The organism is Pseudomonas sp. IPO3749 (assembly GCF_013386605.1).
Lineage (GTDB): Bacteria > Pseudomonadota > Gammaproteobacteria > Pseudomonadales > Pseudomonadaceae > Aquipseudomonas > Aquipseudomonas azotoformans_A.
The window spans coordinates 56,184-113,579 of sequence record NZ_JACARN010000037.1 but is presented as its reverse complement, the minus strand read 5'-3'; the positions used below and the strand labels follow the sequence as shown (position 1 = coordinate 113,579).

Sequence of the window (57,396 nt, the reverse complement as noted above, 5' to 3'; positions counted from 1 at the left end):
GTGCCGCACAGCGTGCGATCAATGGAGCCGCCCAGTTCCAGTTGACGCGCCACCAGATGCACCCGCACTTCCTGGCAGGCGAACAGATCCAGCTGCTCGTCCGGCTCGATCAGTTGGTAGTTAAACAGGGACCAGGCAGGACGCGACATCAGGGGCTCCAAATCGGGGGGGCGCCACCTTAGCCGAAAGCCTGCCGGTAGAAAAGCGTCATAGCAGCGGTTTTAGCGTCGGCCAGACATTTTCCAGCAACTTGCCCTGGGCGCCGACCGCCGGGTGCAGTTGATCAGCCTGCATCAGCTCCGGATGCCCGCCCACGCCATCAAGGAAAAACGGCACCAGCGGGACGTTTTTCTGTTTGGCCAGCACGCCATAGACCTCGGCAAACGCGGTGGTGTAGCGCGGGCCATAATTGGGCGGCAGTTGCATTCCCAACAGCAACACCTTGGCGCCGCCGGCCTTGGACTGGTCAATCATCGACGCAAGATTTTGTTGCAATTGAGCGGGTGGCTGGCCACGCAAGCCGTCGTTACCGCCCAACTCGATCACCACCACGTCCGGTTTATGCTCTGCAAGCGCCGCCGGCAGCCGCGCCAGGCCTCCGGCACTGGTGTCGCCACTGATGGAGGCATTCACCACTTTATCGTCGAAACCTTCCTGCTTGAGCCGTTGCTGCAACAGGGCAACCCACCCTTTGCTGGTATCCAGGCCGAAACCGGCACTGATACTATCGCCAACGATCAGGACTGTACCCGCCGCTGCGTTCTGGGCCATGCACATCAAGGCCAGGCCAGCACTCAAAAACCACATTCGCATCGGATTCTCCATGGGCGCAAGCATTCTCACCGCGCGGAACCTTAGCAAAGTGGTTCCCAGCGCGGAAGGTGAACTGACTATCCTGCACGAACTGAGCCTGGAACTGAACAAGGGCGATAGCCTGGCTATCGTCGGTAGCTCCGGCTCCGGTAAATCCACCCTCCTCGGCCTGCTCGCCGGTCTCGACCTGCCCAGCAGCGGCGAAGTCACCCTTGCCGGGCAAGCCCTGAGTACCCTCGACGAAGACCAGCGCGCGCGCATCCGTGCCGAGCACGTGGGCTTCGTGTTTCAGTCGTTCCAATTGCTCGACAGCCTCAACGCGCTGGAAAACGTCATGCTGCCGCTGGAACTGGATGGCCGCAAAGACGCCCGCGAGCGTGCCCGGCACCTGCTGGAACGCGTGGGCCTGGGCAAACGCCTGACCCACTCGCCACGCCAACTCTCCGGTGGCGAGCAACAACGGGTAGCGATTGCCCGCGCCTTTGCCGCAGAACCGGACGTGCTGTTTGCCGATGAGCCCACCGGTAACCTCGACAGCCACACCGGCGAACGCATCAGCGACCTGCTGTTCGAACTCAACCAAGAAAGCGGCACGACCCTGGTGCTGGTCACCCACGACGAGCGCCTGGCCCACCGTTGCCGACGCTTGATCCGCCTTGAAGCCGGCCTGATGGTCGCGCCCCTGGAGCCTTGATGGCACGTTTGCCGCTGTTGCGCCTGTTCAGCCTTGCCATGCGCCAATTGCTGCGCGACGCCCGCGCCGGTGAATTGCGCGTGTTGTTCTTCGCCCTGCTGGTGGCCGTCGCCGCCAGTACCGCCATTGGTTACTTCGGCGCGCGCCTCAACGGCGCGATGCTGTTGCGCGCCACCGAGTTCCTCGGCGCCGACCTGGTGCTCGAAGGCAGCTCCCCCGCCCGTCCCGAGCAAATCCAGTCCGGCACCGAGCTGGGCCTGGATCACGCCCGCGTGGTGGAGTTTTCCAGCGTCATTGCCACCGATAATGGCATCCAGCTTTCCAGCATCAAGGCCGTCAACGAGCAGTACCCACTGCGCGGTGAGCTGAAAAGCGCGGCTGCACCCTTTGGTGATGAAACCCCAGGCGGCGGACCAAAACCCGGTGAAGCCTGGGTGGAAGCACGGCTGCTGACGGCGCTGGACCTCAAGGTCGGCGACAGCATCGATGTGGGCATGAAGACACTGCGCCTGGCCCGCGTGCTCACCTACGAGCCGGACCGTGCCGGCAACTTCTACAGCCTCACGCCCAGGGTGATGATCAACCTGGCAGACCTGGACGCCACCGGTGTGGTGCAGCCCGGCAGCCGCGTGAGTTACCGCGAACTGTGGCGCGGGCCGCAGGGCAGCACCGTGCTGCAAACCTATCGTGACCTGGTCAAGCCGGGGCTCGCCGCCAACCAGCGCCTGCAAGACTCACGGGACGGCAACCAGCAGATCGGCGGCGCCCTGGGCAAGGCCGAGCGCTACCTGAACATGGCCAGCCTGGTGGCCGTGCTGTTGGCCGGTGTGGCCGTGGCACTGTCGGCCAATCGCTTCGCCACCCGACGCTTCGACGCCAGTGCCTTGCTGCGTTGCCTGGGACTGTCGCGACGCGAAGCCATGTTGCTGTTCAGCCTGCAACTGAGTGTGCTGGGGCTGTTGGCGAGCCTCACCGGCGCCCTGCTCGGCTGGCTGGCGCAGTTTGGCCTGTTCTATTTCCTTCATGACTTGCTGCCATCGGACGTGCCACCCGGCGGGCTGCTACCGGCAATCGCCGGGATCGGCACCGGGCTGGTCGCCCTCGCCGGTTTCGCCCTGCCGCCCCTGGCTGCACTGGGTCGCGTGCCACCGCTGCGAGTCTTGCGTCGCGACCTGCTGCCAATCCCTTCCAGCACCTGGATGGTCTATGGCGCGGCACTGTTTGCCTTGGGCCTGATCATGTGGCGCCTGAGCCTTGACCTGGTGCTGACCTTCGCCCTGCTCGGCGGTGGGGTAGTCGCTGCGCTGGTACTCGGCGGCCTGCTCCTGCTGCTGTTGCAAAGCCTGCGCCGTCTGCTGGCGCGCGCCTCGCTGCCCTGGCGACTGGGCCTGGGGCAATTGTTGCGTCATCCGCTGGCGGCGGCTGGTCAATCCCTGGCGTTCGGTTTGATCCTGCTCTCCATGGGTTTGATCGCCCTGCTGCGTGGCGAGTTGCTCGACACCTGGCAAAACCAGCTGCCCAAGGACGCCCCCAACTATTTCGCCTTGAATATCCTGCCGGCTGACAAGGACGCGTTTGGCGCCCGCCTGCTGGAGTTGCAAGCGCAGTCCGCGCCGCTGTATCCAGTGGTGCCAGGTCGCCTGATCAGTATCAATGGCGAGCCCGTACAGGAAATCGTCAGCAAGGACTCCAGCGGCGATCGCGCGGTGCAACGCGACCTGAGCCTGACCTGGGCTGCCGACCTGCCGCCCGGCAACGCCCTGACTGCCGGTTCATGGTGGTCACAGCAACCTACCGATGAAATCCCCGGCGTATCGGTCGAGGCCAAGGTGGCGGAAAGCCTCAAGCTCAAGCTCGATGATCACCTGGTGTTCACCGTGGGCGGGGAAAACCGTGAAGCGCGGGTGACCAGCCTGCGGACTATCAACTGGGATAACTTCCAGCCCAACTTCTTCATGATTTTCCAACCGGGCACGTTGAAGGATCTACCCGCTACCTACCTGACCAGCTTCTACCTGGCGCCAGGACATGACCAGCAGATCGTCGACCTGTCCCGCGCTTTCCCGGCGGTAACCATCCTGCAGGTCGAAGCGCTGCTGGAGCAGTTGCGCAGTATCCTTGCCCAAGTGACCCTGGCGGTGGAATACGTGCTGCTGTTTGTGCTGGCGGCAGGGATGGCAGTGCTGTTCTCCGGCCTGCAAGCCACCCTGGATGAGCGCATCCGCCAGGGGGCGCTGCTACGTGCACTGGGCGCCGAACGCAAGCTGCTGGTCAAGGCCAGGCGTATCGAGTTCGGGCTGCTGGGCGCAGTGAGTGGTCTGCTCGCAGCGCTGGGGACCGAGTTGGTGACCTTTGTGCTGTATCGCTATGCGTTTGACCTGGCCTGGCAGCCTCACCCGTGGCTGTTGCTGCTGCCGGTGATTGGCGCCGTATTGATCGGCGGTGCCGGTGTATTCGGCACTCGCCGCGCACTCAACGCCAGCCCGTTGACCGTGCTACGCGAAGGTTGAAACCTGATCGGCCCGCGTTCATCACTGGACGCGAGCCGACCTCACTTACTTCACATATTCGATGCCGGTGATCCACCAGCACACATCTCCACCCGGGGTCTGCACGACGGCCTCATCGTCCACTTCCTTGCGCAACAACGCACGGGCCATGGGTGAGTCGATGGAGATGTAGTCCATCCGATCATAAATCTCGTCATAGCCGACGATGCGAAAACGCTTGGTCTCACCCTGCTCATTCTCGATGTCTACCCAGGCGCCGAAGAACACCTTGCCCTCTTGCTCGGGCATGTATTCCACAACGCGCATGTCCTCCAGGCGCTTGCGCAGGTAACGCACGCGACGGTCGATTTCACGTAGCAGTTTCTTGTTGTACTGGTAATCGGCGTTTTCGCTGCGATCTCCCAGCGAAGCCGCCCAGGTCACTTTGCGCGTGGTGTCCGGGCGTTTTTCGCGCCACAGATAATCCAGCTCCTTCTTCAGCGCTTCATGGCCTTCTTTGGTAATCAGCTTGGTACTCAAACGCTTGCATCCCCAGACAGTGTCCACAGGTGCCGATACGCCTGGGCTTCAAACCCAGCCCACGGCTGGCAGGCGTTGATGATAAATGAACTCGCGAAAGTAGCCAGGCCAGTCTAGCCATCCAACGCCTGATCCAGCTCAAGCAGCACACCCCGCAGGCTCTGCCGCAAACCCGAAACCTGCGACGTCATCACCTTCAGGGCCTCGGTTCTCTGGCTGACCGCAAGCGAATGATCATGCAGTTGAGTGGTGCGCCGTTCCAGTTCTAGAGCTTTCTCATCCAATAGTTTCTGCTCTTGCTGCAAGCGCGCCTGCCATTGCTCCAGTGCCGATTCCCGTTCGATGGCTGCCAGCTTTTGCTGGGTCAGCTCTTGAGCAACACGGGCCAGGTTGGTCAACGTGCTGTCCACTTCGAACAACGTACTGTGGTCGGCTGGAGGCGGGCGTTTCAGAGGTGTCGGCACATCGGGCTCCGCTTGGATGACCGTTGCGGCCTGCGCCATCATCAACGGAGCCTCAACAGGGGGTTGTCGAATCTCCTCAACGGGATGTTCATGCACAGGCGCCGGGAATGGCTCGGAAGGATTCATCGCCTTGGGAGATGAGCTCATTTGCGACGAAAAACGAATGGACGGTACGATCACTGAAGCGCTTTCGATCGCCGGCAGCGTCGGCGCAGACATGCCCAGGGTGATCACCTTCATCACCAGTGCCTTCTTGATGATCACTGAGTGATGGTCCTCGGGCCTGGCGGGCGGCAGCTTGCAGCCTTTCAAATCGACAAAATGATAGGGCACCTGGGTTTCCGTCACCCCGCCCGCCTTCATTCCCGAAGCAGCCAACGTCAGAATTTGCTTGAACACATGTAATGCCAACTGCAAATCCTCCCTGGACTCAACCCCACCCAGGAAATACCGATCAACTTTCTTACGTAACGCGGCGATATAGACCCTGGAACTTTCCGGTTCTACTTCCTCATCCAGGCTATAGACAAGAAAGTTGGAGGCCGTCTGACCCACGGCAAATCCACAGAGCAATGCACCATTAACCGGAGCATCTTGGCCATTACGCTCAAGAACAAGGGTACGTAGCAGCATCATGGTATTCAGGCCTCATTATGCAGTGCAGAAAGTTTATATAAACAACTAATAAACATTCAAAAATTGGACATTCCGAAACCTAACACATTGCTTCAGCGACCTGCCCAACCCGCACGTAGGACTTCTCTTATTACGCATTATCGACGTTCCCAAAAGCGATCGTTACCCGTACCCTTTTTTCACGCCCCCTACGTCATACCAAACTTTTTCGGTAAAAAAATGATCGAAATAAGCAATCTGACAAAACACACGGGTAACACCGCTGTACTCAGCGACTTTTCGTTCATCGCCAATCAACAAGAATGCGTGGAATTATTCGGGCAAGATCATTCTACCAAAACAACCCTGTTCGATTTAATAGCCGGTTCAACAAAGCCCTCCAGCGGTCATATAAACGTCCAGGGTTTCGATATACAAACCCATGCACTTAAGGCAAGGCAACTCGTTGGTTATCAACTGTCCACGGACCTCGGCCATCCAACGATGTCCGTCAAAGCGTTCCTTGGCTTCATCGCTGCCGTTCGCGGCTTCTACGGCGCCGAAAAGCGCTCGCGGCTGGAACAGGTCATCGCACGATTGGATTTGTTTCCCGTGCTCGATGCGCCTCTGGATGCCCTCTCCATCGGTTGGAAACGTAAAGTCGCCCTTGCGCAGGCCATCGTGCATAGCCCAGTCCTGTTGCTGCTGGATGAACCCACCGAAGGACTTGCACCTGATCAAAAATATGCGTTCAGGTCGCTCATCCAATCTTTAACGCAAGAAATGACAGTCATCATCGCTTCTCGCCACTGCGATGAATTATCTGATTTGTGTACCCGAGCGTTAGTCATGGCAGGCAGTCGCCTGGTCGCCGATAACCCGCTGCCCGATCTACAACGCGACTCACGTCATTTCCAGGCCGTCACCCTGGCCGCGGACACACCATTGGACCTATTGGCCCTGGCCGTACTGCCCGGCGTGGCTGGCATCGAAGAACATCGACATGCCCCCGGCACGGTGACCGTTCTCGCCATGCCGGGACACACCATCTATCCCCATATCAATACGCTGATTGCCAGTCGTCGCTGGAAAATCAACTCGTTAAACCTGGAACCAGGTCGCCTGAATGATGTGGTCCACCACCTGAGCCAGGAGGCGCCCCGTTGAAATTATTACCTATTATTTTCAAGCGTCAGCTCGCCAGCTATGCCTGCACACCCAGTACTTACCTGCACATTGCCGTCTTTCTCATACTGTCCGTGGCATTGGGAAAGTACATAAGCCCGTGGCCGGAACAAAACATCAGTGACTTGCAGGTGTTCTTCCAGTTTCACCCCTGGCTGTATTTACTACTGATTCCCGCCTTGGCCACGCAACTATGGGCGGATGAGTCCAGTACAGGCTTTCTCGGGCTAATGAAAACCATGCCCATCACAACCTATGAATGGGTGATCGGAAAATTCCTGGCCGCCTGGTTCATAGCAGGGGCAGCCCTGTTTCTGATGTCTCCTCTCGTCATCATCGCCAACTACTTGGGCAGAGCCGATAACAGCGTTATTGCTTCGCAATTTTTCGTGAGCTGGTTGTTGGCAGGCAGTTACCTGTCCGTCGGTTGCTTTATTTGTGCCTTTGTACGCCAGCGCACTGTCATTTTCGTATTGACCCTTGGCCTGCTTCTGACAGCCAGTGGACTTTCTTCCATCCTGGATGCCCTTGAACACCAAGCCCCTATTGGCTTGATTGATAGCTTGGCCGCACTCAGCCCTACTTTGCGATTCAGTAATATCGACGATGGGAAACTCACACTTCGTGACACGCTCTACTTCATTAGCATGATCTTCGCCTTTCTCGCTGCGACGATAGTCACACTCAACTACAAACACAGCTGAGAAGGGAAATCCTCAATGCGGTCCTCGCTGCGCACCGGCATGACACTTACCGTCACCTTCCTGCTTTTCCTGGCGTTCAATCTGGTTTGGATAGGCAAATTTCCTGATATACGGTGGGACCTTTCTGAGCAAAAAGCTCACACCTTGACACCTGCGGTAAAACGGCTGCTCACCACACTGGAAGACCCGCTCGACTTGTATTACTTCAACTCCGCCAACGCCCCCAAAAGAAGCTACGCGGTGCAACGCTACAGCAAGCGTATTGAAGACCTGCTCAAGGAGTACGAGGAAACAGCCAATGGCATGATCAACCTGCACCTGATTGAACCAGCGCCTTTTTCGGAGGACGCCTACAAAGCCCGGCTCTCCGGGCTCGACGACAATGCCGGGTTTCTCGGTCTTATCGGCTCCCGAGCAGGTCACGGTGTGCGACGTATTGGTTCCTTCAGCCTCGACCAAGAGCCACTGCTTGAGTATGAAATCAGCCATCTGCTCTATAAATTGCAGAACCCCGAACGCCCGGTCATCGGGCTATTGGCGGGATTGGCGATGGACGGATCCGCAGGCCGGTTGTTGCAGGAGCTAAGGCAGGAATTCGACCTGGTCAATCTGGAGCCGACTGCCGCATCCGTTCCCCAGCCCATCAAAACCCTGATGGTCGTGCACCCTCAGGCATTGTCTGAGCGAACCTTGTATGCCATTGAACAATTTGTCTTGAGGGGCGGCAGATTAATGATGTTTATCGACCCTTTGACTGAGCAACGCCCAAACCTCCCCCCAGGCACCACTCAGCTGAGCGAGTTGCTGGCTGCCTGGGGTGTCCAAATGCCAGCGGACAAGTTGGTGGTTGACGACGTCTACACGCCAAGGGAGACACCTGGCACGCCCAATCAGGTCCGATTGAACCTGCCCCGACAGGCGATGAACACCCATGACATCAGTACGTGGAACCTCAATAGGGTGACGGTATCGAGTTGTGGCGCCCTCTCCCCACTGAGCAAGAGCCGCACAACCTTCACCCCGCTCCTGCAAAGCTCCGAACAGTCTGTCCTGTTGGACGCCAACGGCTTCACAAGCGCAGCCCGCATCGACTCATTGATTGAAGGGGCGTCAAAGCAGGAACGAACTCATGTGATCGCGGCGCGTATCGAGGGGCCGAGCTATTCGGTGTTTCCCGATGGCATCAAGGGGCAGCCGCCCGGTTTGCAGAAAGCGGCACAGATTCATGTCGTGGTGGTGGCTGACACAGACATGCTCATGGATAAGGTCAACGACTCGGCCCCCGACGGCAACGCGCTGTTTGTCTTGAATACGCTGGACAACCTGTCCGCCCCCGACACACTCGCCGCCATTCGCCCGCGTGTGCCGCAGGAAACGTCGCCGAACAGGTTGGAGAGCATGCGCACCGTCGCGAAACAGGCCTATCGCGTAAAAGCCAGCGAATTGGAACGGCGCCTACAGCGCACGGAGCAGGAATGGCAGCGGCTTAGCCCGTGGACAACCGCCCTTGGTACCCAGCCCGTGGACACCACCACTCGGCTGCAGGCACTCAACAAGGAACGCCTGCGCTTGCCCATGGAGTTGCATGCCCTGGAGGACGAGGCCTATGCCCAGGTGCGTCGACTGGAATGGGTGATAAAACTGACGGTGACTTTTGCGATACCCGTGACCTTATGCCTGATTGCCTGGCTGGTCTTTCTGGGCCAACGCCGTCGCCGGCTGAAAGCCGGCAGCGTCATTCACTGAACGCTCAACGACGGGCGATCAGCCCTTGCCGGGCAATACGGGTCAATTGACGAATAACCTCATCGGCGTCACCGGCAGTTGGCGCCTGGATAACCGCAAGGTCAAAGCTGTTGCTGGCAAACCGCGCAAGGGAATCGCCGTCTTCGACAAACTGGATCAGGAACGCCGAAGGTCGGCCCGTGCGACGCGGCCAGCCATCCAGGTAACGCAATAGCGTCGGCTGATGCTTGCCGCCCAGGAGAATTTTTGGATTGCGTTGAGTGAGGTCCGCGGTGATCGGGGCCAGGCGTATCAGGGGGCGTAGTGCATTCATCGTGTCGTGTCTCTGCCTCAAAAGTCTGCGGGCAGGTGAGAGGCAACACCGAACCAGCGCTTTAGCGGAATTTCGAAGCATGGAACATGCTTCTGTCGGGACCGATAACGATCACCCATGGCGCCCCGCAATTAGCTGTTTAAATCGGCGCATGAGCGGCATCCTAGAGAAGCCGGTGGGGCGGTGTCAAGAATCCCGATCAGCAAAAAGCCCGCACAGAGCGGGCCTTTTGAGGGTTCTACGCAAATCAGTTGGCGATGGCGCGATCCGCAGACAGCTTGCCAGCACCTTCCAGCAGCACCGCCAGGGAACCGCCGAGCAAGGCCAGTGCGAACTCATAACCGTTGTTGGCCATGAACAGACCGTTATGGATATGCACCGAGAAGATCGCCACCAGCGACAGGATGGTCAGGCCCAGTGCCGCAGGACGAACCAGCAGGCCGATGATCAAGGCCAAACCCGCGAAGAACTCGGTGCCGCCCGACAACAGCGCCATCAGGGTACCCGGCGCCAGGCCGATGCTTTCCATCCACTGGGCAGTGCCCGCCAGGCCGTAGCCGCCAAACCAGCCAAAGAGTTTCTGCGAACCGTGAGCGGCAAAGATGATGCCGACAACAATGCGCAAAATGGTCAGGCCGTAACCGGCGCGGGTGGACAGGATGCTTTTGATCAGTGGGCTCATGGTGATAATCCTTTTCTAAATAGGGGTTGGTTGGCCGCTATATTAATCAGTTTAAACAATGATAAAAGCCGAAAAAATGCCTGATTAATATCGATAAAATCGATTACTTCCGTGAGGCGATTTTCGGCGCCGGCGGCTCCAGGGACTCCCGCTCCCGGTCAAACGCCAAATAGTACTTGTTGACGCTATTAACATAGCTGACGCCGCCCATCCCTACCTGCTCCATGGCAATGCGTTCAACCTGGAAGAACCACTGATTGGGGTTAAGCCCCCGGCGCTTGGCTTCAGTGCGCATGCCCTGCACCCGCTCCGGCCCCATATTGTAGGCCGCCAATACAAAGGCCATGCGCTCGCGCTCGTTGAGCTTGGGGCTGGCGAAGAACTTGCGACGGATCATCGCCAGGTAGCGCGCGCCCGCTTGCACATTACTGTCGAGACTCTCAATGTTATTGACCCCTACCCGCTGCGCTGCCGAAGGGGTGATTTGCATCAAGCCGGTGGGACCGCCGCTGTTGCGCGCGCCAGGGTCCAGAGCGGACTCCTTGAAGGCCAGTGCCGCCAGGTTCAGCCAATCCATGCCCTGCTCGCGGGCATGCTTTTGTAACACCGGGCGCAGTTTTTCCAGGCGTTGACGGTCAACGCGAGCCAGTGGATTGCGCACTTGATAGAGACGACGGTAGATACGCTGGAACGCCACATCCTGGTCGGAAGGGGTCCGGTAAGTCTTGAGGAATCGATCAATGCTGGCCCGCAGCATCGAAGCATCCTGGCGCACGAACCAATATTCGTCGCCCGGCTCACTGATCGCCACCTGCTTATCGAAGCGCAACTTGGGCAAGATCTTTGACCAGCGTTCGGCAATCGGTTTTTCAACAATGGTCAGGTGAAAAATGCCGGCCTGAACCATCTCCAGCACATCCTCCACGGCCAGGGTCGGGTCCACCCACTCCACTTTCACCGGCGGTTGCTTGTACAGCGCCAGCTTCTGATTGACCTGACTGATGGCATCCGCCGCCGCACTGCCGGTGGTCAACGCCAGTGTGCGGCCAGACAGTTGCTCCAATTTGGTGAACCGCCGCTCGCCCTTCACCCCCACCAACCACATCGGTACATCGCTGACAATCGGGTCGCTGGTGCTGATCTTGTGTGCAGCCTTTACATCCAGCAACTCACCCGGAGCGACCAGGTCGCCTTCGCCACGGGCCAACGCGCCGAGCAACTGGTCCTTGGCCTTGGGAATGATCTTGAAGTTGATTTCCTGGCCATCGCGGGCATGACCATTAAGATATTGCTCGAAGGCGCGCAGGCGATGGTATTCGACACCGATGGCCTGGCCCTGGACCTCGCCGGAACTGTTTCGGCTCTGGTTGACCAATACACGCAGGGTGCGACTGGAGCGAATCTCCGCCAGGTCGCGTACCTTGCCGGGCTTGGTCACTTCCAGCGGCCCGTCCAGACGCGCGACCGCCGCCATGGGCAGCAGCAACGTCAGGCACAACATAAGCAACGCCGAGGGTCGGATCATCCGCTCTCCGGAAAAGAATACTGGCCAACGCCCTCGCGAAAAACGAGGCGCTGGGGGTCAGAAACAGAGCGCTTTATGCGCTGGCAAGGTACGCAACGGCGGCATGATGGCGGGCGACGGGCCAACCACGATGTCACTTGCGACGTTCAAAGACAGCTATAACTCGTTGTAGTTCTTCGTTTTTCTTATAAATCTACAGCTCTGATATGCTTTCCGGCCGCAGGCGGAGATAGCACCATGCAACTCATTGATATCGGCGTCAACCTGACCAACCCCAGTTTCGACGAGAAGCACCAGGCGGTGCTCGACCGCGCCTATGCCGCTGGCGTACAGCAATTAGTGCTCACCGGCACCAGCATCGAGGGCAGCGAACTAGCCCTGCAATTGTGCGAAAAACTAGATGAAAGCGGCCAGCGCCTGTTCAGCACCGCCGGCATCCACCCCCACTCCGCCAGCGACTGGAACAGCGACAGCGCCCATCGTCTGCACGCTTTGCTCAGCGAGAGCCGCGTACGTGCGGTGGGTGAATGCGGGCTGGATTTCAACCGGGATTTTTCCCCGCGCCCGCAGCAGGAAAAAGTCCTCGAAGAACACCTGGCCCTGGCCGTCGAACTGAAACTGCCGGTATTCCTCCACGAACGTGACGCCAACCAGCGCCTGCTGGAGATCCTAAAGGACTATCGCGACCACCTTACCGCCGCCGTGGTGCATTGCTTTACGGGCGAACAGCAAGCGTTGTTCAGCTACCTCGACCTCGACTTGCACATTGGCATCACCGGCTGGATCTGCGACGAGCGCCGTGGGACACACCTGCACCCGCTGGTCAGGGAAATTCCCAGTGAACGTCTGATGCTGGAAAGCGACGCCCCTTATCTGCTGCCGCGCACCCTACGGCCAAAGCCGAAAAATGGCCGGAATGAACCGGCGTATCTGCCGGAAGTCCTGCGCGAAGTCGCCCTGCACCGCAACGAAAGCCTGGAAGACCTGGCTCGACACAGCACTGCATGCGCCCGTCGCTTTTTTGGACTGCCCGAAGTGGATTGATGCGGCGCATTGACCCATGTCAAAACCGTTTCCCTGGATAGCGGCACAATAATGGCACCTTGCCAATGCTGTTTCCGCTATCAGAGAAAACCTTCCATGGGTGCCTGGCTTAGCAATATCTCGCTGAAGTACAAATTCTGGGCCGTCAACGCGGTCGCCTTCATCACCACCCTGCTGCTGGTGCTGTATGCCGTACAGCTTGAACAGCAGGCGCGCAGCACGGCGTCCCTCGCCTCGGCGCAGGCACAAGCGCGGCTGCTTGGCGCCTGGCCGGCTGGGGAATCACTGCCTAAAGGCGAGCACTGGCTGACGTTCAAGCGCGGCCAAGTCCCACACCTGGCCGACCAGGATCTGTCAGCCCTGGGCAGCGCCACGGGTTGGGTCGAGTTCAACCACATGCCTGTGTTCGGCGAGAACCCGCTGATGGGCGCCGAAGTCGTCGCCCGCCCTGACGGTCAATATGTTGCCGTCCTTGCCTACACGCCCAGCCTGAGCCAGGTGTTCGAAGAGCGCTTCGCCAACTATGCGGTGGCGGTCATGATCCTGATGCTGGCAATGCTCGGTGCCTCGCAATTGCTGATCCGCTTCCTGCTCAGTCAACTCAACACGCTCAAAGACGTGATGCTGCACGTAGAGAAAACCGGCGACCTGTCGGCCCGCGTGCCCTTGGCGTGCAAAGACGAAGTCGGCCAAATGGCCAGCGCGTTCAACGCGATGCAGGCCGGTTACCAGCGCGTGGTCAACACCGTGGCACGCACCGCACGGCAACTGGACGAGGGCGCCGCACGGCTGGCCAGCAGCATGAACGAGGTGCAGCATGGCATGCTCGGCCAGCAGAGCGAAACCGACCAGGCCGCCACCGCCATCAACGAGATGACCGCCACCGTCTATCACATCGCCCAGCACGCAGGCGCCACGAGGGATCTGTCCCAGACTGCCGATACCCTCGCCGGCAGCGGCAAGGAAGTGGTCAGCCGCGTACAGCGCTCGATTGCCGGCCTGTCCACCGGCGTGCAACAAACCGCCGAAATGATCCAAAAGCTCGCCGAGGACAGCCAGAAAATCAACGGTGTAGTCAGCGTGATCCACAGCATCGCCGAGCAGACCAACCTGCTCGCCCTCAACGCCGCCATCGAAGCCGCCCGCGCCGGGGAAATGGGCCGTGGCTTTGCCGTGGTCGCCGACGAAGTGCGCAACCTGGCCAAGCGCGTGCAAAGCTCCACTGACGAAATCACCCGCATGGTCTCGGCCCTGCAAGCCGGCACCCGCGACGCGGTGGACTTCATGCAGGAAAGCTCGTTCAAGGCCGACGACTGCGTGCAACAAGCCCAGGAAGCCGGCGCTGCCCTCGCCGAAATCACCGGCGCCGTGGCGCAGATGCGTGAAAGCAACACCCAGATCGCCGTCGCCGCCGAACAGCAAAGCCAGGTGGCCGAAGAAATGAACCGCGCCGTCGTCAGCATTCGCGACGTGACCGAGAACACCGTGCAGCAGACCGTGGACTCGGCGACCACCAGCAATGAACTGGCCACCCTGGCCGGGGAGTTGAGCAAAGCGATTGGGCAGTTGAAGCTGTAGGACTGTTCACCCTGTAATCAACCGCCTACAACAAAGCCTCGGTTTGCCCGAGGTTTTGGCGAAACGTCCTAGCCCTCCCAGCGAATAACGCCGACTTCTTTTCCCTACCAACCTCGCCAAAGTCTCTCGCCTGACCAATCAGCGCGAGGGACCGCCGATGCACCTTTCCTGTGCCCCACTCAATGGGGCCGTTTCATGATTCCGGTTATTGCGCAGTTCGTCCTCTCCCCCATGGATGCCGAAAAGCCGGACGTGGAAAGCGTCTTTCGGGACTTTCGCACGTGCCTGAACTCATTTGACGAATGGGCCGAAAGCTTCTGGAGCGGCTCGGCGCTGGAGGTCGAGCAGGTATTCAAGGTCGGCAAAGACGTGTCCCTCGTCGCTCCCACGTCTTCCAAAGAACCCCATCGCACGCTGGCCGTTTGCAAGGCCCAGGGCTCGTTGACCCTGGTGCATATGTTTGAAAGCACGCAGTTTGTGCCCATCGGCAATACGCCGGTGATGTTGCAAGCCATTGGATCGGACGGCACGCCATTCGGTGACCCTATCCGTCGAACCATCGATGCCAGCGGCATTCTTGAAGTCAACGATTGCATCCGCGACCAGCGTTACCAGATCACTTTTTATCCCAACGTTTCCAAGGCACACGTCAAGGCGCTGTATGCGTCTTATCAGTCGGTGATCGTCGGGCTGGAAGAACGCCTGAGTGACGAATGGACGAAGACCTTCAAGCCGCGATGGAAGGACTTCGCCAACGCCACGCCGTTCGAGCGCAGTGCGATGCAAGGCGTGGCGTTCGCGAGTGGGATTGGCAAGGCGCTCTACAACCTCTGGGACAATTTCACACAGCTGTACGACCTGTTGGCGGACCTTGAGGCCAATAGCGAGAAGTTACTGAAGTACATCACCCAGGTCGAGCTGGACGAGCTGCTGAAACTGGGCAAGGACGCCATCGCCCATGGCCTGCTGGTGCTGAGCGATGAGCCGCTGTTGTTCATCTATCTGTCGGCGATGGTCGCCTGGATACGCATGCTACCGCCGCCGGACATGTATGAACTGGTGGGCGAGATTACCGGCGAGGTGCTGATCAATCTGTTTTTGATCTGGGCGACCCGGGGCATGGGGGTACAGGTTCGGCTGGGTATGCAGGTGTTGGGGCATATCAAGTCGGGGCGGGTGCGTAAGTGGCTTGAGATGTTGGCCGATCAGTTGGCCGGGCCTCGGTTGGACGCGCATGTCGACGCGGCCAAGCCCATGTTGCTAGGTAGCTCGGCGACGCCGATTCGGACGATTCCGGATGTGCCGTTGAAGGCTGGGGATCAGGTGGTTGCCAACCCGGTGCCGGTGGTGCGGGACAAGGTTGGGCAGCGGACGGTGTTGGTGCGCCAGGAGGCTGTCGACGATGTGCCTGCTTCTGCTCGAAACCCGGCTGGGGATGCGGCTGCGCCTTCGGACAAGACCGCCACCAACGGTTGCCCTGTGTCGATGGTCACGGGCGAGGAGCTGCTGACGCTCACCGATGGCACGCTGGACGGGATCTTGCCGTTTGAGTGGACGCGGTTGTATCGCACCAGTGCGGTGGAAGTGGATTGCGGGCTGGGGTTTGGCTGGAGTCACTCGCTGGCGCATCGGCTGAGTGTTTCCGGGGATTCGCTGGTGTGGACCGATCATGAGAATCGGTCGACGACCCTGCCCTTGCCCACGGTTTCTCGGCCGGCGATTACCAACAGCCTGGCGGAAGCCGCGATCTACTTGGGGTCGTTGCCTGATGAGTTAGTCCTGTCTCAAGGGGCGCGCTTCTACCACTTCCGCGACGGTGTGCTGACGGCGATCAGCGATGCGTATGACAACCGGTTGCGCATTTCCCGTAATTACCTGGGACAGATTGAGCGGCTGGACAACGGCGTCGGGCGCTCGCTGTTCTTGCGCTATGCGTCGGGCCGCATTGTGGCGGTGGATTACCAGATTGAGCGGGCGGTGGATGACGGTCCGTTTGTTTGGGTGACAGAGCAGAACGTTGTTTCCTACGCCTATGACAATTTTGGACGACTGGTTTCTGCGACCAACGCCGTAGGCGAAAGCGAGGTTTATCGATACGACGAGCAGCACGTCATTCTTGAGCGTGGTTTGGCGGGTGGCGCGAGTTTTTTCTGGGAGTGGGAAAGGTCTGGTAAGGCGGCGCGATGTGTCCGGCATTGGGCCAGTTTCTCGCAGATGGACACGCGCTATGCCTGGGACGATAACGGCCAGGTCACGGTGTTTAACGCCGATGGCAGTCAGGAAGTCTATGTGCATGACCAGCGGGCGCGGCTGGTGCAGCGAGTGGATCCTGACGGCGCTGAGCACTTCAAATCCTACAATGAGAAAGGTCGGCTGACGGTTGAGCAAGATCCGTTAGGGGCGATCACGGCCTATCAGTACGACGAAGCTGGACGTTTGGTGGCGCTGTTTCCGGGGGACGATGAACCAACGTCCTACGAGCATGACAATGGGTTCGTACGGGTTGTAAGGCGGGGTCAGGCGGTTTGGAAGTATGAGCGTAATGATCAGGGTGACGTTACGCGTAGGACCGGTCCTGACGGTAATTCGACTGAGTACAGCTACAACAAATACGGGCAACTGACGCAGGTTTGGCTGCCGGATCACAGCTGTCATCGGCTGGTCTGGAATGAGCGCGGGCAGTTGCTTGAAGAGCAGCTGCCGAATGGCGGAATCAAGCGTTATCGCTATGACGATTGCGGACGAAAAATCAGCCAGGAAGATGAGCACGGCGCGCTCACGCAATTTGAGTGGAACCACGTAGGGCGATTAGTCCAAATCGTCTTGCCGAGCGGTGATACGCGTAAATATACCTACAACGCTTACGGAAAAATCACCTCCGAACGGGATGAACTCGGCCACGTCACCCGCTACGAATACGCCGACAGCCTGCACCTGATCAGTCGTCGCATCAATGCTGATGGCAGCCAGGTTAAATACCGTTACGACAACGTCAGGTTGTTGCTCACCGAGATCGAAAACGAGGTGGGTGAAACCTACCGGCTCCAGTATCACGCCAATGGATTGATTCAACAGGAAACCGAGTTTGATGGGCAGCGCACGGCTTACGTATATGACCTCAACGGCAACCTGAGTGAGAAAACCGAACACGGTGACGACGGCAGTCAAATGGTTACCCGCTACGAGCGCGACTATTCCGGGCGACTCGTAAGAAAAACTCTGCCCGACGGCAACCTGATCGATTACACCTACGACCGTCAGGGCAATCTCCTCAGCGTCGAGGACGGCTACTGGGCCCTGGCCTACGAGTACGACAGCCAAAACCGCCTCACTGCCGAACACCAAGGCTGGGGCACCCTGCGCTATGGCTACAACGCCTGCGGCCAACTGCAAAACCTACGCCTGCCGGACAACAACCGGGTTGCGTTCAACCACACCAAAGGCGGCCAACTCGAGAAGATCGAGGTAAATGGTCAACCGCTCACCGCTCATCTATTCGACGCAGGTCGAGAACACCAAAGAGGCCAAGGAAAGTTACTCAGCAGTTATCAGTACGACGCCCAGGGACGCCTGTTCAGCCACGGACTGTGCGATATCGAAGGGGCTATTTATCGGCGCCAGTACCACTACGACATATCCGGCAACCTCACCCGCCTGCTCGACACCCGCAAAGGTGAACACCACTACCACTACGACCCACTCGGCCGCCTGACCCGCGCCGACCACTCCCAAGACGTGCAGGAACGCTTCGGCCACGACCCGGCTGGCAACGTTCTCATGCAAGACCGCCCCGGTCCGGACATCGTGGCGGGCAATCGCCTGATGATCCAAGGCGACCACCACTACGACTACGACGCCTTCGGCAACCTCATCCGCGAACGACGCAGCAAAGGCCATCAACTCGTCACCGAATACCGCTACGACTGCCAGCACCGCCTGATCGGCATTAAAAAACCCAACGGCCAGACCGCCAGCTATCGCTACGACCCGTTCGGCCGTCGCATCAGCAAAACCGTGGATGGCATGACCACCGAGCTCTTCTGGCAAGGCGAGAAGCTCATCGGCGAACACCACGCGGAGCGCCACCGCAGCTACCTCTACGAACCCGATAGCTTCCGGCCGTTGGCGATGCTGGAAGGCTTCGGCCCAAAAGAAATCAAGCCCTACCATTACCAATTAGACCACCTCGGCACCCCACAGGAACTCACCGCCTCCGATGGCGAAATCGTCTGGTCCGCGCATTATCGTGCTTATGGCGAAACAACCCGTCTAGACACCGCGAAGATCGACAATCCGCTGCGTTTCCAGGGTCAGTACTTCGACCCAGAAAGCGGACTGCACTACAACCGTCATCGCTACTACAATCCGGATATTGGTCGCTACCTGACGCCGGACCCGGTGAAGCTGGCGGGTGGGATCAACGCGTACCAGTACGTGACCAACCCGACGGGTTGGATTGACCCTTTGGGTTTAAGTAATTGCCCAGAAGGAGGCACATGCAAATCGCAAGCTCGAATAGAAGAGCCATCAGACAACATCTCCGCAACGAGAGGTGAACCCAGTCCCCCTTCTGTATTAACGCGTCCGACAGAGTTTGCCAACGAGCAAAAACTCAACGAGCATTACGAAAAGCACGGGGCTGAATTTCGAGTAGGAAATAGCCACGAATATTTACTCGCTGCACGTCATGTCGTAAGCAATGGTACGCCTGTGCAATATTTGTACAGGGACACACCAACGACCGGCTATGTTTTACTTATGGGAACAAATAGGACAGGGCAGGCCAAATTTGCGTTTGCAGGATCGAATACAAATGGCCATATAACCACTCTGCATACCAAAAGCGGAAAAGACTTCTGGAGGACGATAAATGGCGACCCCTCTGACAAAACCATCAGGCCTTATAGCAAATAACCATAAGAAAGTGCGCGTTTTAGCACTCAATGATCAGATAGAAGAAGACGTTACTCTGCTCATAGAGGGGACGGTCATAAATTGCTTTATAAGTTACTGCCCCTATCAAATAGAAGTTGGGAAATTCTATGATGTGGAGCTGACCATGAGCATTGCTGACGACTACGTAATTGAGCGTGTAGAGCCGAGTGACGTGTCGGCCGAAAAGATAGATCCTGGCTATTCCTACATCCTGTACGGCGAACTCTGTGACGAGAGATTTCTCACCTTCATATCGCTGAGCGACGAAGGCATACATTATGACCATCCAGAACTGAACGGGAGTTTTGTTAAATTAACGGTCGAAAGAATCGACGCCAGCTTTCACTGAAAAGCTTAAAATCGAGCAGTTGTTTACATGGCAGGAGCTTGCTGGCTATGACCCCCATAGCCAGCCCCAATTCGCCCCACCATCCAACCCCACCTAAACTCTCTCCATGCTATTTCAACGGACAGAGGATTCACCATCATGGGCAAACGTCACCCCAATCTCCCCGCCTGGCAATGGCGTAACTACCCGCAGAACCATCAACACCCGACCAACTTGGCGTTGCACCTGATTGCCGTACCGCTGTTCATCATCGGGTTTCTGTTGATCGTGTCCGGGGTTTTCAGCTTGAGCCTGGCCAGTTTTGCCGTGGGTGTGGTCGGGATCCTGGCCAGCTTGGCGTTGCAGCGTCATGGCCATAGCCTGGAAGCCGAGGCCAGCGAGCCGTTCAGTGACCGTAAAGATGCGGTGCAGCGGCTGGTGGTCGAGCAGTTCGTGACCTTTCCGCGTTTTGTATTAAGCGGCGGCTGGTGGCGTGCCTGGCGGCAGCGCCACCGGCATTGAGGTCAGGCGAAGACCACTACGGTCTGGCGGCTGATGGCGATCAGCTCGCCGGTCGGGCTCCAGAGCGCGGCCGCGGCATGGCCGTAGCCGTCGCGGGCGTGTTCGATATTGACGTAGTACTGGCACCAGTCGAGGGTCGTCAGATCCTGCAAAGGCTGGATGAATTCGATGGTCCAGGTCAGGGTGCTTCCAGGTGCTGGTTTGTTCAGGTGCGGCAGCAAGGCCGGAGGCCAGGCGTCGACCAAGGCAAGGATATGCGCTTCAGTCAGCGGCTCTTCTTTGACATCTCCGCGTAAGCGAACCCAACCGCCCATGTCACGGGATTTGTTGCCGGTAAAGGGTAAGCCGCCGACACTCCAGCGCATCGCCAAGTGGCGCATGAATTCGGGGGTCACGCCCTTGATATAGGGCAGTTCCTGGCATTCATCCCAATGTTTGAAAACCGGCGGCGCTTCGCTTTCAACCGCGATTTCCGACTCACGGGATGCACCGAAACTGGCCTGTACCAGGGTCGCCACTTCACCGTTCTGCATCACACGCCCAAGCAATTGGCTGACGGCCTTGCCTTCGCGCAACACTTCGACTTGATAACTGGCAGGAACGTCCGGCGCTACAGGGCCGACGAAGGTGATGGCCAGCGACCGTAGCGGTCGATCGGCCGGCACTTGAGCGCGCAGGGCTTCGTATTGCAAGGCAGCCACCAGGCCACCAAAGGTTGCGCGGCCCTGGGCCCATTCGGCGGGGATGGTGACATCCAGCGGGTTGCTGCGGGCGGCGTCGAGCAAATCACTAAAGCGCATGGCGGTCTCACATCAAAAGAAACAGATGAAGGATCTTAACCATCGGACCCGCCAGGTACAGCGCCTATTCCGGCCAAAAGCCGGACCGGTTCAGAAACAATCAGCGCTGAGTTTGTCCAGCACGCGGTCCGCCTGCCCTTCAGCCTTGGCCATGGTGCGATGCCATATCGCAACACAAGGTTGCAGATCCGCCTGATGCTCGGCCTGGGCCAGCCATTGCCAGCAATCGTGCCAATCGCCTAACGCGCCTTGGGCTTTTTTCAAGCGCGACATCGCGTTGGCAGGCAGCTTGTCCAACTCGGGATAGGCTTCGGCGGCATAGCGCACTCGCTTGATCAACAACCGCAGGCGGTGTCGGTCATGATCAGGGTCTTTCAAGGCTTCATCGAGTTTCTGCCATTGTTTGGCTAGACGTTTTTCAATGCGTGGGCGCAGGCCTTTGAGCAATTTCTGATGCTCCGACGCGCGGATGAAACGGGGAAACGCATCGAGGATCAGCAGCAAATGCGCAAGCTCCGGGCTTTGCGCCACCTGGCGATAGGCCTCAGGTTGCAGACGCAGACGCCGGCTGGCGGCTTCGTGATAACCATGCTGATGCAAATACGCCGCCAGCACCTCACCGTCGCGTAGCGGCGTCGTCAGTTGGCCGACAGTACTGGCGGCCAATTCAAGCTGTTCCACCCCCGGCAATCCGCGCAAGGGGCGCAACAAGCTGCGCAGACGGCGCACGGTGGTGCGCAGGTCATGCAGGGCTTCATCGTCGGTGACGGCGGCGAGGCGAGCCTGGCAGCTCAGTAACCCTACTTCCAGGCCAATGACCTGAGCGACTAACTGATCGACCAAAGCTGACATCCTGCTCTCACTGTTTGATGAGAAATCCTACTCGCTGCTGCAGGTCAACGCCCGGCGCGAGACTCACGAATATAGAACCGCGCTTTCTCGGCCTTGTTGGAGCAGCCTTCAAACGCTTCAAATTGTTGCTGGGTCTTGGCGCCCGTCAGCAGGGACAACGCTTTAGAGTAGCTCACGGTGCCAGCAAAGCCTTCAGCCTTGGCCAGATCCAGCTCTTTCCAGGCAGCGTCCAATTGGCTGCCGCAGCTGTCGCGGTACGCGGTCTTCCCGGCACAACCGGCCAAGGCCAGCATGATCACAGGTACACACATCCAGGCTTTCATTGATGACACCTCAAAAAGAAAAAACAGTCGTACGTTGTAGACGTTGCCTACATGGAAAAGTGCCTGTCCTTAGCCTGAAATCGATAGTACCTACAGACCAGAGCATACCCGAGCACCGGGGCTATTCTGGAAAAATATCGCAGGCCGCCCGCGAAGATTGAAGCCGCCCCCTCAATGGGTGCATTGTGGGACCCTGCCTTGGGGAGGACATGGACCATGAAAAAACGGGTTGCCTTGGTGCTGGGCTCCGGCGGGGCCCGGGGTTATGCGCACATCGGAGTGATCGAAGAGATTGAACGGCGCGGTTATGACATCGCCTGTATCGCCGGGTGCTCCATGGGGGCCGTGGTGGGCGGGATCTACGCCGCCGGCAAGCTGGATGACTACCGCAACTGGATCGAAAGCCTCGATTACCTCGACGTATTGCGCCTGGTAGACGTGAGTTTTCGCCTGGGGGCGATTCGCGGTGAGAAAGTCTTCGGCCAGATCCGCAAGATCGTCGGCGAGATCAATATCGAAGAGCTGCGCATCCCCTACACCGCCGTCGCCACCGACCTGACCAACCAGCAGGAAATCTGGTTCCAGGAAGGCTGCCTGCACCAGGCCATGCGCGCCTCGGCGGCGATTCCCAGCCTGTTCACCCCGGTGATGCAAGGCAACCGCATGCTGGTCGACGGCGGCCTGCTCAACCCGCTGCCCATCGTGCCGGTGGTGTCGAGCCATTGCGACTTGATCATCGCGGTCAACCTCAACGCCACCAACCAGAAGCACTACCAGTTGCCGGTGATCCAGCGCCCGCCCGCGTTCAAGAGCCGCTTCAACAACCTGGCCAAGTCACTCGGCTCGCACCTGCCGTTTCGCCGCAAACAAGCTGAACAATTAATGAAGTTGGAGCAGGAAGCCCTGGAGGCCCAGGCAGCGGAGATCAACCCGTGGCTGGAGTCGGCCGAGCCGGAATCCCAGCAGCCTGCTGCCGCACCAGAAAAGCCGGGGGCACCGAAATCCGCGACCGGCTCGTTCATCATCGATAACGTCGGCCCGGCGTCACTGCTGGATCTGATCAACCAGAGCTTCGAGGTGATGCAGACCTCGCTGGCGCAGTACAAGATTGCCGGCTACCCGCCCGACGTGCTGATCAACGTGCCGAAGCGGGTCTGTCGGTTTTTCGAGTTCTACAAGGCGCCGGAGCTGATCGCGCTTGGGCGGGAAATCGCCAGTGATACGTTGGACCGGTATGAAAGTGAGCAGAGCTGACAGCGGTCAAGTACTCAGTAACCGATACCCCACCCCCGCCTCAGTCACGATAAACCGTGGCTGGGTCGGATCATCCGCCAGTTTCTGCCGCAAATGACCCACGACGATCCGCAGATAGTGGCTGTCCTCGGTATGAGTCGGCCCCCAGATATCCTTGAGCAATTGCTGCTGGGTAATCACCCGCCCCGGATGCCGCGCCAGTTGCGCCAGCACCGCGTATTCCTTGCGGGTCAGCGCCACTTCAGCACCGTCCAAGAGCACCCGGCGATAGGCCAGATCCACGGTCAACGGGCCAAAACGCAACGCCGCTTCCTGGGCTTCGCCCGCCGGCGCCTGGCGCAACAACGCGCGCACCCGAGCGAGAAATTCCTGGATGCCGAAGGGTTTGGTCACATAATCATTGGCGCCCCCATCAAGGGCTTCAACTTTCTGCCCTTCGCTGGCCCGCACCGACAACACCAGAACCGGCACCGTCGACCACTCACGAAACTCACGCAGCACCTGCTGGCCGTCCATGTCCGGTAGGCCAAGGTCGAGTACCAGCAAATCCGGCTTACTCAACGCCGCCTGGGCCAGGCCTTCGTTGCCAGTGCCGGCCTCGATCACTTTGTAACCCTGGGAGGCCAGGCTGATGCGCAGGAATTTGCGGATCTGCGGTTCGTCATCAATGACCAAAATGGTCGCGGTCTGGCTCATGGTGTTCCATCAAAATCCGTGAAGAAAACAGGGTAGCTCATGCCTCGCGCTCCAGGCCAGGCTGTGTCGGCAACGGCAGGAACAAGGTGATGCAGGTGCCCCGCCCGTCGATACCGTCGGCCACGCTGATATGCCCCCCATGGGCGCCGACCATCCCCTGGCATATCGCCAGACCCAGGCCCGTGCCCTGTCCGCCGCGATCGCCTCGGGCGGCGGTGTAGAACATGTCGAAAATCTTGGCGCGCTCGTCTTCCGGAATACCCGGCCCCTCATCGGCCACGGCGAAGAACAGCTGGTTGTCCGCAACGCCGGCGCTCAGCTGCAAACGACCTTGCGGCGGTGAAAAACGCGCGGCGTTTTCCAGCACATTGACCAACGCTTGCTCGATCAACGCGGCATGCACATACAACAAGGGCAACTCGGGCGGCACATCGGTGCTCACCTGCAACGGCGCGAGCACCGCACGCAGACGGCCAAGAGCGCTGCCGACGATATCGCCCGGTGACACCCAATCCCGCGCCAGTTTCAACGCGCCATGGCCGAGGCGTGTCATGTCGAGCAGGTTCTGGATATAGCGGTCCAGGCGCTCAGCTTCATCGCGGGTGCCTTCCAGCAACTCGCGACGATCCTCCAGCGGGATGGCTTCACCGAGCGCCAACAGGCTGTCGATACTGCCGCGCATGGACGTCAGCGGCGTGCGCAAATCGTGGGACACCGAGGCCAGCAAGGCACTGCGCAACTGCTCGGTTTCGCCGTGCAATCGAGCGGACTCCAGCTCCTGGGCCAGTTGCGCCCGTGCCAACGCCTGGGCCAAGGGTTGGCTAAGGGCTGTGAGCAAACGCCGGCGTTGGCCGCTCAACTCCAGGCCGGGCTTGGGACTGACGCCGAGCAGACCCAGCGGGCCCTCCTCCCCTGACAACGGCCACCACCACCAACGCCCGAACGGCAAGGTGCCGGTGCCCATGCCCGCCGGCTGGTCATGCTGCCAGGCCCAGTCGGCCGCAGCGCGCTCGGCTTCGGTGAGGGTCAGCGGGCCGCCCGTCTCGATGGTCCAACCGCCCTGCCCATCGCGATTGACCAGGCACAGGTCCAGGTCGCTCCAGCCCTGCAAATGATGTGCAGCGGCGCTGACCACCGCTTGGCGATCGGTGGCAGCGGTGAGTTTGCGCGACAGGTCGAGCAGTTCGCTGGTTTCTTCCTGGGTATCGCGCAACGCTTGCAGCTGCCGGCGTTGACGTGCGGCCAGGTTGCCGGTCAACGCCGCCATCAACAGGAAGAACAACAGGGTCAGCACATCTTCTTCGCGCTGGATGGCGAAGGAAAAATTCGGCGGGATAAACAAAAAGTCATAGGTCAGGAACGACAACGCCGCGCACACCAAGGATGGCCCCAGGCTGCTGCGCACCGCCACCAGCAGCACGGCGGCGAGAAACACCAGCGAGATATTCGGCAGCGGCAAGACGCTGGACACCGCCCACGCCACCGCAGCCGCCACCACCGTCGCCACCACCGCCAACGCATAGTCGAACCACACCAGCCCGCGCACATCCGGCAAACGCGGCGGTACAGGGATGTCGTCGCTGTCGAGGACGTTGATTTCCAGGCCTCGCGCATTACGCAACAACCGCGCAGCCAAGCCACCGCCAAACAAGCGACGCCGCCATCGCATCCGCGACTGCCCCACCAGCAACAGGCTGGCGCGACGTTCAGCAGCATGCTGGATCAGTGTCTTGGCCACCTCCCCCGCCCGCAGCAACACCACCTCACCGCCCAGTCGCTCGGCCAATTGCTGGGCATTCTGCAAGCGCAGTCGCGACTGCTCATCCCGCGCACGGCCGTTATCGATATGCACCAGGCTCCACGGCAAATGCCGGCGTTGGGCAACGCGACTGGCATGGCGCACCAGACGTTCGGCCTGTGCATCGCCATCCACGCCCACCAACAAGCGACCACGCACCGCCGGCGCAGCCTGGCCGAGCTGGCGGTAGCCCTGGGCCAAGTCGTCATCGACGTGAGCCGCGGCGGTTTGCATCGCCAGCTCGCGCAAGGCCATGAGGTTGGTCTGGGTGAAAAACGCATCGATAGCCGCCCGCGCCTGTTCGGGCACATAGACCTTGCCGTCACGCAGGCGCTCCAGCAACTCGCGGGACGGCAAGTCGATCAGCAGCAGTTCGTCGGCCTCTTGCAGCACCCAGTCCGGCAGGGTTTCACGTACCTGCACGCCAGTGATTCCGCGCACTTGGTCGTTGAGGCTTTCCAGATGCTGGACGTTGACCGTGGTAAACACGTTGATACCAGCGGCGAGCAATTCCTGGATGTCTTGCCAGCGCTTTTCATGGCGACTGCCGGGGGCGTTGCTATGGGCGAGCTCGTCCACCAACACCAGCTTGGGCTTGGCGGCGAGCAGGCCGTCGAGGTCCATTTCTTCGAGCATCACGCCACGGTATTCGCTGCGCAACAAAGGCTGTTGCGGCAGGCCGCTGAGCAAGGCTTCGGTCTCGGAGCGGCCGTGGGTCTCGACCACGCCGGCAATCAGCCGCACACCCTGGCGCAACTGGGTGTGCGCGGCCTGGAGCATGGCGTAGGTCTTGCCCACACCCGGTGCGGCGCCGAGGAAGACTTTGAGCCGGCCACGGCCGTCCCGGGGCAGATCGGCTAACAGGGCATCGGCGCGGCCGGAGTCGCTCATGCGGGCAGTGTCCTTCAGGTATTGATCGGGTTACAGCTTTTCCAGCGCCATGTTCAGCGCCAGCACATTCACCACCGGCGGCCCTACCAGCGGGCTTTCGATGTGCTCATCGAGCAAGCGCTGCAAGGTCGACACCGGTACATTCCGCGCCGCCGCCACTCGCGCCAGTTGATAGGCAATCGCCTGCGGTGGCAAGTGTGGATCAAGACCGCTACCAGAGGTAGTCAGCGATGCCAAAGGTACGGGCCCCTGGCTGGGTACCAGTTGCTTGTTTGCGTCATCGAAGATGCGCGTCGCCAGCGCCGGGTTACTAGGGCCAAGGTTGCTGGCACTGCTGGAAACCGTCGCGAAAGCGCCCGCCGATGGGCGTGGGTGGAACCAGCTGTCACCGGTAAAGTCCTGGGCGATCAGGCTGGAGCCACGCACCTTGCCGCTGTCGTCACGCACCAGGCTGCCATTGGCCTGGTCCGGGAAGGCGACTTGGGCGACGCCGGTTACCACCAGTGGGTAAGCGACGCCGGTGATCAGGGTCATGAGCACCAGCAGGCTAAGGGCCGGGCGAATCATGTTGGACATTTCAGATTCCTCAATTCGGTCATTGCAACCTGTGGGCGCCCATCTGGCACCCACAGGATTCGGGTCAAACCAGGTGCAACGCAGTCAGCAGCATGTCGATCGCCTTGATGCCCACAAACGGCACCAGGATCCCGCCCAGCCCGTAGATCAGCAGGTTGCGCCGCAGCAACGCCGCAGCACTCGCCGCTTGCACGCGCACACCGCGCAGCGCCAGCGGAATCAGCACCACGATGATCAACGCGTTGAACACGATGGCCGAGAGAATCGCGCTCTGCGGACTCTGCAAGTGCATCACGTTGAGCACGCCCAGTTGCGGGTAGATCGAGGCGAACAGTGCCGGCAGGATCGCGAAGTACTTGGCCACGTCGTTGGCAATGGAGAAGGTGGTCAGTGCGCCACGGGTGACCAGCAATTCCTTGCCGATCTGCACCACGTCCAGCAGCTTGGTCGGGTCGCTGTCGAGGTCGACCATGTTGGCGGCTTCGCGGGCGGCCTGGGTGCCATCATTCATGGCCATGCCGACGTCAGCCTGGGCCAGCGCCGGGGCGTCGTTGGCGCCGTCGCCACACATTGCCACCAAGCGGCCGTCGTTCTGTTCATGACGGATGCGCGCAAGTTTTTTCTCTGGCGTGGCTTCGGCCAGCACGTCGTCCACGCCCGCTTCGGCCGCAATCGCTGCAGCGGTCAGCGGGTTGTCGCCAGTGACCATCACGGTGCGGATACCCAGTTTGCGCAGCTCGGCGAAACGCTCACGGATGCCGGGCTTGACCACGTCCTTCAGGTGGATCGCACCAAGCAACTTGCCATCGGCACACACCAGCAACGGCGTACCGCCGCTTTGGGCGATCTTGTCGATTTCCCGCGACAATGCCGGTTGCAAGTCACGACGTTGCTGGCCGATAAAAGCGAGCAGCGAATCCACCGCGCCTTTGCGGAACACACGGTCCTGGTAGTCAACACCGGACAACCGCGTTTCCGCACTGAACGGCACGGCGGTCAGCTCATCCGCAGAGGGCTCGGCCTGCGGGTGCAAGGCGCGCAGGTATTCAACGATGGATTTACCTTCCGCCGTGTCATCCGCCAGGGACGCAAACAACGCACCTTCGGCGACTTCCTTGCCGCTGACGCCAGGCGCCGCGACCACCGCCGCACACCGACGGTTACCAAAGGTGATGGTGCCGGTCTTGTCCAGCAGCAACACATGCACGTCACCCGCCGCTTCCACGGCACGGCCGGACTTGGCGATCACATTGAGGCGCACCAGGCGGTCCATGCCGGCGATGCCGATGGCCGACAGCAAGCCACCAATGGTTGTAGGAATCAGCGTCACCAGCAGTGCGACCAGGAACACCAGGGGCAAGCTGCCATTGGCAAAGTGGGCGAACGGTTGCAAGGTCACCACCACCAACAGGAAGATCAGGGTCAGGCCGATCAGCAGGATATCCAGCGCAACTTCGTTGGGGGTTTTCTGGCGTTTAGCGCCTTCGACCAGCGCGATCATGCGGTCGAGGGTGGACTCACCGGGGTTGGCGGTGATGCGGATCAGCAGCCAGTCCGACACCAGGCGAGTGTTGCCGGTGACGGCCGAACGGTCGCCACCGGACTCGCGGATCACCGGTGCGGATTCGCCGGTGATCGCCGCTTCGTTGACCGCCGCGATCCCTTCGATGACTTCGCCGTCACCGGGGATCATTTCCCCGGCGGCCACGCGCACCACATCACCTTTGCGCAGGCTGGTGGCCGGCACGACCTTGAAGCTGCCATCGGCCTCCTTGCGACGAGCGCTCAAGCCTTCGCTGCCGGCCTTGAGGCTGTCGGCACGCGCCTTGCCACGCCCTTCGGCCAAGGCTTCGGCGAAGTTGGCGAACAGCACGGTGAACCACAGCCACACCGCGATTTGCACCGCGACATAGGTGGGCACGGCGGTGTCAGGCACAAAGCACAACACGGTAGTGAGGATGGCCGTCAATTCGACCACCAGCATCACCGGCGAGCGTTGCAGTTGACGCGGATCCAGCTTGACGAACGCCTGGACCAGCGCCGGGCGCCACAGGGCGGAGATGGCGGTTTTGGCAGGCTCCTGGGATTGCACCGGAGCCGCATTTTTTGCAGGCATATTCATTTTCATATCCCTTTACTAGAAGCCCATGCTCAAGTGTTCAGCAATGGGGCCTAACGCCAGCGTTGGCAGGAAAGTCAGGCCGCCCACCAGCAAAATGGTCACGGTCAACAGGGTCACGAACAGCGGGCCGTGGGTCGGGAAGCTGTTCTGGCCAATCGGTGCGGTCTTCTTCATCGCCAGGCTGCCGGCCAGGGCCAGTACCGGGAGGATGTAGCCGAAGCGACCGATCAACATGCCAAGGCCCAGCATCAGGTTGTGGAACGGCGTGTTGGCGCTGAAGCCACCGAACGCCGAGCCGTTGTTGGCACTGGCCGAGGTGTAGGCATAGAGCAATTGGCTGAAACCGTGGGGGCCGGGGTTGCTGATGGCACCGGCCGGGCCAGGCAGGCTCGCGGCGATGGCACCGAGTACCAACACGCCAACCGGCATCACCAGCAAGGTCACCACCAGCAATTGCACTTCCTTGGCCTGCAACTTCTTGCCCAGGTATTCCGGGGTGCGGCCGATCATCAGGCCGGCGAGGAACACCGCGATCAACACGTTGAGCAACATGCCGTACATACCGGCGCCGACGCCGCCAAAGATCACTTCGCCGACCATCATGTTGACCAGCGCAACCATGCCGCTAAGGGGGTTGAGGCTGTCCTGCATGCCGTTGACCGAACCGTTGGACGCCGCCGTCGTGGTCACCGACCACAACACCGTACCGGTGGTGCCAAAGCGCGCTTCCTTGCCTTCCAGCGGCGCGGTTTGTTCCACGGCCGGGTTATTCAGGGTCGGGTTGGGCTGGTATTCGGCCCACAGCGAGGTCGCGCCGCCGATCAGGAACAGTGCCAGCATGCAGCCAAGGATCGCGCGGCTTTGGCGCAGGTCCTTCACGTAGTGGCCGAAGGTGAACACCAGCGCCACCGGGATCAGGATGATTGCCGCCAGCTCGAACAGATTGGCCCAGGCAGTCGGGTCTTCAAACGGATGCGCCGAGTTGACGCCGAAGAAGCCACCGCCGTTGGTGCCCAATTGCTTGATCGCAATCTGGCTGGCCGCCGGGCCCAGGGGGATCACTTGATCCGCACCTTGCATCGTCACGGCATCTACATAGTGAGCGAAGGTTTGCGGTACGCCCTGCCACACCAGGAACAACGCCAGCACCAGGCACAACGGCAGCAGGCCATAGAGGGTGGCGCGTGTCATATCAACCCAGAAGTTACCCAAGGTCTTGGTAGATTTGCGACCGATCCCACGACACAAAGCGACCAGCACTGCCAGACCGGTGGCCGCACTGACGAAGTTCTGCACGGTCAGGCCCGCCATCTGGCTGAGATAACTCAGGGACGCCTCACCGCTGTAGGACTGCCAGTTGGTGTTGGTCATGAAACTGACCGCCGTGTTGAAGGCCAAGGTCCATTCCTGACCTGGCAATTTCTGCGGGTTCAGTGGGAGATAGTCCTGGAACAACAGGATCGCGAACAACAGCACAAAGCCTGCGACGTTGAACGCAAGCAAGGCCAGCATGTACTTCTGCCAGCTTTGTTCTTGATGCTCGTCCACGCCCGACAAGCGATAACACGCGCGTTCTACCGGGCCAAATACCGGCGTGAGCCAGGTGCGCTGCCCTTCCATCACTTTGTAATAGAACCGCCCCAGAAATGGGGCCGGCACCAACACCACCGCAAAGAAGGCAATGATCAGCCAATAGTCATAACTGTGCATGGCCCGCTCCTAGTTCCGATCCGCGCGTAACAGCGCAACCAGCAGATAAATGAACAGCGCCACGGCCAATAGCAGTGACACCCCGTCCAGAACGCTCATGGAAGTCTCTCCGTTTAGCGGCGAGTGCCGCGTGTGGGGCAATTGTCGGCAGGAGTGGCGTAAAGGAACGAGAGCGAGGGAGCAGGCAGGGCGTAAAGACGGCGTAAAGAGTGGGTTTATGCGGGGTTTACAGGGGGATTTATGCGCACTTGCGGTAGGACTCGCCCTGATCTGGTGCAGAACGATGCGAATTCAAACGCAGAACCGTTCCCTTGGCGACAGTTGCGCAGCTTTACGACAATGATTTCCCTCCTGGCATGGCCGCTGCAACACCTTGAATCATTCCACACGGTTCAGGGAGAGCAACACAATGAACACACAACTCAAACCCACTTTGGGCACCCTGCATTTATGGGGCATCGCCGTCGGGCTGGTGATTTCCGGCGAATACTTCGGCTGGAGCTATGGCTGGGGCGTAGCCGGGACCCTGGGTTTCCTGGTGACTTCCTTGATGGTCGCCGCGATGTACACCTGCTTTATCTTCAGTTTCACCGAACTGACCACCGCGATTCCTCACGCAGGAGGGCCTTTTGCCTACAGCCGTCGCGCTTTTGGTGAAAAAGGCGGACTGATCGCGGGGCTCGCAACCTTGATCGAATTTGTCTTCGCACCACCGGCAATCGCCCTGGCCATCGGTGCCTATCTGAATGTGCAGTTTCCGGCACTGGACCCGAAACACGCAGCCGTCGGGGCCTACATCGTGTTCATGGGCCTGAACATCCTCGGCGTGAAACTCGCCGCCACCTTTGAATTGGTGGTGTGCGTGCTCGCCGTCGCCGAGCTGCTGGTGTTCATGGGCGTCGTCGCACCTGCGTTCAGCTTCAGCAACTTCGCCCTGAACGGCTGGGCCGGCTCAGACACCTTTGGCGCGCCCGCGATTGCCGGCATGTTTGCCGCGATTCCTTTCGCTATCTGGTTCTTCCTCGCCATCGAAGGCGCGGCCATGGCCGCCGAAGAAGCGAAAGACCCGAAGCGCACCATTCCAAAGGCCTACATCAGCGGCATCCTGACCCTGGTGATCCTGGCCATGGGCGTGATGTTCTTCGCGGGCGGCGTGGGCGACTGGCGCACCCTATCCAACATCAACGATCCCTTGCCACAAGCCATGAAGACCGTGGTGGGTGACAGTTCTGGCTGGCTGCACATGCTGGTGTGGATCGGCCTGTTTGGCCTGGTAGCCAGTTTCCACGGCATTATCCTTGGCTACTCGCGCCAGTTCTTTGCCCTGGCCCGCGCCGGCTACCTGCCCTCCTTCCTCGCCAAACTGTCGCGTTTTCAGACGCCGCACCGGGCAATCATCGCCGGGGGCGTGGTCGGCATCGCGGCGATCTACAGCGATGGTTTGATCAACCTGGGCGGCATGACATTGACCGCCGCAATGATCACCATGGCGGTGTTTGGCGCCATTGTGATGTACATCATGAGCATGCTCAGCCTGTTCAAACTGCGTAAAAGCGAACCGTTGCTGGAACGCACCTTCCGCGCACCGGGTTACCCCATCGTGCCGGGCATTGCATTGGTACTGGCGGTGGTGTGCCTGGTGGCCATGGCCTGGTTCAACGCACTGATTGGATTGATCTTCCTGGGCTTCATGGCGGTGGGGTTTGCTTACTTCCAGATGACTGCGCAAGACCGTGCCGATGCACCGGCGGATGCGATGTTGACCGGGCTCTGATCTACTGAGAGGCAGAACGGGCCTACACTGAACTAGTAAGAAAGCCCGTCACTCAAAGCAGTTATTCCCGTGGGAAAGTTCTCCCGCGGCAATCTGCCTCAAGGAGAGCCTTATGCCGTGGTATGCGTGGTTGATTATGGTGGTCGCGATCGGTTCGATCGTCGGTGGTTTGATGATGCTGCGTGACAGCGCCAACAAAGTCGAACTCACCGACGAACAACGCAAGCGTGTGGCCGAACGCAACGCCCAGGCGGATGCCAAGGACGCGCAGGATCGCTGACGTGGCTGACCTGATTCACACCTGTTGCGAGGGAGCTTGCTCCCGTTGGGCTGCGAAGCAGCCCCTCTGAGGAGCTACTCCCAAGCCGCCTTGGCAATATGCAACCCGTGCTGCCCCTTATAGGCAGCACGTTCAGGCTGGCTCCAGCCGTTCAGCAACTCATCCTCCAGCTTGTAGATCTCGACTCCCAGCGGACGGCACACCGTCAGCGGATCCTGCGCCTCCGGTCCCCACATCGGCAAAGACAAATCCCCACCGGGGCACGTCGACAACGCGCACAGCAAATCAATCTCGGCAAAGAACTCCAGGTAATCGCCCTTCTGCGCCGGGCAAGCCTTCATGAAATACATGTCGTCATGATTGAGACCGGTGCACTGGAAAATATTCAGCACGTCATGCACATCGAACTCGGTCAGCCCGTGGGGCAAAACCGCGCGGGTGAGGTTCGAATGGCAATGGTGATGGAAGTCCTCACCGGTCAGCATCCGGTTCACATACGGATCGCAACGCGTGCCGAGCAAGTCATGCAGACGCCCGCCGTGCTCGTCTATGCCGTAACCCGCCAGGCTGTCATCGGTGATCGTCACCAAAGGCCTCAGAAATGGCAGGTTCGACCATAACCGGTCATGAGTACTGACATGCGCACCTTGCAACTGCCGTGTACGTGCCGCCCACAAGCGCTCGCGAGGGTCGTTGGCGTTCCACACGTTGAAGTCTCCCACCTGCGGGCCGACCGGCGTGGTCACACGGAACACATGCCCCGCCGGCACCTTCCACGCACGGCCCGTGCGAATCGGCACCTCAAACTGCTCAATCAGCCTGCGCTGATCTTTTCGGTCACGAATGCGCTCGTAAAACACCGTGTCGACCTGCAATGCCGAACCTTTGCTGACCTGATAAGCGGCCGGATAGTCTTTGTACATGGTGCAGATCCTCGTTCAGGGACGGTTAAACAAGGCCAGGGACAGGCGTTCCGAATCATCCAGATACAGGCTCATCGCCGCTTCTGCAGCCGCTTTATCCTGCCGGGCCAATAAGGTGAAAATTTCAAGGTCGCGCTCCAACCATGGCGATTGAAAACGCTGCTCATCAGGCGCGGCGCAAAACACCAAGCGCAGCTGAGCAATGACCTGGGCAAAAAACTCATCGAACAAAGGGCTGCGCATCAACCCCACGATCTGCTGGTGAAACACCAGGCTATGGGTGGCAACTGCACGCCAGTCTTCGCGCTCACGGGCCAGGGTGGTGGCGTCAATCGCGTTTTGCATGCTTTCGGATTGGGCTTCTGTCAGAGGAGTGCTGTGGGCGATAGCCTGCAGTTCCAACGTGCGACGGACGGCAAACAAATCACGCACTTCTTCTCGTTCCAGACGCCGGACCACTACCCCTTTGTTGCGCACATAACGTGTCAGCCCTTCCTGTCCCAGGCGATGCAACGCTTCGCGGATGGTATTGCGTGAGGCGTTGTAAGCCTTAACCAGTTCTACTTCGACCAACGGCATCCCAGGCAACAATCGTCCGCCGATGATGTCGGCGCGAAGCTCCAGGGCGATCTGGTCGGCTAACGACAAGCTGAGAGTCATGACTGCCTCGTGATTGTTCAACAATCCTTTGTGTAGAGGTAATCACGTTTCATGCCAATGTGCATGCGTGTAAAAAGGCTCAAGTTGGTTAAAATGCCAGCCTGTAACCGAGGCCGCCCTATGCGTTATTCATCCGACCACAAAGCCCAAACCCACCAACGCATCATCAAGGAAGCTTCCGTACGCTTTCGCCGTGACGGCATCGGCGCTACCGGCTTACAGCCATTGATGAAAGCACTGAACCTGACGCATGGGGGGTTCTACGCACACTTCAAGTCCAAGGACGAACTGGTGGAAAAGGCGCTGCAGGCTGCTGCGGCAGAGTTGGACGCCCATTGCGAGATGCTTTTCAGCCAGGAGTGCCCGATGGAAGCGTTTATTGATAGCTACCTCTCGGAGTGGCACCTGACGTCTCCGGATCAAGGCTGCCCGTTGCCAACCATTTCCTCTGAACTGGGGCTACGCGGCCAGCACAGTGCAACGACGGATGCAGTGCTCGGCGCACGGCTCAAGCAGATTGAAACGGCGTTAGCGGATGGACGGGGTGATGCACAAGGCTTGGTGATAATGTCGACGTTGGTGGGAGCCCTGGTTCTCGCTCGGAGTGTTGAGGACAAGGCGCTGGCGATGCGAATCATGGACGTGGTGCGAGATAGTTTGAAAACCCACATTTCAGAAGATGAAAAAGCCGGTCAATGACCGGCCTCCCCTATTGGCTTAGTTGATTACAAGCCGATCGCGGTTCTTCTCCAGCAGCGCCTTGCCGATCCCTTTCACTTCCAACAATTCATCTACCGCCGTGAACGGGCCATTGCTTTCGCGGTAGGCGATAATTGCCTTGGCTTTGGCCGCACCAATGCCGAAGAGGTCACGGCGCAGGGTTTCGGCGTCGGCGGCGTTGAGGTTGACCTTGGCGGAGTGTTCGGTTTTGGCCATCTGGGCGGCGATGGGGGTTGGCGCTTCGGGTTTGATGGACGGGGCTGCGGTGGTGGTGACCGAAAGGGTGGTGAGGAAAGCGAAGATCAGGGAAGTAAGGTAAGTGTTTTGCATTTGACGCTCCATGACATTGATAAGAGAAAAGCAGCTTTTCCGAAGCTGCTTTTCTAACTTAGGTGATGTTGGGGATTCGTCAAAAACGCTTGAGTTACAAGGTGTTAAATCAGGGTTCCAGGCGGCGCTGCTGGTAGATCCAGTCGACGATTTCGCCATCGGGGGAGTAGCCGCTGACGGTGTCGCGCAGGAGTTGACGAACGCGGGTGTAGTCGTCCTGGTCTACGGCAGCAAGGAGTTCAGTGAGCTTGCCTTTGAGGACGTCCCAAGGCAGGTAGTCCTCGTTGGCGCTCATGATCATTGGGTGCTGGGTCGCGACGACGTTATCGCCGATGAGCAACTCTTCATACAACTTTTCACCTGGGCGCAGACCGGTGAATTCAATGGCAATATCGCCGTGGAAGTTCCTCTCTGAACGGACACTGAGGCCTGACAAGTGAATCATCTTTTCGGCCAGCTCTGCGATCTTGACCGGTTCTCCCATATCAAGAACAAAAACATCCCCTCCGCGCCCCATCGAGCCCGCTTGAACAACCAGCTGCGCTGCCTCAGGAATAGTCATGAAGTAACGTGTGATTTTCGGATGGGTAACTGTCAGCGGACCACCGGACTTGATTTGCTTGTGGAACAAAGGGATCACCGAACCGGATGAACCCAGCACATTACCAAAACGCACCATGGTGAAACGGGTCTTATTAACCCTGGAAATATTAGCGTTATCACCGAAAAACACAGGTGCCAGTTCCCGGCTCAACGCTTGCAGTGTCATCTCGGCGAGGCGTTTGGTACTGCCCATGACATTAGTCGGGCGTACGGCCTTATCGGTTGAAATCAACACAAAGTTGGCCACACCTGCTTGCAGTGCTGCCTGAGCGGTATTCAACGTGCCAATTACGTTATTAAGGACGCCCTCGGCAATGTTATGTTCCACCATAGGCACATGTTTGTAGGCGGCCGCATGATAAACAGTTTCAATGCGCCAGGTCTTCAGCACATCAAATATCTTTTGTTGATTACGGACAGACCCCAAAATCGGCAACAGCCGTACGGAAAAAGCACCTCTTACAACACGCTGCTCAAGCTCGGAAAGAATACTGTAGAGATTGAACTCACTGTGTTCGAACAATACGAGGCAGGTGGGGCGCAATTCAAGGATTTGCCGGCAGAGTTCAGATCCGATAGATCCGCCCGCGCCAGTGACAAGCACGGCCTTGCCCGTAATGCAGTGTTCCAAGAGTTCAGCTTGGGCAGGCACCGCGTCACGGCCAAGCAAATCCGCAATATCCACTTCCTGAATGTCATCAACCTTGACCCGGCCACTGGCCAAATCCATGAACCCAGGCACACTGCGGATATGCAAAGGATAGCCTTCAAGAAAGCCAAGAATCTCTCTGCGTCGTGCACGTGGGGAGGAAGGAACCGCAAGTAGGATTTCCTGAGCTCCGGTGACATCTATCATCTTCCGAATATGTGTAGGCTTGTAGACTTGGAGCCCGGAAATTATCCTATTGGAAATGCTTTCATCATCGTCGATGAAGGCGACCGGTCGCATGACCCTACCAATTCTAAGTGCTGCAACCAATTGATTGCCCGCCGCACCAGCGCCGTAAATGGCCACTCGGGGTAACCCATCGTCTCGACTGGTAAAGGGTACATGTTGGGCAGCCGCGAACCAATCGCCAAGGAAAAACTGGCGCATCGCTAAACGCAACCCACCCACCATAATTACGCTGAGCCACCAGTAGTTGAAAATAATGGAGCGAGGGACAACGTTTTGGTGGTTGCTATACCAGTAGACAATAACCCCAAGAATCAAAGAAGACAAACTGACCGCTTTAATAATTGCAATAAGCGCGTCATTGCCAAAATACCTCATTACCGCACGATAAAGTCCAAATCTAGCGAAAAGAGGAATGGCTACAAACGTGGCACTTACAAATAACCAAAGATGTTGTACCAACGGGTTAGACATTTCATCAATGCCCAAGCGTACAACGAAAGCCATCCACAAGGCACACCAAATAAGTACCACATCGACGGCTATCTGAATCAGCCTTTTTTGCCTGCGCGGGAGGCCTTGCAAAAACACCCTGACCTTATCCATAGCTCCCTCAAAAAACCCAAATTTTTCCAAGATTAAGATGGTACATCGCTCATCAAAACGGTGTGTGAAAAAAAGCCAGCTCAGGATTTTTCAGGAGCGCGGCCCTTCTGTTTCGCCTGCACGAAAGCGAACAGCCAAAATAATCAAGGGAATATAAGCTACAACCAGTGCCGCCGCTCCGCTCAACAGCGAGTATGCGACACAAACCGCGAGTGGTAGCAGCCAAAACACGTTGATTAGACACACGGTCAAGGTCACTGGAGCATGTCGCCCCACTAGGCGCGATGCATATTGATAGGCATGACTGCGGTGAGCTTCATAGACACGTGCACCGCGTAGCAGTCGACGTAACAAGGTAACTGTGGCATCGACAATGAACACGCCGAGAAGGATGAGCCAGCACCATAGGAGATCTGCGGACAACCATGCAGCGTGAACAGAAAGCCCGGCGAGCACTATACCTATGAAGCCACTGCCAGCATCGCCCATGAAAATTTTTGCGGAGGGGAAATTCCAGTACAAAAAACCCGCCACGGCAAATGCAAACAGCATATTCACCTGAATCAGGCTGGTGTGCCCGGCAATGAGGTAAACAACACACATGCCTAAACACGCACAAATTGCCTCGATACTCGCCAGCCCGTCAATTCCGTCCATGAAATTGTATAGATTGAGCATCCACACCAGGTAGAGTGAGCCGAACACGTAGCCCGCGTAATGCAGGTTCAGAGGCGTCCCGAAAAAATCAATAATCGGCAATCCGCCAGTCCAGAAGAGCACAATTGCTGCAGCGCAAAAGTGCCCCATTAGACGCCAGCGCGCAGCGATATGGCCATGGTCATCCATAAAACCAATAATGGCGACAAGACCACCTGCAAAAAATAAAGAGGCAAACACCGCAAACTCGATTGCGCCGGTAAGGTAGAGACCGACCAGTGAGAGCATCACGGTGATGACGATCGCCAAACCGCCGCCCCGAGGCGTCGGGATCGAATGAGAGCTGCGTGCATTGGGGACATCTATCATACTTCGCGACAAAGCATATTTACGTAACATCGCAGTCAGCAAAAATGATGTGAGAAACACTAAAATTATAGCCAATATCATTTTTCTGTATGCCCCTGGAAATGCTCCGCGGTCAATGCAAAACCTTGTTCAACGGACATCGGAGGTGTCCATCCCAATAATTCGCGGTTCTTCTCAATATCAACCTGCAAGTTCCCGCACAGGCGTTGAGACAACGACTTTTTGTTCAGCAACCTGGCGGCAGCAACAAGCAAGCTGCTAGGGACGGGTAACAACCGTGCACGGCACCGAAGTGCTTCCGCCATCTTCCTGAGCAACTGCGTAGTCGACACATCCTGACCATCACTGACCAAAAACGTCTGATTAGCAGCGGCGGGATGCGTGAGACAAACGCTTATCAAATCCACGAGATTATAAAGAGACACCAAGCTGCGTTTGTTATTGATTGCACCGAACGGGAGTACAACGCCCCTGTCCAACAACTTTATCATATTGAAAAAGTTAGCCTTCACTCCGGGTCCATATACAAGCACGGGCCGAATGATAACGACATCCATGCCTGTTTCAGCGGCAATATTTCTCAGTCCTTCCTCCGCCTCCATCTTAGAGACGCCATAAGCGTCAGCAGGCATAGGCACATCATCTGCTCGGTAAGGCTGACCCGATTGAGTCGACTCACCATTGACCTTGATGGAGCTGATGAAGACAAAACGTCTTACACCACATTTCGCCGCCTGCCTGGCAAGGTTGTGAGTTGCCGCCACATTTGCCAGCCTGAATTCAGCCATCGGGTCGGCAGCACGCTCGTTCATGACGTGCACGCGAGCAGCGCAATGAACAACGCTATCAGCCCCTTTCAATGCAGCGGTGAAATCCGTGTCTGAAGCCAATTCTCCGCACACAAACGTCTCACACCCCAGGGGAGGTCGTTCCGGTGTAGTTCTGTAAATAGCCACCGGATCAAAGTTGCTGTGCGTCGAAAGGAGCTTGATCAAAGCACCGCCTACAAAGCCGCTTGCGCCCGTCACCGCTACGCGAGAGACCCTCTCCAATCCATCAGCGCTCATTCAAAAGCCTTTTATAATCGTCTAACAATAACGTCGCGCACTTGGCCGAACTGAACTCGGAACAAGCCCTCGCATTGGCGTTTTCCCCCATACGCAGACGAGCATCATCGTCAACCAATAAGCGTGTTAATGCCTCACCAAGAGATCGCGTATCCCTCGGCGGGACTAGAACACCTGTGACGCCGTTTACAACCGCGTCGGAGAGACCGTAAATATCGGTTCCAACGGTCGGCAACGCCATAGCGCCCGCCTCGATAACAACCGTACCAAAGCCTTCACGGTAACTGGGTAAGCAGAGCAAGTCGGCTATTGCCATGTATTTTTCGGGTTCGTCCGAAAAGCCAACACTGTGGATGCGCGTTGCGACATCACTGCTGCTCACAGAATCCACAATCGCCTTGCCGTTATCTTCAAAAGGACCCACCAGAAGCAAATGAAGGGATACGTCATGCAAAGCAATGCTGTGAAAAGCATCGACTAACTCTTGAATGCCTTTGTCTTGGGTGATTCGGCCGACGAATAGTATTACCTTGCCGTCCGCCGGAATACCCAGTTGGCTTTTCAAGGAAAGGCTGTCCTGTTCGGTATACTTGTCTCGGTTGAAACGTTTCAGATCAACACCCGCCAATGACCCACTACCAAGAACACTTATCCTTGCGGGAAAGACAATGTTGTTATCGACAAGAAATTGCCGCTGACTTTCACTGTCCGTATAAGAGTGTGTATTCAAGGCACCAATTAACCGGTCACAGTACTTCAGGACCTGGCGCTTCATGCCAGACATTGTCACCCAAGGCTGTCCGGTGAACGTATGGATTCGAACTGGGATACGTGCAAAAAGCGCTGCTATCGCGCATAGCAAACCCGCTTTGGGCGTGGTCGAATGGACGATATCGAATTGACTTGACTTGAACACGCGAAACAACTTCACCAAACTGACCAGATCGTTGAGCGGGCTGATATTTCTTGAAATGTTTATTGGCGTAAAGGCCACATCAGCAAGAGCAGCCATTTTATCTGCGAATTCGTCATCGCTGGCGATTACCGTAATTTCCGTTCCCAGCGCCTGAAGCGTTTGAATCTGAGAGCTCAACTGGGTAAGCACGAAAAAAGGTACTGTCGAGACACGCGCTACCCGCAATTTTCTGTCAGCCAACTCTCACCTCGCAGACTGCGTTAAAAACGGTACATTTTGCCACACCCACAATTGCTCTGGGGCGCATTAATGAGCCGTTAGCGAGTAAATGGCTAGCCAAAGAGCTCACCGATACTTTCCGGGACAGGCTTGCCGGGCGCAAAATCCAACAGGTCTGCAGCTTTCTTGGCGGAATAAGTCGTATGGCTCACCAGGGCATCAACACGCTTCTGGGTAATCCGACCACGGGTCAGTGGCGAAACAAGCGCTACCGCCACGCGTACCATAAATTCCGGTACTACCAGGCGAGGCGTTGCCACGCCCTGCGCACGCGCCATGCCGGCAATGAGTTCGGGCATCATGCAATCATTTGAAAGGTTGAATATTTGCCCTTTCGCTCGTGGGTCCGTAGCGCATCTATAAAGCGCCCAAACCACATCATCAACATGAATGTAGGTAGCCGTGGCAGGGGAGAAGCCGATGAAGAAAAAACGTCTCTTTTTGACCATCTGACCGAGTTGTCTTAACGAATTGTTAGACATTGTCGGTCCAAACACATTGGAAGGACGCAGTATGGAAAATGAAAAAGACTCTGGCATTTCACGGGTTGTGATCAAAGCATCCGCCAACGTCTTGGTGATTTCATAAGTCCCTACAGGGTTCGTAGGCATGTCCTCAGTCACTACACGATTCTTGGCGCGTGAAGGGCCGTAGGCTCCGACACTGCTCAATTGAACCCACCGTATCGATTGTCCTTGAGCTGAAGCGACCGCCACGGCATCCAAAAACTTAGCCGTCGCGTCCACGTGGAGCCGATGCATCAACTGCTCGTTATGAATCTCGCCTGCGCAATTGAATATGACATCGCAGCAAGAAAGTAGCGCCGGGTAGTCGATATCATCTCCAACCAAATCGCCAATAACGGTTTCAACCGATGAGTTAGCCTGTGTGAGCCCCTTACGCGTCAAGACCCTCACCTGGACACCTTGCTCAGTAAGGTATTGAACAAGATTGGAACCGATGAAGCCATTTGCGCCCAATACCAACGCTCTCATCTCACCTCCTTTTCGCCAGAACGCTCGTTAGACAATTCGCCAGACCTTACGATGGGGCCGGAACGTTGTTTTCTATGAGACTCAACAGCATATACATAGAGGGCAATGGCGAAAATTGGCATTCCCTGCAACCCCTTGAAGTTGATGATCAGGAAGATAACGGTGAGCGCAAAGGCAAAATGCCGAATTTTGAAAAAGCCAGGGCCGCCACGGGCAAAAATCAGTCCCAGCAAAAAATAGGAATTCAGCAGGATATAAGCAAACACTGAGCCTATACCCGAAAAATAAAGAATTCTGAGGTACCCCACATCGGTGCCTTTATAGAACTCAAGGGAGTTTTCACTTCCGGAAAAGTACTGCCCGCCGCCGAACAACCACTCACTCAAAGTATTCGGAAGGGTGTACATCTCTGATAACACGTTGACACTGTGACTTCTCAGCTCACCATGCTGGAATAAGTTTCGAAAAATTTCAGTCGCTTCAAATAGCGGTCCACTGTTCACATAGAAACTCAGCGAGATCATCACTAAGAGCGCCAAGACCAAAATCAACTTAAACAAAAAGCCCTTTCTGAAAACGCTCATAATCGCATACGCCACCACTGCGCTTCTCGCCACTGCCATCGACAGGGGTAACAAGAGGACCAGCAACAGGCCATTCATAAATTTTGAATCAGATACCAAAATACTGAAAAACAGTGCCAGTACAATCGTCAGCGCGCCATCAACATGAAACAAACCGAAACCCAACGCCCTGAGCCCATAGATATGCTGAAACACCTCTGCAGAACGTGGTGAAATAAAACCAAGCATGAACGAATAAAACCCATGACTTAGCATCGAGAACACGATAACGAGGATTTGGAATATCAGCCAGGCAATAAGGGCTGAAGGCTTGGCAAGAATGACGCGACAAATGACATAGCCGAAAAAAAGTTTAGTAGTACTTTGACTGAAACAACTATATGAAAGAAAAGATCACGACTTTCGCCGTCCCCATTCATGTAGGCTAGAACGCCACCTATCACCCAAATTGCGAATAAAATACAAAAAACAACAGCAAACCAACCTCGCGCGAAAAAAAAACGACAGAAGCCCGTAAGATAGAACGGCACAAGAATCAGCGCCATCGGTATTTCCGTGCCGTAAATTCGCGGAAACCCCAGTACTAACACCAGCACCAGGAACGCACGCCACATCGGCATGCTTCTATTGACGAGCCCATCCTGAACATTTTCCACATTTTTCACTCTTAGTGACTCAACACAACCTTACAAATACCCAACAGCGGATACTACTCAACCCGCTCACCACTTAAGCAATAAGTACAGTACCCCTTGATATAGCCGTGGCTCACGATAGCTGTCAGGATTCATCAGCAATTTGGCGAGTAAACCTAAGGCTTCTTTTTTCCGGCCTGTCGCCAAATTCCTGAATCGAACACAGTTTAAAATACACAAGACACGATTATACAGAGGGTGAGTCTTATGCTGCTTGACAATCAATAGCAAGCCATCATGCACTAGATCATGCTGTTTCATGGTATTGGCAGGGTGCATGCGATACTTCGCGAGTACGTCGGGAAGAACCTCTACAAACTTATCATTCCCAATTGTCAGACGCATCCACATATCCCAGTCTTCTATCTTGACCTCTGGATTGTAGCTGCCCGCTTCGATGATCGCCTGCAGAACCACCATACTGGCGGGCGCCGGCAACTCAGTCTTCAACAAGAAAATCTCATCAAAGTTATGCTTTCCTGCGCTCTTCCTGAAACCTCTTTCAATTCCCTTGTCGTCGATCAGCGACACGGAACCAAATGAAGCAACACACTTCGGATTTTCCATCATGTGTTTAACCAGTACTGCGGTTTTTGTCGGATACAAAATATCATCAGACGCCAGCGCAGAAAAATAAGTGCCGGTCGCCCATTGCAATGCGTCATTCAGTGTTCCTGACAAACCTTTGTTAGGGCGTGAGACGAACCGAAAACGGGTAAATCGCGCCTCACATTCGTCAATCAGACTTGCGACTTTTTCTGCCGAGCGATCCGTAGACCCGTCATCAATGATAATTAATTCAATATTCTGATAAGTCTGCTCAATAATACTTCTAACACTGTCCACCACAAAATGTTCGTGATTATAGACAGGCACGCACATGGTCACTAACGGGCTAGACGCATGATCATTATTCATCAACGATGTCTCCTTCACGTCGGGAAATGTGTCTGACAAACTTGGCAGGTACTCCAGCGTATATACATCCTGCGGGCACATCGCCGGTAACGACGGCCCCGCTGCCAATGACAGCTCCATTGTGGATAGTCACACCTTTAAGCACTTTGACATCATTTCCGAAAAATACGTCATCACCGATGAAGACATCTGCGCACTGATATTGACCGTTCGTTCTATTTTCTACTTCCAACCCATGAAAGTCGGAATCAGCAACAAAAAAATTATTGCCCATCATGCAGCGACGACCGATCTCAACTTTACCGCGATCAGCTATAACCACCGCCGAATTATTGAAACATGTTCCCTCACCCACAGAGATTTTTGCGGTAGCCGTTCGTGCCTCAAAATAAGCATAGCCACCCATCAAGTAGGGCGATGGCCAGACGCCCACCGTCACTTGAGAGTCAAACACAATTGATCCTAGCCCAACAAATTGCGCTGGCTGGTTGAATTTCACGCCCTTGGTATGCGCCCGATTATCGGAAAACAGAAGGCGATAGACTTTTATACGAAAAGACTGAAATGCTTTGATAAACACATAGACCGGAAGCCGACCAATGCCGTAGGCACTGATTTTTTTAAATAGGCCGCTCAAGCAAATATCCCCTTCTTTTTCATCACTGCAAACATAAAGCAAAAGTGCAACGCATAAGTAACCGCGTGCGCTATAACGGCACTTTCCAACTCGAAACTCGAAAAAACAACCACTAGCACATAGAACAGCAACGCAAAGAACAGTTCTGAAAATACAAAAATCTTCCAGTACGCCCGTGCCGCCAATACATAACCCAAGATCCAGCTCGCGATTTTCAGCACATCACCTAGCATCTGCCATCCAAACAAATCGCGCATTGGCAAAAAGTCAGAGGTAAACAGAACGGAAATAATGAAATCGCGTAGGAAATACATAATTAAACCGCATGCAATAGCAACCGGAAAAATCACCTTATAGCCTTGCAGGATCTCATTTTTTATATCTTTGGATTCTTTCAGCTCAGACAACTTTGGTAAATAATAAACACTCAGCGTTGTGGTGACCAACATCAGGTAAGCCGAACTGAGCCTCCACATTGCCTCCCAATAACCGGCAGACTGCCAGCCAAACGTCTCACCAAGGTGATTCCGGACCAATATGTGACTGATTGGCACGCACAAGGCTGATGAAAGTGCCATTACTGTAAATTTCGACAAATTGATTGCGGTCTTTTTGTCTAACGTGCCAATCATGTAAGACAACTTGAACCATGGTGACTTTAAACACAAAAAGAACGTGATGAAACAGCTGAGAGATTGGTATACGGCCAGCGCGACCAACGCGCCGTACAGGCCGTATGACATCGACATCAATGCCGTCACCAGCAGTGAAAACAAGCTACCTGCAATATTGGCAATGACGTATTTACCGATCTCCTTTTTGCCGTTCAATATCGCCAGCATCAGCGTATTCAGCGTGAACAGTACAAGCGTTGTACCAAACCAAACGAACACACCACCAAAACCGACATCTTTCAGAAACCAGATTGCCAGGGTCTCGTTGAATATGACAATCAAAACCGAAAAGAACAGCGACCCTGACAGTGCAATGGTTCCCGCTGTTCGCCAGACTCGGTGTTGTGCAGCTACATCATCTTTATATTCCGCCGTGTATTTGGTAACCCCTGTGTTAACGGCACCACTGGCAAAGGTAGTGATCATCTGTACCGCGTTCTGAAACTGCCCAAGTGCCGCGTAGCCACTCGGGCCGACGTAGATCGCCAAAACTTTATTGATGCCCAACAAGGTCAACATTTTGATGAACACGGCAATTGCATTCAGCAGGCTTGTTCGGATTAAAGTCATTCCCGATCAACCATTTCCCGAAAAGCTATTGCACGCTTCAATCACCAGCCTCGCATCATCCAAGCTCAACGATGGCCCCATTGGAAGACTCAGTACTTGATTATGGATACTCTCGGAGACGGGGTAAGAGTGGTCGCTCCACTCAGAGTAAGCAGGTTGCTGATGCGGAGGAATCGGGTAATGGATGAGTGTCTCGACCCCTTTCGCTGCCAAATGCTCTTTAAGTGCGTCACGCTGCGCGCTACGGATGACAAAAAGATGCCAAACATGATTCTCGAAGTCAGTAGCTGAACGTCCTCCCGTCGAAGGTAGCTGGATAGCCGAATTATCAATCCCTTCAGAGTAAAGGGTAGCGATCTCTCGCCGGTGTCGTGTTTGCTCATCCAAATACTTTAATTTAACGCACAGCATCGCTGCTTGGATTTCATCGAGCCGGCTGTTAACCCCGCGATACAAATTTTTGTATTTTTCGTGGGAACCGTAATTGCGCAGCGCTCGCAGCGTATCGGCGAGTTCCGAGTCGTCAGTGGTGATTGCCCCCGCATCCCCCAAAGCGCCGAGGTTCTTACCGGGATAAAAGCTGAATCCAGCGGCATGCCCCCAACTACCAGCTTTCTTGCCATTGAAACTGGCACCGTGCGACTGCGCAGCATCTTCCAACACGAGAAGCTTGTGTTCTTCGGCGATCGCGAGTATTTGAGGCATGTCGGCGAGCTGGCCATATAAATGGACAGGTAATATCGCTCGTGTCTTGGGTGTTATCGCCTTCCTGACGTTCGCAGGGCAAAGGTTGAAGGTTGTCACGTCCGGTTCAACCAGTACTGGCGTCAGGCGATTTTCCGAAATGGCTAATATACTTGCGATATAGGTATTGGAGGGCACGATAACTTCATCGCCCTCCGCGAGCCGGCCCAAAGCCATCCAGGCGCGCATCGTCAGGACCAAAGCATCTAGCCCGTTGGCAACGCCGATACAATGTTTAGAACCACAATATTCAGCAAACTCAGTCTCAAAGTTTGCGAGCTCACGGCCACCGATATACCAGCCCGATCGAATAACTCGGTCGCAGGCCGCTGCCAGCTCATCGTGGTGCGCCGCGTTCACGGATTTCAAATCTAGAAAATTGATCATTTTTCCATATACCTAATGACTTTGGCTGGGTTGCCTACCACGACTGCGTACTCAGGAACATCTTTTGTTACGACAGCCCCAGCACCGACCATTGCATAACGACCGATAACGATACCTGGCAAGATAGTCGCATTGGCGCCTATGCTCGCCCCCTGCTCGACCGTAATTCCTTCAAAACGCTCAGGGTACTGTTTTGAGCGCGGCGAAACATCATTGGTGAACGTTGCATTCGGACCAATAAAAACATCATCCGCAACGCGCGTTCCAGCCCATAAAAATACGCCGGACTTCACGGTCACGTTATTCCCAATAACAACATCACCTTCAATTAAAGTATGCGCGCAGAGGTTGCAGCCCTCTCCAATAATGGCGCCCTTCAATACAACGCTAAATTGCCATACTCGTGTAGTAGGCCCAACATGTTCACTTTGAACGTCCGCGAGAGGGTGAATATTAGTCATTGTTTATCATCCCGACAAATTTTGCATACGAGCGAATGTAATCATTTTCATCATACAAATCACTGGCGACCACTAGCAAAACGCAATCTGGGCTGAAACGATGCATTTCGTGCCAGATCATCTTGCCAATAAAGATAGCTTTGCTGGGCGAGTCCAACCACACCTCTTCTTTTTTCACCCCGTCGTCCATGATCATCAAGCATTCTCCGGACACGCAGACCGCCACCTGCTCCAGTTCTTTATGCGCATGAAAGCCGCGCGGTACTTCAGGCTTGGTGCCCGTCAGGTAGTACACGCGCTTGATGTCGAAAGGGACGTTTTTCATAGCCTCGAGTACAACAAGCTGACCTCGTTCGTCTCCCAGGACATTAAATTCGATTAAATTAATCAGGCTCATTTAGAGTTCTCCTCAGCCAACGCCGGTGCGGTGGCCAAATTTATTTTTGATTCAACGTCTAGCCTGGGGAACGGCGCCCTGGTGCAACGTACCCATACAGCGAGCCAGAGGCCTTCAGCTAGCTCTGGGCCATGGGATAGCAAGGTCTTGCTCGCTCACTGACACCTAAATGGTGCTCAACGCGGTAAACGTCGAAAATGACGCCCGCCAAGGTCTGACACACCGGAAGCACCCAGTAAGCGCGCTTGAAAACTGCGAGAAGTATAAAGTAATCCGTAGCCTGCTATGGCAGGGATAGGACCTTTCATTTTTTTCGCCGCCTTCCCAGGTCATGGATACCACTCACGATGCTTGAGTAAATGCCTTACGAGGGCCTCGGGGGTGCTCACCGGCCAGTCGTCAAAATTAAGCTAGGAAAATATCAGATCAACGCCCCGCAGGCACTGCAATTACTCGTAGGATCGAAATAGATCGCTCATTGAATCATTGAAAAATGAGGATAAAACGCTGTGTACACAAGATATCGGAGAGTTCTTCGCTAAGCTGGCAGATCTCCCCAACGGACAACCGGCAGCATGCACAAAGAGTCTGTCAGAAGGCTCTATCGAAAAGCCCTCAGCCCCCCACCCCCACAGGAGCCGACCTACAGATATTTCTCACTCATTGCATAGACAAAACATAAGAAAACCGCACCCCAAAAGCAAAGCTCAGCGCGGGGTTATTTTTAGGATCAGGAAGGGAGGGGATGAGCGTCAAAGAGTGCCCAGCAAGCCTTTCAAAGGCTCGCGCGCTCAGTTGGCAGCCTGTTTTCAAAAGACTACTGCCTTGTTACGCAGTACAGGTCAGCGCATGCTCTTTTATTTTAATGGTGTAACTTTAAATCAAGCGTCTCCGCTCATTTTTTAAAGCACAGAGTGTCCATCGAAAATTTTTACCTATATAACGATCAGGACAGTTCTTAGGCGACCAGGCAGCCATATAAGACATGCCCAAGTAAGGATAAAATAGATGGCTGCTCACAAGAACCGACTAACGCGCACGGCTCCCATAGCGTTGCTGCTCAGCCAAGCAGCCGCATCGCTACACAGCGCAACGACGGGAACCTATCTGATAGACGGGATAGAAACTTTACCAACTATTGCGGCAAATCACGCAACAGCAGGCTCTATATACGTGCTGTAGAAGCGGACGCGCGACGACGCTTAGACACCACCGCGCTCAAGAGCGGCCCAATGAGCATACCAACAATAAATGCCACAACCACAAATACCGAAACTGGCAGCTGACCTGTTGCAAAGCCGAAGAAAGACAAAGAGGCACCTTGCTGGTTCTCTAATACAAACGCCAAAACCACCAACGCAACCACCAGCACCATCAGCACCAGTACAACGCGCTTAACCCCACGCATAACCTTCTCCTACCCCAAAAACAGTCAGACGCCTTCTTCCTCTTCTTCGTTCACCCGATCACGCAACTCTTTACCCGGCTTGAAGTGAGGAACGAACTTGCCGTCAAGGCTGACGGACTGTCCAGTCTTCGGATTCCGCCCTACCCGCGGCGCGCGGTAGTGCAGCGAAAAACTGCCAAACCCCCGGATCTCGATCCGGTCCCCGGTTGCTAGACACTGGGACATTTGCTCAAGCATGGTCTTGATAGCCAGCTCGACATCCTTGGATGAGAGCAGCCCTTGATGGGTGACAATTCGTTCGATCAACTCCGACTTCGTCATATTTTTCCCTTCTTTTTCAAGCAGCTAGGAAAAGCGCTTCGAAGGTTTTAGCATGACTTGATGAATTTGAACAGCCCATGCATAAACTTATCTGCTGGTTGAATAAACACCCGTATCGCACGCGCTATACGCTCAATTGCAGATCACCAGCATCGTCCGCGTTACTGCGCCAGCAGGATTCCAGCCGAACAGGTAGTCGCCCTCCTCATCCTTGGCGTCACTGGACTTGGTGATGACCTTGTAGCCTTGCATCTTGCACTCTCGGGCGGCGCGCTTTTCGCACTTCTGCCAGTTGTTGCCCAGCCCTGAGCAATCGATCTCGATGCCGCTCACGCCGCGTTTGGCGTGGGTCTTGGCGCTGGTGGTGGAGCAGCCTGCAAGCATTACCACGGCGAGTATTACGATAAGCCTGTTCATTCAAATCCTTACTGAAGCTACAACAAGAGAACGCTTTTTTTCTTGAGACTATAGTCAGTTCTGACACTGAGCTGTACGCCTTGGTTCTAAGTTGTTGATTCAACGAATTTCAGGCACAAAAAAGGGCGACCGAAGTCGCCCTTTTTCTATGGTCTGACAGAACTTAGTTCTGTTTTTCCATTTGTGCACGCAACAGGTCGCCCAGAGTGGTAGGACCAGCAGCGATGCTATCCGAAGGCTTGTCTTTCAAGCTTTGGATGGCTTCTTTCTCTTCAGCATCGTCTTTCGACTTGATGGAGAGCTGGATTACACGGCTCTTGCGGTCAACGCTGATGATCTTGGCTTCTACTTCCTGGCCTTCTTTCAGAACGTTGCGCGCGTCTTCAACGCGGTCACGGCTGATTTCGGAGGCTTTCAGAGTCGCTTCGATATCGTCGGCCAGAGTGATGATGGCGCCTTTAGCGTCAACTTCTTTCACGATGCCTTTAACGATTGCGCCTTTGTCGTTGTCCTGAACGTATTCAGAGAACGGGTCGCTTTCCAGTTGCTTGATACCCAGGGAGATGCGCTCGCGCTCTGGGTCAACCGACAGGATAATGGTGTCCAGCTCGTCGCCCTTCTTGAAACGACGAACAGCTTCTTCGCCCACTTCGTTCCAGGAGATGTCGGACAGGTGAACCAGGCCGTCGATGCCGCCGTCCAGACCAATGAAGATACCGAAATCGGTGATCGACTTGATGGTGCCGGAGATTTTATCGCCCTTGTTGAACTGGCCAGAGAAATCTTCCCATGGGTTAGATTTGCACTGCTTGATGCCTAGGGAGATACGACGACGCTCTTCGTCGATGTCCAGAACCATAACTTCCACTTCGTCGCCGACTTGTACGACTTTCGAAGGGTGGATGTTTTTGTTGGTCCAGTCCATTTCGGAAACGTGTACCAGGCCTTCCACGCCTTCTTCCAGCTCAGCGAAGCAGCCGTAGTCGGTCAGGTTGGTAACACGCGCGGTTACGCGAGTGCTTTCTGGGTAACGGGCTTTGATAGCAACCCATGGATCTTCACCCAGTTGCTTCAGGCCCAGGGAAACACGGTTGCGCTCGCGATCGTATTTCAGAACCTTGACATCGATCTCGTCGCCAACGTTGACGATTTCGGAAGGATGCTTGATGCGCTTCCAAGCCATGTCGGTAATGTGCAGCAGGCCATCCACGCCACCCAGGTCGACGAATGCGCCGTAGTCGGTGAGGTTTTTGACGATACCTTTGACTTGTTGGCCTTCCTGCAGGGATTCCAGCAGAGCTTCACGCTCGGCGGAGTTCTCTGCTTCCAGGACGCTGCGACGGGAAACGACAACGTTGTTGCGCTTCTGGTCGAGTTTGATGACCTTGAATTCGAGTTCTTTGCCTTCCAGGTGCGTGGTGTCGCGCACAGGACGAACGTCGACCAAAGAACCTGGCAGGAACGCACGGATGCCGTTAACGTCGACAGTGAAGCCGCCTTTAACCTTACCGTTGATAACGCCCTTGACCACTTCTTCAGCTGCGAAGGCTGCTTCGAGAACAATCCAGCATTCAGCGCGCTTGGCTTTTTCACGGGACAGCTTGGTTTCACCGAAACCGTCTTCAACCGAGTCCAGAGCAACGTGAACTTCGTCACCGACATTGATTGTCAGATCACCAGCATCGTTGTAGAACTGTTCCAGCGGGATCAGAGCTTCAGACTTCAGACCAGCGTGAACGGTTACCCAGCGAGCTTGGTAATCGATATCAACGATAACACCGGTGATGATGGAGCCTGCCTGAAGGTTCAGGGTTTTTAGGCTTTCTTCAAAGAGTTCCGCAAAGCTTTCGCTCATTTTAATTCCTGTTGATAAGGGCGAAGAATACGCCCATCTCCACACCCCAGACGGTGTGGGTCAGTTTCAGTTAAAAGAAGCCACCGCAGGACTATGACTGGTCCCCTGCGGCCTTCTTGATCACCCGGCGATATCGCGAATGGCGATTTCACTCAAGATGCGTTCCAGCACCTGCTCGATGGACAACTCCGTGGAATCCAGCTGTATGGCATCAGCCGCCGGCTTGAGCGGGGCTACTGCGCGCTGGGTATCACGCTCATCGCGTGCACGGATCTCATCTAGCAGACTCGACAGACTAACACCATCGACTTTGCCCTTCAACTGCAAGTAGCGGCGGCGAGCCCGTTCCTCGGCGCTGGCGGTCAGGAAAATCTTCAGAGGCGCCTCGGGAAACACCACGGTGCCCATATCACGACCATCGGCCACCAGGCCCGGCGGCTCCTGAAAAGCCCGCTGACGCTGCAGCAGCGCATCACGCACGGCCGGCAACGCGGCAACCTGGGAAGCCCAGGAGCCGACCTGCTCGTTGCGCAGGTCATCGGTCACATCGTCCCCTTCGAGGATGATGCGCTGGGGATGACCTTCCGTCGCGCCGACAAACTGCACATCAAGGTGCGCCGCCAACAGTTTCAGGGATTCTTCGTTGGCCAGGTCGACGCCATGGTTGCGTGCGGCAAATGCCAGCAGGCGGTACAGCGCGCCGGAATCCAGCAGGCACCAGCCCAGGCGCTTGGCCAGGATGCCGGCGATCGTGCCTTTGCCCGAGCCGCTTGGCCCGTCGATGGTAATCACCGGTGCTTTGATATTCACAATTGAGCCTCTTGGGCAACACGGATGCCGACGTGGGCACACAGTGTAAGAAAATTCGGAAAAGACGTAGCAACATTGGCGCAGTCACGGATACGAATCGGCGCAGCCGCCCGTAGGGAAGCCACGCTGAAGGCCATGGCAATGCGGTGATCGCCATGGGCATGCACGTCGCCACCGCCCATCGGGCCACCCTCAATGATAATCCCATCAGGGGTCGGTTCACACTTCACGCCCAACGCCAGCAGACCGTCGGCCATGACCTGGATACGGTCGGACTCCTTTAAGCGCAGCTCTGAAGCGCCACGCAACACCGTTCGTCCCTCGGCACAGGCCGCCGCGACGAACAACACCGGAAACTCATCGATCGCCAACGGCACCAGCGCCTCGGGAATCTCGATACCCTTCAGCGGTGCCGCTCGTACGCGCAGATCCGCGACAGGCTCTCCACCCACCTCACGCCGGTTTTCCAGGGTGATATCCGCCCCCATCAGTCGCAGGATATCGATCACGCCGGTGCGCGTCGGATTGACACCCACATGCTCAAGCAGCAGCTCAGAACCTTCAGCAATAGAAGCCGCTACCAGGAAAAACGCTGAAGAGGAAATATCCCCCGGCACTTCTATATGGGCAGCCGTCAGCGCATGACCGGACTCCACCGACGCCGTCGCTCCCTCCACCGCCACCGGATAACCAAAGCCACGCAACATGCGCTCGGTATGGTCACGGGTCGGCGCAGGCTCGGTCACCGCGGTTTTACCTTCAGCGTACAACCCAGCCAACAACAGGCAGGATTTGACCTGGGCACTGGCCATCGGCATCGCATAAGCCAGGCCTTTCAACGACTGGCCACCGCGAATGTTCAGCGGCGGACGCCCTTCCGGCCCCGTCTCGATCACCGCTCCCATTTCCCGCAGCGGCTTGGCTACACGACTCATCGGGCGCTTGGACAAGGACGCATCGCCGGTCAGCACACTGTCAAAGCTCTGCGCCGCCAGCAACCCGGACAGCAAACGCATGGAAGTACCGGAGTTACCCAGGTAAATCGGCCCCGGCGCCGGCTTCAGGCCATGCAGCCCCACGCCATGAATGGTCACGCGCCCATGGTGCGGGCCTTCAATCACCACACCCATGTCGCGAAACGCCTGCAAGGTCGCCAGGGCATCTTCGCCCTCAAGGAAACCTTCGACCTCAGTCACACCCTCAGCCAACGAACCCAGCATGATCGACCGATGGGAGATCGACTTATCGCCCGGCACCCGAATGCTTCCGCTCAAGCGGCCACCCGGTTCGGCGAGGAAGGTCAACTCATCAGCGTTCACAGCGGTTTCCATGTAGGCGCGGCGCGCCAGGATCTTGCTGAAATGCTCACGCGCCACCCTCGCACGGGTGAACACGCCCAATAATTGATGGCCATCTCCAGCATCAACCGCGTCGCGCAAGGCGTCGAGGTCGCTACGGAAGGTGTCCAGGGTGCGCAACACCGCTTCGCGATTGGCGAGGAAGATGTCGTGCCACATCACCGGGTCGCTGCCGGCAATCCGCGTAAAATCACGGAAGCCACCGGCGGCGTAACGGAAAATCTCGAGGTTTTCGTTGCGCTTGGCCAGGGAGTCCACCAGGCCAAATGCGAGCAAGTGCGGCAGATGACTGGTCGCGGCCAGCACTTCGTCATGGCGCTCGACCTGCATATGCTCGACATCCGCGCCCAGCTCACGCCACAAACGATCCACCACCGCCAACGCAGCCGGATCGGTTTGCGCAAGCGGCGTCAGGATGACTTTATGGCGACGGAACAGCTGCGCATTGGACGCCTCCACCCCGCTCTGCTCGGAGCCGGCAATCGGATGGCCCGGTACGAAGCGCGGCGGCATGCCGCCAAAGGCCTGTTGCGCCGCGCGCACCACATTGCCTTTGGCACTGCCGACATCTGTCAGGATTGCCTGGCCCAGGTCCATGCCCGCCAGCACGGCGAGCAATTTCTCCATGGCCAGGATCGGGACGGCCAGCTGGATCACATCTGCGCCCTGGCACGCGAGCGCCAGGTCCGCCTCACAACGATCCACCACCCCCAACTCAACCGCCAACTTGCGCGATTGCGGATCCAGGTCCACACCGACCACTTCGCCACACAGCCCACTTTCACGCAGGCCTTTGGCGAAGGAGCCGCCGATCAACCCCAGACCGACCACCACCAGGCGACCGATCATAGGCACAACAGGTTGCAATGCAGTGACATCAACCACGGGCCAGAACCTTGGCCAGCGCCTCCAGGAAGCGGGCGTTTTCTGCTGGCAGGCCGATGGTGATACGCAGGTGGTTCGGCATGCCGTAGTTGGCGGTCGGACGCACGATCACGCCTTCGCGCAACAGCCCCTGGAACACCGGAGCAGCCTCTTGGCCGAGGTCGACACAAATGAAGTTACCCTTGGACGGGATCCAGCCCAGGCCCAGTTCACGGAAGCCTTCCTGCAGTTGCAGCATGCCGCTTTCGTTGATGCGACGGCCTTCTTCCAGGTACTCGGCATCCTTCACCGCCGCACACGCCGCCGCGAGGGCGAGGCTGTTGACGTTGAACGGCTGGCGTACACGGTTCAGCACATCGGCCACCACGGCGGTGGACAGGCCATAGCCGACCCGCAGCGACGCCAGGCCATACGCCTTGGAGAACGTACGCGAGACCAGCAGGTTCGGGTACGCCGCCAGGTAATCCAAGCCGTTCGGCAAATCACTGCCTTCGGCGTATTCGATGTAGGCCTCGTCCAGCACGACCAGCACGTGTTCCGGCACGTCTTGCAGGAAGTCGTTCAGCGCTTGCGCGTCGAACCAGGTGCCGGTCGGGTTGTTCGGGTTGGCGATAAACACCACGCGGGTCTGGGCGTCGATCGCCGCCAGCATGGCTGGCAGGTCGTGACCCCAATCCTTCGCAGGAACAACGCGCGCATCAGCACCGACCGCCTGGGTCACGATCGGATAGACCGCAAACGCGTGCTCACTGAAAACCGCGTTCAAGCCCGGCGCCAAGTATGCACGGCCAACCAGCTCAAGAATGTCGTTGGAGCCGTTGCCCAGGGTGACCTGGTTCAGCTCGACCCGGCATTTTTCCGCCAGCAGTGACTTGAGGGCAAAGCCGTTGCCATCGGGGTAGCGGGTCAGCTCAGCCAGTTCTTCACGAATCGCCGCCAACACTTTTGGGCTCGGGCCCAGCGGGTTTTCGTTACTGGCCAGCTTGACGATGTTCGCCGGGTCCAGGTTCAACTCACGCGCCAACTCGTCCACAGGCTTGCCCGGAACGTAAGGCGACAGTTGTTGCACGCCCGGCTGCGCCAGGGCGAGGAAGTTGCCACTCATGTTAAAGCCTCACAAAACCGCTTTCGGGTAAGAGCCCAGCACCTTGAGTGCCACGGCTTCCTGACTGATTTTCTCCAGCACACCTTTGACCAGTGGGTCGCGGTGGTGGCCGATGAAGTCGATAAAGAACACGTAAGTCCATTTACCGCTGCGCGAAGGACGAGTCTCGATGCGCGTCAGGTCAATCCCGTTATCGTGGAACGGCACCAGCAGCTCATGCAGCGCGCCGGGCTTGTTGCTCATGGAGACGATGATGGACGTCTTGTCGTCGCCCGTTGGCGGCACTTCCTGGCTGCCGATCATCAGGAAGCGCGTGGAGTTGTCCGGGCGATCCTCGATTTTCTCAGCCAGACGCGTCAGGCCATACAGGCCCGCTGCCATATCACCGGCGATGGCCGCCGAGTTCCACTCACCCTTGACGCGCTTGGCCGCCTCGGCATTGCTGGAGACCGCCACGCGCTCGACATTCGGGTAGTGCGCGTCCAGCCACTTGCGGCACTGGGCCAGGGACTGGGCGTGGGAGTAGATACGGCTGATGCTGTCGGTCTTGGTGTTCTCGCCCACCAACAGGTGGTGGTGGATGCGCAGCTCGACTTCGCCGCAGATCACCATGTCGTGCTCAAGGAAGCTGTCCAGCGTGTGGTTGACCGCGCCTTCGGTGGAGTTTTCCACCGGCACCACGCCAAAATTCACCGCACCGGCCGCCACTTCACGGAACACTTCGTCGATCGCCGCCATTGGCTTGCTGATCACCGCGTGGCCGAAGTGCTTCATGGCCGCCGCCTGGGTGAAGGTACCTTCGGGGCCGAGGTAAGCCACTTTCAGCGGCTGCTCCAGGGCCAGGCAAGAAGACATGATTTCACGGAACAACCGCGCCATCTCTTCATTACCCAGTGG

At 57.0% G+C, this 57,396-nt stretch carries 54 protein-coding genes (2 of these 54 running past the window's edge); 14 read left to right on the top strand and 40 right to left on the bottom strand.

Annotated features, from left to right (window positions below; all coding sequences use genetic code 11):
• Positions 1–149, bottom strand: the 5' portion of a protein-coding gene (locus HX812_RS15680; protein WP_010211879.1) for a hypothetical protein. The gene continues 145 nt to the left of window position 1, outside the view; only the first 149 of its 294 coding nucleotides appear in the window; it begins with the start codon at positions 147–149; its stop codon lies off the left edge, out of view.
• 58 nt (positions 150–207) lie between these two features.
• A complete protein-coding gene (locus HX812_RS15675) occupies positions 208–813 on the bottom strand; it encodes an arylesterase (protein WP_038848573.1) in 606 nt (201 codons plus the stop codon).
• A 10-nt stretch (positions 814–823) separates the two neighbouring features.
• On the opposite strand from HX812_RS15675, the gene HX812_RS15670 reads away from it, so the two are divergent.
• The gene (locus HX812_RS15670; RefSeq protein ID WP_038848570.1) at positions 824–1,507 is read left to right on the top strand and encodes an ABC transporter ATP-binding protein; all 684 of its coding nucleotides are present in this window, start codon (positions 824–826) and stop codon (positions 1,505–1,507) included.
• Positions 1,507–4,017 (top strand): ABC transporter permease, encoded by a 2,511-nt coding sequence (locus HX812_RS15665; RefSeq protein ID WP_038848567.1) that lies wholly within the window; start codon positions 1,507–1,509, stop codon positions 4,015–4,017. Before HX812_RS15670 ends, HX812_RS15665 begins: the two co-directional genes overlap by 1 nt.
• Before the next feature lie 45 nt (positions 4,018–4,062).
• Here the strand turns inward: HX812_RS15665 and greB are convergent, their stop codons facing one another.
• Positions 4,063–4,536: a transcription elongation factor GreB gene (gene greB / locus HX812_RS15660; protein WP_038848564.1), complete on the bottom strand. Its 474-nt coding sequence runs from the start codon at positions 4,534–4,536 to the stop codon at positions 4,063–4,065.
• 113 nt (positions 4,537–4,649) lie between these two features.
• Positions 4,650–5,636: a hypothetical protein gene (locus HX812_RS15655; RefSeq protein ID WP_038848561.1), complete on the bottom strand. Its 987-nt coding sequence runs from the start codon at positions 5,634–5,636 to the stop codon at positions 4,650–4,652.
• 219 nt (positions 5,637–5,855) lie between these two features.
• Here HX812_RS15655 and HX812_RS15650 point away from each other — a divergent pair, with 219 nt between their 5' ends.
• The 3 genes from HX812_RS15650 to HX812_RS15640 are packed head-to-tail and all read left to right on the top strand — an operon-like array spanning position 5,856 to position 9,250.
• Positions 5,856–6,782: an ABC transporter ATP-binding protein gene (locus tag HX812_RS15650; RefSeq protein ID WP_038848558.1), complete on the top strand. Its 927-nt coding sequence runs from the start codon at positions 5,856–5,858 to the stop codon at positions 6,780–6,782.
• Complete coding sequence (locus HX812_RS15645) at positions 6,779–7,504, top strand: ABC transporter permease (RefSeq protein ID WP_038848556.1); 726 nt, start codon at positions 6,779–6,781, stop codon at positions 7,502–7,504. The genes HX812_RS15650 and HX812_RS15645 overlap by 4 nt, the downstream gene beginning before the upstream one ends.
• A 15-nt stretch (positions 7,505–7,519) precedes the next feature.
• Positions 7,520–9,250, top strand: a complete 1,731-nt coding sequence (locus tag HX812_RS15640; RefSeq protein WP_038848554.1) for a Gldg family protein — start codon at positions 7,520–7,522, stop codon at positions 9,248–9,250.
• Positions 9,251–9,254: 4 nt separating this feature from the next.
• Here HX812_RS15640 and HX812_RS15635 read toward each other — a convergent pair whose 3' ends face one another.
• The 3 genes from HX812_RS15635 to HX812_RS15625 all read right to left on the bottom strand — a co-directional run bounded on the left by HX812_RS15635 (position 9,255) and on the right by HX812_RS15625 (position 11,770).
• Complete coding sequence (locus HX812_RS15635) at positions 9,255–9,563, bottom strand: hypothetical protein (protein ID WP_038848551.1); 309 nt, start codon at positions 9,561–9,563, stop codon at positions 9,255–9,257.
• Positions 9,564–9,810: 247 nt separating this feature from the next.
• Positions 9,811–10,245 carry a DoxX family protein gene (locus HX812_RS15630; protein WP_038848549.1) on the bottom strand — a complete coding sequence of 145 codons (435 nt, stop codon included), beginning with the start codon at positions 10,243–10,245 and terminating at the stop codon, positions 9,811–9,813.
• Positions 10,246–10,348: 103 nt separating this feature from the next.
• Positions 10,349–11,770, bottom strand: coding sequence for a transglycosylase SLT domain-containing protein (locus HX812_RS15625; RefSeq protein WP_038848547.1), 1,422 nt, complete (start codon positions 11,768–11,770; stop codon positions 10,349–10,351).
• A 237-nt stretch (positions 11,771–12,007) separates the two neighbouring features.
• Here HX812_RS15625 and HX812_RS15620 point away from each other — a divergent pair, with 237 nt between their 5' ends.
• The 5 genes from HX812_RS15620 (at position 12,008) to HX812_RS15600 (ending at position 20,177) form a co-directional block, all read left to right on the top strand.
• Positions 12,008–12,814 carry a TatD family hydrolase gene (locus HX812_RS15620; RefSeq protein WP_038848544.1) on the top strand — a complete coding sequence of 269 codons (807 nt, stop codon included), beginning with the start codon at positions 12,008–12,010 and terminating at the stop codon, positions 12,812–12,814.
• A gap of 96 nt (positions 12,815–12,910) precedes the next feature.
• Positions 12,911–14,392: a methyl-accepting chemotaxis protein gene (locus tag HX812_RS15615; RefSeq protein ID WP_038848542.1), complete on the top strand. Its 1,482-nt coding sequence runs from the start codon at positions 12,911–12,913 to the stop codon at positions 14,390–14,392.
• A 195-nt stretch (positions 14,393–14,587) separates the two neighbouring features.
• Complete coding sequence (locus HX812_RS15610) at positions 14,588–19,306, top strand: RHS repeat-associated core domain-containing protein (RefSeq protein WP_177128229.1); 4,719 nt, start codon at positions 14,588–14,590, stop codon at positions 19,304–19,306.
• Positions 19,263–19,676 carry a hypothetical protein gene (locus tag HX812_RS15605; RefSeq protein ID WP_161630233.1) on the top strand — a complete coding sequence of 138 codons (414 nt, stop codon included), beginning with the start codon at positions 19,263–19,265 and terminating at the stop codon, positions 19,674–19,676. Before HX812_RS15610 ends, HX812_RS15605 begins: the two co-directional genes overlap by 44 nt.
• Before the next feature lie 138 nt (positions 19,677–19,814).
• Positions 19,815–20,177, top strand: a complete 363-nt coding sequence (locus HX812_RS15600; RefSeq protein WP_038844530.1) for an Mpo1-like protein — start codon at positions 19,815–19,817, stop codon at positions 20,175–20,177.
• A 2-nt stretch (positions 20,178–20,179) separates the two neighbouring features.
• Here the strand turns inward: HX812_RS15600 and HX812_RS15595 are convergent, their stop codons facing one another.
• From HX812_RS15595 to HX812_RS15585, 3 genes are all read right to left on the bottom strand, one after another.
• The gene (locus HX812_RS15595) at positions 20,180–20,977 is read right to left on the bottom strand and encodes an acyl-CoA thioesterase II (RefSeq protein WP_038844528.1); all 798 of its coding nucleotides are present in this window, start codon (positions 20,975–20,977) and stop codon (positions 20,180–20,182) included.
• A gap of 90 nt (positions 20,978–21,067) precedes the next feature.
• Complete coding sequence (locus tag HX812_RS15590) at positions 21,068–21,829, bottom strand: CHAD domain-containing protein (RefSeq protein ID WP_038844526.1); 762 nt, start codon at positions 21,827–21,829, stop codon at positions 21,068–21,070.
• Between the two features lie 44 nt (positions 21,830–21,873).
• A complete protein-coding gene (locus HX812_RS15585) occupies positions 21,874–22,152 on the bottom strand; it encodes a hypothetical protein (protein WP_003172685.1) in 279 nt (92 codons plus the stop codon).
• Positions 22,153–22,368: 216 nt separating this feature from the next.
• On the opposite strand from HX812_RS15585, the gene HX812_RS15580 reads away from it, so the two are divergent.
• Positions 22,369–23,406: a patatin-like phospholipase family protein gene (locus HX812_RS15580; RefSeq protein ID WP_038844524.1), complete on the top strand. Its 1,038-nt coding sequence runs from the start codon at positions 22,369–22,371 to the stop codon at positions 23,404–23,406.
• A 6-nt stretch (positions 23,407–23,412) separates the two neighbouring features.
• On the opposite strand, the gene HX812_RS15575 is transcribed toward HX812_RS15580, so the two are convergent.
• The 6 genes from HX812_RS15575 to kdpF all read right to left on the bottom strand — a co-directional run bounded on the left by HX812_RS15575 (position 23,413) and on the right by kdpF (position 31,298).
• Positions 23,413–24,102, bottom strand: coding sequence for a response regulator (locus HX812_RS15575; protein WP_038844523.1), 690 nt, complete (start codon positions 24,100–24,102; stop codon positions 23,413–23,415).
• A 37-nt stretch (positions 24,103–24,139) separates the two neighbouring features.
• Complete coding sequence (locus tag HX812_RS15570) at positions 24,140–26,791, bottom strand: sensor histidine kinase KdpD (protein ID WP_038844522.1); 2,652 nt, start codon at positions 26,789–26,791, stop codon at positions 24,140–24,142.
• A gap of 30 nt (positions 26,792–26,821) precedes the next feature.
• Positions 26,822–27,367 carry a potassium-transporting ATPase subunit KdpC gene (gene kdpC, locus HX812_RS15565; RefSeq protein WP_038844521.1) on the bottom strand — a complete coding sequence of 182 codons (546 nt, stop codon included), beginning with the start codon at positions 27,365–27,367 and terminating at the stop codon, positions 26,822–26,824.
• 64 nt (positions 27,368–27,431) lie between these two features.
• Positions 27,432–29,489, bottom strand: a complete 2,058-nt coding sequence (kdpB, locus tag HX812_RS15560) for a potassium-transporting ATPase subunit KdpB (RefSeq protein WP_177128231.1) — start codon at positions 29,487–29,489, stop codon at positions 27,432–27,434.
• A 15-nt stretch (positions 29,490–29,504) separates the two neighbouring features.
• Entirely contained in the window at positions 29,505–31,199 is a 1,695-nt protein-coding gene (kdpA, locus tag HX812_RS15555; RefSeq protein WP_038844518.1) for a potassium-transporting ATPase subunit KdpA, read from the bottom strand.
• Positions 31,200–31,208: 9 nt separating this feature from the next.
• The gene (kdpF, locus tag HX812_RS15550; protein WP_003218754.1) at positions 31,209–31,298 is read right to left on the bottom strand and encodes a K(+)-transporting ATPase subunit F; all 90 of its coding nucleotides are present in this window, start codon (positions 31,296–31,298) and stop codon (positions 31,209–31,211) included.
• 310 nt (positions 31,299–31,608) lie between these two features.
• On the opposite strand from kdpF, the gene eat reads away from it, so the two are divergent.
• The gene (gene eat, locus HX812_RS15545; protein WP_038844515.1) at positions 31,609–32,973 is read left to right on the top strand and encodes an ethanolamine permease; all 1,365 of its coding nucleotides are present in this window, start codon (positions 31,609–31,611) and stop codon (positions 32,971–32,973) included.
• 112 nt (positions 32,974–33,085) lie between these two features.
• Complete coding sequence (locus HX812_RS15540; protein WP_003172675.1) at positions 33,086–33,253, top strand: DUF2897 family protein; 168 nt, start codon at positions 33,086–33,088, stop codon at positions 33,251–33,253.
• A gap of 74 nt (positions 33,254–33,327) precedes the next feature.
• Here HX812_RS15540 and HX812_RS15535 read toward each other — a convergent pair whose 3' ends face one another.
• Together HX812_RS15535 and HX812_RS15530 are read right to left on the bottom strand one after the other, a co-directional pair.
• Entirely contained in the window at positions 33,328–34,176 is an 849-nt protein-coding gene (locus tag HX812_RS15535) for a DUF1989 domain-containing protein (RefSeq protein ID WP_038844513.1), read from the bottom strand.
• A 15-nt stretch (positions 34,177–34,191) separates the two neighbouring features.
• A complete protein-coding gene (locus HX812_RS15530) occupies positions 34,192–34,836 on the bottom strand; it encodes a GntR family transcriptional regulator (protein WP_038844511.1) in 645 nt (214 codons plus the stop codon).
• Positions 34,837–34,956: 120 nt separating this feature from the next.
• On the opposite strand from HX812_RS15530, the gene HX812_RS15525 reads away from it, so the two are divergent.
• Positions 34,957–35,535, top strand: a complete 579-nt coding sequence (locus HX812_RS15525; protein WP_038844510.1) for a TetR/AcrR family transcriptional regulator — start codon at positions 34,957–34,959, stop codon at positions 35,533–35,535.
• Between the two features lie 18 nt (positions 35,536–35,553).
• On the opposite strand, the gene HX812_RS15520 is transcribed toward HX812_RS15525, so the two are convergent.
• The 22 genes from HX812_RS15520 to pheA all read right to left on the bottom strand — a co-directional run.
• A complete protein-coding gene (locus tag HX812_RS15520; RefSeq protein ID WP_038844507.1) occupies positions 35,554–35,886 on the bottom strand; it encodes a helix-hairpin-helix domain-containing protein in 333 nt (110 codons plus the stop codon).
• A 109-nt stretch (positions 35,887–35,995) separates the two neighbouring features.
• Complete coding sequence (locus HX812_RS15515) at positions 35,996–37,990, bottom strand: nucleoside-diphosphate sugar epimerase/dehydratase (protein ID WP_038844505.1); 1,995 nt, start codon at positions 37,988–37,990, stop codon at positions 35,996–35,998.
• A 90-nt stretch (positions 37,991–38,080) separates the two neighbouring features.
• On the bottom strand, positions 38,081–39,097 hold the full coding sequence (locus tag HX812_RS15510) for a glycosyltransferase family 4 protein (RefSeq protein ID WP_038844503.1): 1,017 nt from the start codon (positions 39,095–39,097) through the stop codon (positions 38,081–38,083).
• Positions 39,094–40,083, bottom strand: a complete 990-nt coding sequence (locus HX812_RS15505) for an SDR family oxidoreductase (RefSeq protein WP_038844501.1) — start codon at positions 40,081–40,083, stop codon at positions 39,094–39,096. Before HX812_RS15505 ends, HX812_RS15510 begins: the two co-directional genes overlap by 4 nt.
• A complete protein-coding gene (locus HX812_RS15500; protein WP_038844499.1) occupies positions 40,073–41,239 on the bottom strand; it encodes a glycosyltransferase family 4 protein in 1,167 nt (388 codons plus the stop codon). The genes HX812_RS15505 and HX812_RS15500 overlap by 11 nt, the downstream gene beginning before the upstream one ends.
• A gap of 92 nt (positions 41,240–41,331) precedes the next feature.
• Positions 41,332–42,273, bottom strand: coding sequence for an NAD(P)-dependent oxidoreductase (locus HX812_RS15495; protein ID WP_038844498.1), 942 nt, complete (start codon positions 42,271–42,273; stop codon positions 41,332–41,334).
• Positions 42,270–43,085, bottom strand: a complete 816-nt coding sequence (locus HX812_RS15490; protein WP_152514703.1) for a hypothetical protein — start codon at positions 43,083–43,085, stop codon at positions 42,270–42,272. Before HX812_RS15490 ends, HX812_RS15495 begins: the two co-directional genes overlap by 4 nt.
• Positions 43,086–43,141: 56 nt before the next feature.
• A complete protein-coding gene (locus HX812_RS15485) occupies positions 43,142–43,522 on the bottom strand; it encodes a hypothetical protein (RefSeq protein ID WP_152514702.1) in 381 nt (126 codons plus the stop codon).
• A gap of 57 nt (positions 43,523–43,579) precedes the next feature.
• A complete protein-coding gene (locus HX812_RS15480) occupies positions 43,580–44,470 on the bottom strand; it encodes a glycosyltransferase (RefSeq protein ID WP_038844493.1) in 891 nt (296 codons plus the stop codon).
• A complete protein-coding gene (locus HX812_RS32110) occupies positions 44,463–45,107 on the bottom strand; it encodes an acyltransferase (protein WP_235165412.1) in 645 nt (214 codons plus the stop codon). Before HX812_RS32110 ends, HX812_RS15480 begins: the two co-directional genes overlap by 8 nt.
• Positions 45,104–46,351, bottom strand: a complete 1,248-nt coding sequence (locus HX812_RS15470) for an O-antigen translocase (protein ID WP_038844492.1) — start codon at positions 46,349–46,351, stop codon at positions 45,104–45,106. The genes HX812_RS32110 and HX812_RS15470 overlap by 4 nt, the downstream gene beginning before the upstream one ends.
• A 6-nt stretch (positions 46,352–46,357) precedes the next feature.
• Positions 46,358–47,482 carry a DegT/DnrJ/EryC1/StrS aminotransferase family protein gene (locus tag HX812_RS15465; RefSeq protein ID WP_038844491.1) on the bottom strand — a complete coding sequence of 375 codons (1,125 nt, stop codon included), beginning with the start codon at positions 47,480–47,482 and terminating at the stop codon, positions 46,358–46,360.
• The gene (locus tag HX812_RS15460) at positions 47,479–47,943 is read right to left on the bottom strand and encodes an acyltransferase (RefSeq protein WP_038844490.1); all 465 of its coding nucleotides are present in this window, start codon (positions 47,941–47,943) and stop codon (positions 47,479–47,481) included. Before HX812_RS15460 ends, HX812_RS15465 begins: the two co-directional genes overlap by 4 nt.
• On the bottom strand, positions 47,936–48,340 hold the full coding sequence (locus HX812_RS15455) for an FdtA/QdtA family cupin domain-containing protein (protein WP_038844489.1): 405 nt from the start codon (positions 48,338–48,340) through the stop codon (positions 47,936–47,938). The genes HX812_RS15460 and HX812_RS15455 overlap by 8 nt, the downstream gene beginning before the upstream one ends.
• 1,165 nt (positions 48,341–49,505) lie before the next feature.
• On the bottom strand, positions 49,506–49,748 hold the full coding sequence (locus HX812_RS15450; RefSeq protein WP_038844486.1) for a LapA family protein: 243 nt from the start codon (positions 49,746–49,748) through the stop codon (positions 49,506–49,508).
• 24 nt (positions 49,749–49,772) lie between these two features.
• Positions 49,773–50,069, bottom strand: coding sequence for an integration host factor subunit beta (gene ihfB, locus HX812_RS15445; RefSeq protein ID WP_003189779.1), 297 nt, complete (start codon positions 50,067–50,069; stop codon positions 49,773–49,775).
• A gap of 132 nt (positions 50,070–50,201) precedes the next feature.
• Positions 50,202–50,486 (bottom strand): lipoprotein, encoded by a 285-nt coding sequence (locus tag HX812_RS15440; RefSeq protein WP_038844484.1) that lies wholly within the window; start codon positions 50,484–50,486, stop codon positions 50,202–50,204.
• Between the two features lie 163 nt (positions 50,487–50,649).
• The gene (gene rpsA, locus HX812_RS15435) at positions 50,650–52,341 is read right to left on the bottom strand and encodes a 30S ribosomal protein S1 (RefSeq protein ID WP_038844482.1); all 1,692 of its coding nucleotides are present in this window, start codon (positions 52,339–52,341) and stop codon (positions 50,650–50,652) included.
• A 120-nt stretch (positions 52,342–52,461) separates the two neighbouring features.
• Positions 52,462–53,151 (bottom strand): (d)CMP kinase, encoded by a 690-nt coding sequence (cmk, locus tag HX812_RS15430; RefSeq protein ID WP_038844480.1) that lies wholly within the window; start codon positions 53,149–53,151, stop codon positions 52,462–52,464.
• The gene (locus HX812_RS15425; RefSeq protein ID WP_038844478.1) at positions 53,148–55,358 is read right to left on the bottom strand and encodes a bifunctional prephenate dehydrogenase/3-phosphoshikimate 1-carboxyvinyltransferase; all 2,211 of its coding nucleotides are present in this window, start codon (positions 55,356–55,358) and stop codon (positions 53,148–53,150) included. Before HX812_RS15425 ends, cmk begins: the two co-directional genes overlap by 4 nt.
• Positions 55,359–55,386: 28 nt before the next feature.
• Positions 55,387–56,499, bottom strand: a complete 1,113-nt coding sequence (gene hisC, locus HX812_RS15420) for a histidinol-phosphate transaminase (RefSeq protein WP_038844476.1) — start codon at positions 56,497–56,499, stop codon at positions 55,387–55,389.
• A gap of 9 nt (positions 56,500–56,508) precedes the next feature.
• On the bottom strand, positions 56,509–57,396 hold the 3' portion of the coding sequence (gene pheA / locus HX812_RS15415) for a prephenate dehydratase (RefSeq protein ID WP_003172650.1). 207 nt of this gene lie beyond the right edge of the window; the window shows 888 of its 1,095 coding nt (coding positions 208–1,095); its start codon lies off the right edge, out of view; its stop codon occupies positions 56,509–56,511.

What these genes read in the sequence shown, in the direction of transcription:
- HX812_RS15640 (WP_038848554.1), top strand. Translation starts at nt 7,520, where the DNA reads ATGCGGTCCTCGCTGCGCACCGGCATGACACTTACCGTCACCTTCCTG.
- HX812_RS15465 (WP_038844491.1), bottom strand. Translation starts at nt 47,482, where the DNA reads ATGATCAATTTTCTAGATTTGAAATCCGTGAACGCGGCGCACCACGAT.
- HX812_RS15650 (WP_038848558.1), top strand. Translation starts at nt 5,856, where the DNA reads ATGATCGAAATAAGCAATCTGACAAAACACACGGGTAACACCGCTGTA.
- ihfB (WP_003189779.1), bottom strand. Translation starts at nt 50,069, where the DNA reads ATGACGAAGTCGGAGTTGATCGAACGAATTGTCACCCATCAAGGGCTG.
- HX812_RS15505 (WP_038844501.1), bottom strand. Translation starts at nt 40,083, where the DNA reads ATGAGCGCTGATGGATTGGAGAGGGTCTCTCGCGTAGCGGTGACGGGC.
- HX812_RS15585 (WP_003172685.1), bottom strand. Translation starts at nt 22,152, where the DNA reads ATGAAAGCCTGGATGTGTGTACCTGTGATCATGCTGGCCTTGGCCGGT.
- HX812_RS15440 (WP_038844484.1), bottom strand. Translation starts at nt 50,486, where the DNA reads ATGAACAGGCTTATCGTAATACTCGCCGTGGTAATGCTTGCAGGCTGC.
- HX812_RS15620 (WP_038848544.1), top strand. Translation starts at nt 12,008, where the DNA reads ATGCAACTCATTGATATCGGCGTCAACCTGACCAACCCCAGTTTCGAC.
- HX812_RS15625 (WP_038848547.1), bottom strand. Translation starts at nt 11,770, where the DNA reads ATGATCCGACCCTCGGCGTTGCTTATGTTGTGCCTGACGTTGCTGCTG.
- HX812_RS15655 (WP_038848561.1), bottom strand. Translation starts at nt 5,636, where the DNA reads ATGATGCTGCTACGTACCCTTGTTCTTGAGCGTAATGGCCAAGATGCT.
- HX812_RS15610 (WP_177128229.1), top strand. Translation starts at nt 14,588, where the DNA reads ATGATTCCGGTTATTGCGCAGTTCGTCCTCTCCCCCATGGATGCCGAA.
- HX812_RS15670 (WP_038848570.1), top strand. Translation starts at nt 824, where the DNA reads ATGGGCGCAAGCATTCTCACCGCGCGGAACCTTAGCAAAGTGGTTCCC.
- HX812_RS15615 (WP_038848542.1), top strand. Translation starts at nt 12,911, where the DNA reads ATGGGTGCCTGGCTTAGCAATATCTCGCTGAAGTACAAATTCTGGGCC.
- HX812_RS15490 (WP_152514703.1), bottom strand. Translation starts at nt 43,085, where the DNA reads ATGCTTGGTTTTATTTCACCACGTTCTGCAGAGGTGTTTCAGCATATC.
- kdpB (WP_177128231.1), bottom strand. Translation starts at nt 29,489, where the DNA reads ATGAATATGCCTGCAAAAAATGCGGCTCCGGTGCAATCCCAGGAGCCT.
- kdpF (WP_003218754.1), bottom strand. Translation starts at nt 31,298, where the DNA reads ATGAGCGTTCTGGACGGGGTGTCACTGCTATTGGCCGTGGCGCTGTTC.
- HX812_RS15665 (WP_038848567.1), top strand. Translation starts at nt 1,507, where the DNA reads ATGGCACGTTTGCCGCTGTTGCGCCTGTTCAGCCTTGCCATGCGCCAA.
- kdpA (WP_038844518.1), bottom strand. Translation starts at nt 31,199, where the DNA reads ATGCACAGTTATGACTATTGGCTGATCATTGCCTTCTTTGCGGTGGTG.
- HX812_RS15425 (WP_038844478.1), bottom strand. Translation starts at nt 55,358, where the DNA reads ATGATCGGTCGCCTGGTGGTGGTCGGTCTGGGGTTGATCGGCGGCTCC.
- HX812_RS15635 (WP_038848551.1), bottom strand. Translation starts at nt 9,563, where the DNA reads ATGAATGCACTACGCCCCCTGATACGCCTGGCCCCGATCACCGCGGAC.
- HX812_RS15450 (WP_038844486.1), bottom strand. Translation starts at nt 49,748, where the DNA reads ATGCGTGGGGTTAAGCGCGTTGTACTGGTGCTGATGGTGCTGGTGGTT.
- eat (WP_038844515.1), top strand. Translation starts at nt 31,609, where the DNA reads ATGAACACACAACTCAAACCCACTTTGGGCACCCTGCATTTATGGGGC.
- HX812_RS15525 (WP_038844510.1), top strand. Translation starts at nt 34,957, where the DNA reads ATGCGTTATTCATCCGACCACAAAGCCCAAACCCACCAACGCATCATC.
- HX812_RS15600 (WP_038844530.1), top strand. Translation starts at nt 19,815, where the DNA reads ATGGGCAAACGTCACCCCAATCTCCCCGCCTGGCAATGGCGTAACTAC.
- HX812_RS15460 (WP_038844490.1), bottom strand. Translation starts at nt 47,943, where the DNA reads ATGACTAATATTCACCCTCTCGCGGACGTTCAAAGTGAACATGTTGGG.
- hisC (WP_038844476.1), bottom strand. Translation starts at nt 56,499, where the DNA reads ATGAGTGGCAACTTCCTCGCCCTGGCGCAGCCGGGCGTGCAACAACTG.
- HX812_RS15510 (WP_038844503.1), bottom strand. Translation starts at nt 39,097, where the DNA reads ATGATATTGGCTATAATTTTAGTGTTTCTCACATCATTTTTGCTGACT.
- kdpC (WP_038844521.1), bottom strand. Translation starts at nt 27,367, where the DNA reads ATGTCCAACATGATTCGCCCGGCCCTTAGCCTGCTGGTGCTCATGACC.
- HX812_RS15470 (WP_038844492.1), bottom strand. Translation starts at nt 46,351, where the DNA reads ATGACTTTAATCCGAACAAGCCTGCTGAATGCAATTGCCGTGTTCATC.
- HX812_RS15540 (WP_003172675.1), top strand. Translation starts at nt 33,086, where the DNA reads ATGCCGTGGTATGCGTGGTTGATTATGGTGGTCGCGATCGGTTCGATC.
- HX812_RS15530 (WP_038844511.1), bottom strand. Translation starts at nt 34,836, where the DNA reads ATGACTCTCAGCTTGTCGTTAGCCGACCAGATCGCCCTGGAGCTTCGC.
- HX812_RS15455 (WP_038844489.1), bottom strand. Translation starts at nt 48,340, where the DNA reads ATGAGCCTGATTAATTTAATCGAATTTAATGTCCTGGGAGACGAACGA.
- HX812_RS15630 (WP_038848549.1), bottom strand. Translation starts at nt 10,245, where the DNA reads ATGAGCCCACTGATCAAAAGCATCCTGTCCACCCGCGCCGGTTACGGC.
- HX812_RS15495 (WP_038844498.1), bottom strand. Translation starts at nt 42,273, where the DNA reads ATGAGAGCGTTGGTATTGGGCGCAAATGGCTTCATCGGTTCCAATCTT.
- HX812_RS15535 (WP_038844513.1), bottom strand. Translation starts at nt 34,176, where the DNA reads ATGTACAAAGACTATCCGGCCGCTTATCAGGTCAGCAAAGGTTCGGCA.
- HX812_RS15590 (WP_038844526.1), bottom strand. Translation starts at nt 21,829, where the DNA reads ATGTCAGCTTTGGTCGATCAGTTAGTCGCTCAGGTCATTGGCCTGGAA.
- HX812_RS15520 (WP_038844507.1), bottom strand. Translation starts at nt 35,886, where the DNA reads ATGCAAAACACTTACCTTACTTCCCTGATCTTCGCTTTCCTCACCACC.
- HX812_RS15480 (WP_038844493.1), bottom strand. Translation starts at nt 44,470, where the DNA reads ATGAATAATGATCATGCGTCTAGCCCGTTAGTGACCATGTGCGTGCCT.
- HX812_RS15515 (WP_038844505.1), bottom strand. Translation starts at nt 37,990, where the DNA reads ATGGATAAGGTCAGGGTGTTTTTGCAAGGCCTCCCGCGCAGGCAAAAA.
- HX812_RS15605 (WP_161630233.1), top strand. Translation starts at nt 19,263, where the DNA reads ATGGCGACCCCTCTGACAAAACCATCAGGCCTTATAGCAAATAACCAT.
- HX812_RS15675 (WP_038848573.1), bottom strand. Translation starts at nt 813, where the DNA reads ATGCGAATGTGGTTTTTGAGTGCTGGCCTGGCCTTGATGTGCATGGCC.
- rpsA (WP_038844482.1), bottom strand. Translation starts at nt 52,341, where the DNA reads ATGAGCGAAAGCTTTGCGGAACTCTTTGAAGAAAGCCTAAAAACCCTG.
- HX812_RS15580 (WP_038844524.1), top strand. Translation starts at nt 22,369, where the DNA reads ATGAAAAAACGGGTTGCCTTGGTGCTGGGCTCCGGCGGGGCCCGGGGT.
- HX812_RS15570 (WP_038844522.1), bottom strand. Translation starts at nt 26,791, where the DNA reads ATGAGCGACTCCGGCCGCGCCGATGCCCTGTTAGCCGATCTGCCCCGG.
- HX812_RS15575 (WP_038844523.1), bottom strand. Translation starts at nt 24,102, where the DNA reads ATGAGCCAGACCGCGACCATTTTGGTCATTGATGACGAACCGCAGATC.
- HX812_RS15595 (WP_038844528.1), bottom strand. Translation starts at nt 20,977, where the DNA reads ATGCGCTTTAGTGATTTGCTCGACGCCGCCCGCAGCAACCCGCTGGAT.